The sequence below is a fragment of the Streptomyces griseofuscus genome, assembly GCF_014673495.1.
GTDB lineage: Bacteria > Actinomycetota > Actinomycetes > Streptomycetales > Streptomycetaceae > Streptomyces > Streptomyces murinus.
On sequence record NZ_CP051006.1, the window covers coordinates 7,974,745 to 8,030,959 of the forward strand.

At 72.6% G+C, this 56,215-nt stretch carries 52 protein-coding genes and 3 pseudogenes (2 of these 55 running past the window's edge); 20 read left to right on the forward strand and 35 right to left on the reverse strand.

The annotated features are described in order from the left end of the window. Nucleotides 1–225, forward strand: the 3' portion of a protein-coding gene (locus HEP81_RS36135) for a response regulator (RefSeq protein ID WP_037653918.1). Its footprint begins 408 nt before the window's first position; the window shows 225 of its 633 coding nt (coding positions 409–633); its start codon lies beyond the left edge, outside the window; its stop codon occupies nt 223–225. A gap of 36 nt (nt 226–261) precedes the next feature. Here HEP81_RS36135 and HEP81_RS36140 read toward each other — a convergent pair whose 3' ends face one another. Next, nucleotides 262–1,209: a serine hydrolase gene (locus HEP81_RS36140; RefSeq protein WP_037653919.1), complete on the reverse strand. Its 948-nt coding sequence runs from the start codon at nt 1,207–1,209 to the stop codon at nt 262–264. Continuing rightward, nucleotides 1,206–2,168, reverse strand: a complete 963-nt coding sequence (locus HEP81_RS36145; RefSeq protein WP_037653920.1) for a LysR family transcriptional regulator — start codon at nt 2,166–2,168, stop codon at nt 1,206–1,208. The genes HEP81_RS36140 and HEP81_RS36145 overlap by 4 nt, the downstream gene beginning before the upstream one ends. Nucleotides 2,169–2,295: 127 nt before the next feature. Here HEP81_RS36145 and bla point away from each other — a divergent pair, with 127 nt between their 5' ends. Then, nucleotides 2,296–3,207 carry a class A beta-lactamase gene (bla, locus tag HEP81_RS36150; protein ID WP_037654054.1) on the forward strand — a complete coding sequence of 304 codons (912 nt, stop codon included), beginning with the start codon at nt 2,296–2,298 and terminating at the stop codon, nt 3,205–3,207. Between the two features lie 230 nt (nt 3,208–3,437). Here bla and HEP81_RS36155 read toward each other — a convergent pair. The 3 genes and pseudogenes from HEP81_RS36155 to HEP81_RS36165 all read right to left on the reverse strand — a co-directional run. Further along, a pseudogene (locus tag HEP81_RS36155) lies at nt 3,438–3,746 on the reverse strand (ArsR/SmtB family transcription factor); the annotation flags it as partial. A gap of 29 nt (nt 3,747–3,775) precedes the next feature. Then, nucleotides 3,776–4,168, reverse strand: coding sequence for a VOC family protein (locus tag HEP81_RS36160; RefSeq protein WP_037653921.1), 393 nt, complete (start codon nt 4,166–4,168; stop codon nt 3,776–3,778). 99 nt (nt 4,169–4,267) lie between these two features. Further along, nucleotides 4,268–4,362 (reverse strand): annotated as a pseudogene (locus HEP81_RS36165). Between the two features lie 236 nt (nt 4,363–4,598). Between HEP81_RS36165 and HEP81_RS36170 the strand changes: the two are divergent. Next, nucleotides 4,599–5,291: a helix-turn-helix domain-containing protein gene (locus tag HEP81_RS36170; RefSeq protein ID WP_037653923.1), complete on the forward strand. Its 693-nt coding sequence runs from the start codon at nt 4,599–4,601 to the stop codon at nt 5,289–5,291. A 60-nt stretch (nt 5,292–5,351) separates the two neighbouring features. Here HEP81_RS36170 and HEP81_RS36175 read toward each other — a convergent pair whose 3' ends face one another. Then, nucleotides 5,352–5,987 carry a CBS domain-containing protein gene (locus HEP81_RS36175; protein ID WP_375139813.1) on the reverse strand — a complete coding sequence of 212 codons (636 nt, stop codon included), beginning with the start codon at nt 5,985–5,987 and terminating at the stop codon, nt 5,352–5,354. Between the two features lie 472 nt (nt 5,988–6,459). Between HEP81_RS36175 and HEP81_RS36180 the strand changes: the two genes are divergently transcribed. Then, entirely contained in the window at nt 6,460–7,338 is an 879-nt protein-coding gene (locus HEP81_RS36180) for a universal stress protein (RefSeq protein WP_037653925.1), read from the forward strand. Between the two features lie 66 nt (nt 7,339–7,404). Here the strand turns inward: HEP81_RS36180 and HEP81_RS36185 are convergent, their stop codons facing one another. Beyond that, entirely contained in the window at nt 7,405–8,979 is a 1,575-nt protein-coding gene (locus tag HEP81_RS36185) for an amidohydrolase (RefSeq protein ID WP_037653926.1), read from the reverse strand. Between the two features lie 26 nt (nt 8,980–9,005). After that, entirely contained in the window at nt 9,006–10,496 is a 1,491-nt protein-coding gene (locus tag HEP81_RS36190) for an APC family permease (protein WP_051850058.1), read from the reverse strand. A 224-nt stretch (nt 10,497–10,720) separates the two neighbouring features. Here HEP81_RS36190 and HEP81_RS36195 point away from each other — a divergent pair, with 224 nt between their 5' ends. Continuing rightward, complete coding sequence (locus HEP81_RS36195; RefSeq protein WP_051850059.1) at nt 10,721–11,371, forward strand: TetR/AcrR family transcriptional regulator; 651 nt, start codon at nt 10,721–10,723, stop codon at nt 11,369–11,371. A gap of 75 nt (nt 11,372–11,446) precedes the next feature. After that, on the forward strand, nt 11,447–11,614 hold the full coding sequence (locus tag HEP81_RS36200; RefSeq protein ID WP_167739846.1) for a hypothetical protein: 168 nt from the start codon (nt 11,447–11,449) through the stop codon (nt 11,612–11,614). A gap of 11 nt (nt 11,615–11,625) precedes the next feature. Here HEP81_RS36200 and HEP81_RS36205 read toward each other — a convergent pair whose 3' ends face one another. The 9 genes from HEP81_RS36205 to HEP81_RS36245 all read right to left on the reverse strand — a co-directional run bounded on the left by HEP81_RS36205 (nt 11,626) and on the right by HEP81_RS36245 (nt 22,776). Next, nucleotides 11,626–13,170: a N,N-dimethylformamidase beta subunit family domain-containing protein gene (locus tag HEP81_RS36205; protein ID WP_375139812.1), complete on the reverse strand. Its 1,545-nt coding sequence runs from the start codon at nt 13,168–13,170 to the stop codon at nt 11,626–11,628. A 95-nt stretch (nt 13,171–13,265) separates the two neighbouring features. Then, entirely contained in the window at nt 13,266–14,321 is a 1,056-nt protein-coding gene (locus tag HEP81_RS36210; protein ID WP_243279701.1) for a hypothetical protein, read from the reverse strand. A 61-nt stretch (nt 14,322–14,382) separates the two neighbouring features. Continuing rightward, entirely contained in the window at nt 14,383–15,384 is a 1,002-nt protein-coding gene (locus tag HEP81_RS36215) for an aminoglycoside phosphotransferase family protein (protein WP_037653931.1), read from the reverse strand. 108 nt (nt 15,385–15,492) lie between these two features. Beyond that, nucleotides 15,493–17,313, reverse strand: coding sequence for a phospholipase C (locus HEP81_RS36220; RefSeq protein ID WP_037653933.1), 1,821 nt, complete (start codon nt 17,311–17,313; stop codon nt 15,493–15,495). Nucleotides 17,314–17,553: 240 nt separating this feature from the next. After that, nucleotides 17,554–18,780 carry an iron uptake transporter deferrochelatase/peroxidase subunit gene (gene efeB, locus HEP81_RS36225; protein WP_037653934.1) on the reverse strand — a complete coding sequence of 409 codons (1,227 nt, stop codon included), beginning with the start codon at nt 18,778–18,780 and terminating at the stop codon, nt 17,554–17,556. Next, the gene (locus HEP81_RS36230) at nt 18,777–19,979 is read right to left on the reverse strand and encodes an EfeM/EfeO family lipoprotein (RefSeq protein ID WP_157854394.1); all 1,203 of its coding nucleotides are present in this window, start codon (nt 19,977–19,979) and stop codon (nt 18,777–18,779) included. The genes efeB and HEP81_RS36230 overlap by 4 nt, the downstream gene beginning before the upstream one ends. A 231-nt stretch (nt 19,980–20,210) precedes the next feature. Further along, nucleotides 20,211–20,969 carry a polysaccharide deacetylase family protein gene (locus tag HEP81_RS36235; protein WP_037653936.1) on the reverse strand — a complete coding sequence of 253 codons (759 nt, stop codon included), beginning with the start codon at nt 20,967–20,969 and terminating at the stop codon, nt 20,211–20,213. A 393-nt stretch (nt 20,970–21,362) separates the two neighbouring features. Next, nucleotides 21,363–22,130 carry a GNAT family N-acetyltransferase gene (locus HEP81_RS36240; protein WP_037653937.1) on the reverse strand — a complete coding sequence of 256 codons (768 nt, stop codon included), beginning with the start codon at nt 22,128–22,130 and terminating at the stop codon, nt 21,363–21,365. A 307-nt stretch (nt 22,131–22,437) separates the two neighbouring features. Next, nucleotides 22,438–22,776, reverse strand: a complete 339-nt coding sequence (locus tag HEP81_RS36245) for a GNAT family N-acetyltransferase (protein ID WP_037653938.1) — start codon at nt 22,774–22,776, stop codon at nt 22,438–22,440. Between the two features lie 418 nt (nt 22,777–23,194). Between HEP81_RS36245 and HEP81_RS36250 the strand changes: the two genes are divergently transcribed. After that, entirely contained in the window at nt 23,195–24,067 is an 873-nt protein-coding gene (locus HEP81_RS36250) for an SGNH/GDSL hydrolase family protein (RefSeq protein WP_037653939.1), read from the forward strand. A gap of 12 nt (nt 24,068–24,079) precedes the next feature. Here HEP81_RS36250 and HEP81_RS36255 read toward each other — a convergent pair whose 3' ends face one another. Then, the gene (locus HEP81_RS36255; RefSeq protein WP_037653940.1) at nt 24,080–24,880 is read right to left on the reverse strand and encodes an SDR family NAD(P)-dependent oxidoreductase; all 801 of its coding nucleotides are present in this window, start codon (nt 24,878–24,880) and stop codon (nt 24,080–24,082) included. An 87-nt stretch (nt 24,881–24,967) separates the two neighbouring features. Between HEP81_RS36255 and HEP81_RS36260 the strand changes: the two genes are divergently transcribed. Next, entirely contained in the window at nt 24,968–25,819 is an 852-nt protein-coding gene (locus HEP81_RS36260; RefSeq protein WP_037653941.1) for a helix-turn-helix transcriptional regulator, read from the forward strand. A 56-nt stretch (nt 25,820–25,875) separates the two neighbouring features. Here the strand turns inward: HEP81_RS36260 and HEP81_RS36265 are convergent, their stop codons facing one another. The 8 genes from HEP81_RS36265 to HEP81_RS36300 form a co-directional block, all read right to left on the reverse strand. Beyond that, entirely contained in the window at nt 25,876–27,099 is a 1,224-nt protein-coding gene (locus tag HEP81_RS36265; protein WP_243279705.1) for a polysaccharide deacetylase family protein, read from the reverse strand. Nucleotides 27,100–27,255: 156 nt separating this feature from the next. Continuing rightward, nucleotides 27,256–28,134 carry a DMT family transporter gene (locus HEP81_RS36270; protein WP_037653942.1) on the reverse strand — a complete coding sequence of 293 codons (879 nt, stop codon included), beginning with the start codon at nt 28,132–28,134 and terminating at the stop codon, nt 27,256–27,258. 149 nt (nt 28,135–28,283) lie between these two features. Next, nucleotides 28,284–30,038 carry a carbohydrate binding domain-containing protein gene (locus tag HEP81_RS36275; protein ID WP_051850060.1) on the reverse strand — a complete coding sequence of 585 codons (1,755 nt, stop codon included), beginning with the start codon at nt 30,036–30,038 and terminating at the stop codon, nt 28,284–28,286. A gap of 187 nt (nt 30,039–30,225) precedes the next feature. After that, the gene (locus HEP81_RS36280; protein WP_037653943.1) at nt 30,226–30,507 is read right to left on the reverse strand and encodes a hypothetical protein; all 282 of its coding nucleotides are present in this window, start codon (nt 30,505–30,507) and stop codon (nt 30,226–30,228) included. A gap of 72 nt (nt 30,508–30,579) precedes the next feature. Then, on the reverse strand, nt 30,580–31,395 hold the full coding sequence (locus tag HEP81_RS36285) for an ABC transporter permease (RefSeq protein WP_037654072.1): 816 nt from the start codon (nt 31,393–31,395) through the stop codon (nt 30,580–30,582). A 37-nt stretch (nt 31,396–31,432) separates the two neighbouring features. Next, nucleotides 31,433–32,326, reverse strand: coding sequence for an ABC transporter permease (locus tag HEP81_RS36290; protein ID WP_037653945.1), 894 nt, complete (start codon nt 32,324–32,326; stop codon nt 31,433–31,435). 3 nt (nt 32,327–32,329) lie between these two features. After that, the gene (locus HEP81_RS36295; RefSeq protein ID WP_037653946.1) at nt 32,330–33,523 is read right to left on the reverse strand and encodes an ABC transporter substrate-binding protein; all 1,194 of its coding nucleotides are present in this window, start codon (nt 33,521–33,523) and stop codon (nt 32,330–32,332) included. Nucleotides 33,524–33,546: 23 nt separating this feature from the next. Further along, nucleotides 33,547–34,578: an ABC transporter ATP-binding protein gene (locus HEP81_RS36300; protein ID WP_037653948.1), complete on the reverse strand. Its 1,032-nt coding sequence runs from the start codon at nt 34,576–34,578 to the stop codon at nt 33,547–33,549. A 104-nt stretch (nt 34,579–34,682) separates the two neighbouring features. Between HEP81_RS36300 and HEP81_RS36305 the strand changes: the two genes are divergently transcribed. Both HEP81_RS36305 and HEP81_RS36310 read left to right on the forward strand, forming a co-directional pair. Then, nucleotides 34,683–35,429, forward strand: a complete 747-nt coding sequence (locus tag HEP81_RS36305; protein ID WP_172637044.1) for a FadR/GntR family transcriptional regulator — start codon at nt 34,683–34,685, stop codon at nt 35,427–35,429. A 37-nt stretch (nt 35,430–35,466) separates the two neighbouring features. Next, complete coding sequence (locus tag HEP81_RS36310; protein ID WP_037653949.1) at nt 35,467–36,231, forward strand: cache domain-containing protein; 765 nt, start codon at nt 35,467–35,469, stop codon at nt 36,229–36,231. 28 nt (nt 36,232–36,259) lie between these two features. On the opposite strand, the gene HEP81_RS36315 is transcribed toward HEP81_RS36310, so the two are convergent. Further along, nucleotides 36,260–37,738, reverse strand: a complete 1,479-nt coding sequence (locus tag HEP81_RS36315) for a glutamate-cysteine ligase family protein (protein WP_037653950.1) — start codon at nt 37,736–37,738, stop codon at nt 36,260–36,262. A gap of 654 nt (nt 37,739–38,392) precedes the next feature. Here HEP81_RS36315 and HEP81_RS36320 point away from each other — a divergent pair. The 4 genes from HEP81_RS36320 to HEP81_RS36335 all read left to right on the forward strand — a co-directional run bounded on the left by HEP81_RS36320 (nt 38,393) and on the right by HEP81_RS36335 (nt 43,628). Beyond that, nucleotides 38,393–40,276, forward strand: coding sequence for an ATP-binding cassette domain-containing protein (locus HEP81_RS36320; RefSeq protein WP_037653952.1), 1,884 nt, complete (start codon nt 38,393–38,395; stop codon nt 40,274–40,276). Between the two features lie 116 nt (nt 40,277–40,392). Then, a complete protein-coding gene (locus HEP81_RS36325) occupies nt 40,393–41,040 on the forward strand; it encodes a helix-turn-helix transcriptional regulator (protein WP_037653953.1) in 648 nt (215 codons plus the stop codon). A gap of 53 nt (nt 41,041–41,093) precedes the next feature. Continuing rightward, nucleotides 41,094–42,068: a threo-3-hydroxy-L-aspartate ammonia-lyase gene (locus tag HEP81_RS36330; protein WP_037653954.1), complete on the forward strand. Its 975-nt coding sequence runs from the start codon at nt 41,094–41,096 to the stop codon at nt 42,066–42,068. A 108-nt stretch (nt 42,069–42,176) separates the two neighbouring features. Beyond that, nucleotides 42,177–43,628 (forward strand): WGR domain-containing protein, encoded by a 1,452-nt coding sequence (locus HEP81_RS36335; protein WP_037653955.1) that lies wholly within the window; start codon nt 42,177–42,179, stop codon nt 43,626–43,628. A 198-nt stretch (nt 43,629–43,826) separates the two neighbouring features. Here the strand turns inward: HEP81_RS36335 and HEP81_RS36340 are convergent, their stop codons facing one another. Next, nucleotides 43,827–45,392 (reverse strand): glycerol-3-phosphate dehydrogenase/oxidase, encoded by a 1,566-nt coding sequence (locus HEP81_RS36340; protein WP_037653956.1) that lies wholly within the window; start codon nt 45,390–45,392, stop codon nt 43,827–43,829. Next, complete coding sequence (locus HEP81_RS36345) at nt 45,389–45,997, reverse strand: TetR/AcrR family transcriptional regulator (protein ID WP_037653957.1); 609 nt, start codon at nt 45,995–45,997, stop codon at nt 45,389–45,391. The genes HEP81_RS36340 and HEP81_RS36345 overlap by 4 nt, the downstream gene beginning before the upstream one ends. Before the next feature lie 132 nt (nt 45,998–46,129). Here HEP81_RS36345 and HEP81_RS36350 point away from each other — a divergent pair, with 132 nt between their 5' ends. The 3 genes from HEP81_RS36350 (at nt 46,130) to HEP81_RS36360 (ending at nt 49,068) form a co-directional block, all read left to right on the forward strand. Continuing rightward, on the forward strand, nt 46,130–47,722 hold the full coding sequence (locus tag HEP81_RS36350) for an FAD-binding oxidoreductase (RefSeq protein ID WP_037653959.1): 1,593 nt from the start codon (nt 46,130–46,132) through the stop codon (nt 47,720–47,722). A gap of 34 nt (nt 47,723–47,756) precedes the next feature. Continuing rightward, entirely contained in the window at nt 47,757–48,656 is a 900-nt protein-coding gene (locus tag HEP81_RS36355) for a YegS/Rv2252/BmrU family lipid kinase (RefSeq protein WP_037653960.1), read from the forward strand. A 73-nt stretch (nt 48,657–48,729) separates the two neighbouring features. Further along, nucleotides 48,730–49,068 carry an NUDIX domain-containing protein gene (locus HEP81_RS36360; RefSeq protein ID WP_037653961.1) on the forward strand — a complete coding sequence of 113 codons (339 nt, stop codon included), beginning with the start codon at nt 48,730–48,732 and terminating at the stop codon, nt 49,066–49,068. A gap of 6 nt (nt 49,069–49,074) precedes the next feature. Here the strand turns inward: HEP81_RS36360 and HEP81_RS36365 are convergent, their stop codons facing one another. Beyond that, on the reverse strand, nt 49,075–49,464 hold the full coding sequence (locus HEP81_RS36365; protein ID WP_190276068.1) for a thioesterase family protein: 390 nt from the start codon (nt 49,462–49,464) through the stop codon (nt 49,075–49,077). Between the two features lie 103 nt (nt 49,465–49,567). Here HEP81_RS36365 and HEP81_RS36370 point away from each other — a divergent pair, with 103 nt between their 5' ends. Both HEP81_RS36370 and HEP81_RS36375 read left to right on the forward strand, forming a co-directional pair. Further along, on the forward strand, nt 49,568–50,536 hold the full coding sequence (locus HEP81_RS36370) for a Dyp-type peroxidase (RefSeq protein WP_037654078.1): 969 nt from the start codon (nt 49,568–49,570) through the stop codon (nt 50,534–50,536). Between the two features lie 23 nt (nt 50,537–50,559). After that, complete coding sequence (locus HEP81_RS36375; RefSeq protein WP_037653962.1) at nt 50,560–53,061, forward strand: ATP-dependent Clp protease ATP-binding subunit; 2,502 nt, start codon at nt 50,560–50,562, stop codon at nt 53,059–53,061. 19 nt (nt 53,062–53,080) lie between these two features. Here HEP81_RS36375 and HEP81_RS36380 read toward each other — a convergent pair whose 3' ends face one another. The 4 genes and pseudogenes from HEP81_RS36380 to HEP81_RS36390 all read right to left on the reverse strand — a co-directional run. Next, a complete protein-coding gene (locus HEP81_RS36380; protein ID WP_037653963.1) occupies nt 53,081–53,548 on the reverse strand; it encodes a GreA/GreB family elongation factor in 468 nt (155 codons plus the stop codon). A 124-nt stretch (nt 53,549–53,672) separates the two neighbouring features. Beyond that, the gene (locus HEP81_RS36385) at nt 53,673–54,266 is read right to left on the reverse strand and encodes a YdeI/OmpD-associated family protein (protein WP_037653964.1); all 594 of its coding nucleotides are present in this window, start codon (nt 54,264–54,266) and stop codon (nt 53,673–53,675) included. A gap of 54 nt (nt 54,267–54,320) precedes the next feature. Continuing rightward, nucleotides 54,321–54,452: a hypothetical protein gene (locus tag HEP81_RS42770; protein ID WP_421673962.1), complete on the reverse strand. Its 132-nt coding sequence runs from the start codon at nt 54,450–54,452 to the stop codon at nt 54,321–54,323. Between the two features lie 18 nt (nt 54,453–54,470). Continuing rightward, nucleotides 54,471–55,308: pseudogene (locus tag HEP81_RS36390) on the reverse strand (alpha/beta hydrolase); the annotation flags it as partial. Nucleotides 55,309–55,443: 135 nt separating this feature from the next. Between HEP81_RS36390 and HEP81_RS36395 the strand changes: the two are divergent. Then, on the forward strand, nt 55,444–55,998 hold the full coding sequence (locus HEP81_RS36395; protein ID WP_037653965.1) for a YciI family protein: 555 nt from the start codon (nt 55,444–55,446) through the stop codon (nt 55,996–55,998). Here HEP81_RS36395 and HEP81_RS36400 read toward each other — a convergent pair. Next, nucleotides 55,990–56,215, reverse strand: the 3' portion of a protein-coding gene (locus HEP81_RS36400) for a chloride channel protein (RefSeq protein WP_106979888.1). The gene runs 1,190 nt beyond the window's last position; only the last 226 of its 1,416 coding nucleotides appear in the window; the start codon falls outside the window, past its right edge — the gene reads right to left on this strand; its stop codon occupies nt 55,990–55,992. The genes HEP81_RS36395 and HEP81_RS36400 overlap by 9 nt on opposite strands.

Here is a 56,215-nt window from a genome sequence, read left to right on the forward strand (position 1 = left end):
CACGTCATGTCCCGGCTGCGCGACCCGCGCCCCACCCTCACCCCACGCGAACGCGACATCCTCGCCCAGCTCGCCCACGGGCTGCCCAACCATGCCATCGCCCGAGCCCTGTTCATCAGCGAGGCCACGGTGAAGACACATCTGCGGCGCATCTACGACAAGCTCGGCGTGGACACGCGCGCGGGCGCGGTCGCGGTGGCGAAGGAGCAGCGGCTGCTGTCCTGACCCGGACGTCGGCGGCGCGGACTCGGCCCCGCCCCCTCAGCGGCGCAGTGCCTCGAACGCGTCCCGGGCCGCCGCGCCCATCGCCAGTTCGATGTCCGGGGCGAGACCGGCCCGCCGATCCGCGCGGGTGAGCGCGGCCATGGCCACCCGGTCGCCCGACTCCGCCTCCACCACGCCGATCTCGTGCCGCAGATGCAGGAACGTCCCCGTCTTCCCGCTCCACCGCAGCGAGTCCGCACGCAGCTCGCACGCCAGCCGCTGGGTGAAGACCTGACAGCCCATCAGCCGCCGCAGCTCGGCCGTCGCTGCGGGTACGGCGATCTCGTCGCCCCACACACGTCGCAGCAGGCCGACGAGAGCCGCCGCCGAGCCCGTGCTGGCATGCGCCGGGTCCAGGGTCTCGATGGTGGGAAGGCCCGCCCGTTCGTCCCGTACGGCCAGTTCCAGCGCGAGAGAGAAGTCGTTGCCGGCGGCGCCGACCGCGCACTCGTACATATGGTTCATCCGGTGCCGCATCCGGATGTCTTCGCACCCCCACGCCCGCAGCCGCGTATCCACCTCCGCCACCGGCACCAGGTCGAACAGCGCGTCCGCGGCGGCGTTGTCGCTCACCGACAGCATCAGCAGGAGCAGATCGCCGACGGCCACGGTGGCCGGGTGCCGGAACGCCGAGAGACCGGTGGAGCCGACGCTGCTCCGTGCCGGATCGACGGTCACCGGCCGCGCCGCGTCGAGTTCTCCGGCCGCGATCCGGTCCAGTACGACCAGGGCCAGCGGGACCTTCGCGACGGACGCGAGGGGCACCTGCTCATCGATGTCGAAGCCGAGTCGCTCGCCCGTGTCCAGGTTCAGGGCGAGGAAGGAACCGCGCACCCCGAGCGCCGACCAGTCGGCCGCGACCGTCTCGGCGACATCCAGCAGGGCACCGTCGTCGCCGACGCAGACGGGCCGGTGCCGGTTGCCGCTCGGCTCCACCGCGCTCATCCGCGGGCCGCCAGACGGGCGGGAGCGTCGCCGACGGCCCGCGGGCCACCGGTGTCGCCGTGACCTGCCGCCCCGACTGCCGTGCCCAGCAGCCGGGTCAGCCACTGCGGTACGTCCGGCGTGCCTCGGGGACCGGGTGGTGCGCTCACGTCGTAGCCCCGGTGCAGAGCGGTGTCGCCCAGGGGTGCCCACCGGGCGTCGTACCGGCGTGCGTACGACTCGGTGCACAGCAGCAGGGCGCGCCCGGCGAGGGTCTCGGTGAGCGCGTCGGCCGCCGGTCCCGCCGGTCCGATCCGCCCCTCGGGCAGCCCGGCACGCGCGACGGCGCGGGCGAACCGGTCCTCGAAGCAGGGGACTTGGTCCTCGGCCAGGACGAGGAGCGGCAGCGGGGGCACGGGCGGTTCGCCGGTACGGCGACGACGTGGCCGTAGCTCTTCGAGGTGGAGGGCGCGCGACGCCTCCCGGGTGTCGGCCGGCGCGGAGGCCAGTCCCAACGGCACCCGGAAGGCGGCCCGTTCCGGTGCGACGCGGAGGAGTGCGTAGGCGAGCGAGCCGTCACTCAGCCCCGACTCCCGCTCAGCAGGAGGCAGTTCGCGCATACCGAGGGTGATTCCGCGCTCGGTGCCGGCGTGCAGGGCGCGGGCCAGAGCGGCCGGGGCGCAGTCCGCGGGCACGCCGACGGCACGCACCCGCGCGTGCCGGGCCGAGTGGGCGGCCTGCCGTAGCCGCTGGGCGCGGTCCAGGACGTCGCGGGCGTAGGGGAGGAGCAGTACGCCCAGCTCGGTGGTCGTGACCTGGCGCCGGGAGCGGTCGAACAGCGGACCGCCGAAATGGCCCTCCAGCGTCTTGATCCGTCGGCTGAGCAGCGGCTGGGCGATACCGAGCCGGTCGGCCGCGCGGGAGAAGCTCGCCTCGTCGGCGGTCGCCACGTAGGCCTCCAGATGCGCCAGTAGATCCATCCAGTAGTCATATCAATAATGCATGAGAGGTGCACAGTTCACTCTTGGACATGAGCGTCCTCGTGCTGTTTCGCTGTTCCCCACGGATCACCCCGCCCGACAGGGCATGACCTGGGAGGACTTCACCATGACCGCTTCCGGACCGCTCGCGCGCCGTGGCCTGTTGAAGGCAGGCATCGCGCTCACCTCCGCGGCCGCCGTGGCGTCCACCGGGCGGGCCGCCGCCGCCCCCGCCGCCCCGGCCTCCGGCGCGTTTGCCGACCTGGAGCGGCGCTACGGCGCCCGGCTCGGCGTGTACGCGCGCAATGTGCGCACCGGCCAGGTGCTCGCCCACCGGGCGGGTGAGCGGTTCGCGATGTGCTCGGTGTTCAAGGCGTTCGCGGCGGCCGCCGTGCTGCGCGACGAGGCGCGCTGCGCGCCGATGGAGAAGGTGATCCACTATCCGCCGCACGACCTGCTGCCCAACTCACCCCGCACGGAGGAGAACCAGGCCACCGGCATGGCCATGGCCGAGGTGTGCGCGGCGGCGATCCAGTACAGCGACAACGCGGCCGGCAACCTGCTGCTGCGCCAGCTGGCCGGGCCGGCCGGCCTGACCCGGTTCTTCCGCTCGCTCGGCGACGAGGTGAGCCGGCTCGACCGGTGGGAGCCCGAGCTGAACACGGCGATCCCCGGGGACCCGCGCGACACCACGAGCCCCGAGGCCCTCGCCCGGAGCATCGAGCGGCTGGCCCTCGGCCGGGCTCTTGCCGCCCCCGACCGGGAGCGGTTCGTCACCTGGCTGAAGGGCAACACCACCAGTGGCGCACGGTTCCGCGCCGGGCTGCCCGGGGGCTGGACCATCGCCGACAAGACCGGGACCGGCGACTACGCGAGCGCCAACGACATCGGCGTCGCCTGGACCACCCGGCGGACCCCTGTCGTGCTCGCCGTCCTGTCGACCAAGGAGGGCAAGGACGACAAGGACGCCCCGGTCGACGAGGCGCTCATCGCGGAGGCGGCCCGCATCGCCGCACGGACGGTGGCGCCGGGGGAGTGAGGAGCGCAGGGGCGACGAGACGGCGTCGAGGCCGGGCCCGCTGAGGGCAGGCCCGGCCCCGGGGCCGGCCGAAGGGATTGGGGACGCAGAAGGCCCGCGGAGTCGGGGCGGGGCGAGGTCGGGCCCGCCGAAGGTCCGTACAAGCCTGGGCCGCCAGGACCGGGCTCGCCGAAGCCGGGCTCACCGCGGGGCCCGCCGAAGCCGGGTCCGCCGACAACAGCCCGTCGACATCAGGTCTGCCCCGGCCGTTCCCCCTGTGCCGCCTGGAGGTCGGCGAGCAGCTCCGCCTGTTCCGCGAGGACCCCGGACAGGATCGTCCGCGCCACCCGCAGCACGGCCACATGCGGGCTGGTCAGGGAGTAGTAGACGATCGAGCCTCCCTTGCGGGTCTTGACCAGGTTGGCGCGGCGCAGCACGGCCAGTTGCTGGGAGAGGCGGGCGGGCTCGATACCCACCTCGGGCAGCATCTCGGCGACCGCGTGCTCGCGTTCGCTGAGCAGTTCCAGTACGCGGATACGGGCGGGATGACCGAGCGTCTGTCACCGGCCGGTTCGCGGGGCTCCGGCGCTTATGCGCTCGGCCAGCCGCCGTAGGGAACGGTGAGCAGTTCCATGGCGTGTCCGACCGGATCCATGAAGTACACGCCCTTGCCGCCATCGTTGTGGTTGATGGTGCCGGGGTGCTTCTGGTGCGGGTCGGCGTAGTGCTCTATGCCCCGCTCGGTGATACGGGCGTACGCGGCGTCGAACTCCTGCTCGGAGACCAGGAACGCGTAGTGCTGCGGGGTGATCCTGTCCTCGGGGACGGTGGCGAAGTCCAGCGTGACGCCGTTGTCCAGGGCGACGGCCACGAACGGGCCCCACTCCCCGGTGATGTCCAGGCCCACGATCTCGGTGAAGAAGCGCGCGGACTCCCGGTTGTCCCGGGCGTGCACGATGGTGTGGTTCAGATCGACCGACAAGGAATGCCTCCAGAGGCATCTCCTGGCACCTCCATGCCTCACCCGGACGGTGACCGGCACGCGATGCCGCCGTCCAGTGTAGTCAGCCGTTCGGCGGAGCGGAGAGGGCAGGATTCGAACCTGCGCGGGCCCCGAAGGGCCCGACCGTGAGCTGTGCTCGCTGGTCCCCGATAAACCACTCCGGGCACCTCTCCCTGGGATCTCTGGGGTCCTTGTGATCCCGGCTGTCCCTGTGACCGGTTCCGGTTTCCCGTCCCGCTCACGGGAACAACGGTGCCAGGAGGCGCTGACCGGGCACTGACCTACGGCTGACGCCGGGCGCCCGTCAAAGGTCGACGGTTTCCGGATGCCCCGGCGTACCCAAGTGGTAGGCGGGGAGTCCCGGTGGTAGACGTGGTACGAGCCAGGGTCCGGCGAGGAGTGAGCGAGCATGGCAGAACGCCCCACACCCGGGCACGGCGAACCGCAGCCGGGGGACGGCCGTGCGCGGGGCGACCTCGGACGCCGGCTCCAGCGGCGCCGGACGGAACTCGGGCTGAGCCGGGAAGAAGTGGCCGAGCGCGCCGGCATGGCCGAGGCGTACGTCGCCCATCTGGAGCAGCACAGCACCGCCGCGCCCGACTCCGGCACCCTGCTGCGGCTCGCCGGAGCGCTGCGCACCAGCCCCCAGGAACTCGGCGGCGGATACTCCGGGCTGCCGTCCGGACTGGGGCAGGCCGCCCGCGATCCCCGGATGGGCGAACTCGACGAACGGGAGTGCAGGGAGCTGCTGTCGACGCACGGCGTCGGAAGGTTCGCGCTCAGCACCGAGGGCGCGCCCGTCGTCCTCCCGGTGAACTACACCGTCGTGGACGGCGCGATCGTGTTCCGGACCCGCGAGGGCTCGGTCATCACCCAGGGCCTCGACCGCGAGGTGGCCTTCGAGGTGGACCGGGTGGACGACGCGTTGAGCGAGGGCTGGAGCGTACTGGTGCGGGGGACCGCCCGCGTGGTGAGCGACCCCGGCGAGGCGGAGCGGCTGGCCGAGCGCGCGTACAGCACCCCGTGGGCCGGCGGGGGCCGCGATGTGTGGGTGCGGATCGAGCCCACGGCGTACACGGGCCGTCGTATCGAAGCGGGATGAGAGCGACGGGGGTTCGGCGCGTACGGATCTCGCCGAGCCCCGCGCTCCGCCTCGCGGGTCTCACCCCGGGCGCGCCACCCCTTCGGGAGGCACCGACGGCACCAGATTGACCACTCCGACGACTCCGTCCAGCCGCCAGGCCGCGAATCCGGCGCGGGCGATGGCGCCACGCAGTTCCGCGCCGCCCGCGAGGGTCACGATGCCGTCCCGCACGGACACGGTGATGGCCTCCGGTGGCAGGCCCAGCTCGCCCGACACGATCTCCTCGGACACCTGGCGGCGGATCTCGTCGTCCCCGCGCAGAAAGACCCGGAGCAGGTCGCGGCGGGTGACGATGCCGATCAGCCGGTCCTCCTCGTCCACCACGGGCAGCCGTTCCACGCCACGCCGCTCCATCAGCCGCGCGGCGTCGGAGACCCGCTGCTCGGGGTGGACGGTGACGGCGGGCGTCGACATCAGTTCGCGCGCCGGTGACTCCCATGCCGGCTCGTCGGGGGCCCGCGCCTGCCGGGCGGCCCGTTCGCGCACCAGGTCGGAGGCCGAGACGACGCCGAGCACCTTGTCGTCGTGGTCGATCACCGGCAGCCCGCTGATCCCGTACCGGTCCAGCAGCCGGGTCACGGCCGCGGACGACATCGTCTCCGACGCGGTGACGACATCGCACCTCATCACCTCGCCGATCGTGCTCTGGATCACGGCTCTTCCTCCTTCAGGGTGCGCGGACCCGCTTCGCCGGGTGACGGTCGATGTCCCGCCTTAGTGAGCCCGCTCGACGCCCCGGCCACGCGCGTGCCCGCTGCCCGTTTCGAGCCGGTACCACCAGCGTGCCGCCTCCGTCGCCCGGGGCCGAGGGCCGGGTGCCCCCGTGAAGGGGACCTTTGGTCCTGTACCCGGACCCTTCCGGCTCCGCCGGAGTGGGCGGACCAGCCGCCCCGTCGCGGCGCCCGGACGTACCCGGCTCCGTGGGCGCCGTCCAGGGGACGCGCGCCGTCGCCGGTCGGGGCCCGGTCACGCGCCCGCGTCGACGGGGCCCTTCTCCAGGGGACGCCCGGCCTCCTCCCGACGACCCGCACGGCCCACGGGCGCGAGTCCCCTTCACGAGGCACGCTTGTCGTACGGGAGAGCGCTCGGTGGACGGCGGGAAGCGTCGGATCCGGAGGGACACGTCATGGCTGGTCATATCGCGGTGGGAGTCGACGGGTCCCCGCAGAGTGTCGCCGCCGCTCACTGGGCCGCGCAGGAGGCGGTGCGCCGGGGTGCCGAGCTGGTCGTGGCGCACGCGTGGGTCACCCAGGTGCGGTCGGCGCCGCTGGCGACGCGGGACAGTACGGAACGCGGCTGGGCGCAGCGCGTGCTGCGGGAGGCGGTCGACAGCGTGCGCGCGGCGCATCCGACGCTGGCCGTGACCGGCAGGCTGGTCGCCGAGTCGCCCGTGCCCGCGCTGCTGTCCGTGGCCGCCGAGACGGACACGCTGGTGGTGGGCACCCTCGGGCTCGGCCGGGCCGCCGGGGCCCTCGTCGGCTCGGTCTCGCTGCGGGTCGCTGGCCGCGCCCCCTGCCCGGTGGTGCTGGTACGGGCGGGCCGCAGCGCCGCCGACGAGCATCTGCCGACCGCTCCCGGACTCGCGCCGGACGAGATTCCGAGCATCCCCTACCGTGCCGTCGTGCTCGGCCTGGACGTCGACAGCCCGTGCGACGAGCCGATCGGGTTCGCCTTCGAGGCCGCCCGGCGGCGCCGCACCGAGCTGCGGGTGTGCCATGTCCACGAGCCGGACGGCGGCGCCGGACCCGAGGGGGCGGCCGCCGCCGAGCACGCCGTCATCGCGCTGCTGCGGCCCTGGCACGAGAAGTACCCGGACGTGTCCGTCGCCACGACCGTCACCGAGGGCCGGGCAGGGGACGAACTCGTACGGGCCACCGACGGCGCAGGACTCGTCGTGGTGGGGCGCCGGATCAGCGGCAGCAGGCTCGGCGAACGCCTCGGACAGGTCGCCCACGCGGTCGTCCAGCACGCCGAGTGCCCGGTCGCGGTCGTCCCGCACGACTGAGCACGGCGGAGAGCCGTACGAGGCCGTACGAGGGGGAGCGGGCAGGGTGTGGGGACCGAACGCCCGTCAGCGGGTGCCCCGGTGCACCACCTGGCCGCCCGTCACCGTCAACTCCACCGGCGCGTCGGCGAGTTCGTCGGCAGACGCGAGCACGGGGTCCACGCCGAGCGCGGTCAGGTCGGCGCGGAACCCCGGCGCGATACGACCGGCGGTCCCCGACTCGCCCGCCGCGGCGGCCGCGTGGCCGGTGCAGCCCTCCAGAGCCTGCAACGGGGTCAGGCCCGCGCGATGCGCGGCGGCGCCCTTGGGCCGGCGGGCGGTCGCCAGCACGGCGCGGGCGTCGTAGTGCGCGATGGGCCAGTCCGAGCCGAGCGCGACGATGGCGCCCGCGTCCCGCAGATCCCGCAACCGCCAGGCACGGGCTGCCCGTTCACCGCCCAGGCGACGGGACCACTCGTCGCTGCCGTCGTCCCGGGTGTACCCGGTGTGCGGCGGCTGCATGGAGGCCGCCACACCCAACTCGGCGAAACGGGGCAGGAGTTCGTCCGGTGCCGTCTCGATGTGCTCGATCCGGTGCGCCCCGCGTCCGCTCGGCCCGAGCGAGGCCACGGTGTCCAGTACGTGCCGTACGGCGGCGTCCCCGATGGCATGGGTGGCGGTGCGCACCCCGGCCGAGTGCAGGGTGCGCACGGCCTCGGCGTAGGCCCGCGGGTCCGGCCAGAACGCGGCCGTGCCCCGACCGTGGCAGTCGGGATGCTCCAGCCACGCCGTGCCGCCCTCCACGGTGCCGTCCATGAAGAACTTCACCCCGCCGACCATCCAGTGCCGGCCGCCCCGCCCCTGGAGCGCGATGAGCTCGCGCAGCGCCTCCGTGTCCGCGCCGGGCATGCACCAGGGCGCGAACCGCAGCCGCACCGGCAGTACCGTCTCCCGCGCCACCGCCGCCACCAGCTCCAGGTCCCCGCCGTCCATCACATGGGCGCCGGTGAGCCCGGTGGCGGCCATCGCGGACAGCAACTCCAGGAGCCTCGAACGGCGTTCGGCGTCCGAGGGGCGCGGCGCGACGGCCGTCACCAGGTCCATCGCGGCGTGTTCGACCAGATGCCCGGTGGGCCGGCCCGCGGCGTCGCACACCACCTCCGCGCGCTGGTCGAAGGAGCGCGGCCCGGACACCCCGGCGGCGGCCAGGGCGGCGGCGTTGGCGAGGGCGGAGTGGCCGTCGTACAGGCGCAGCAGGGCGGGGGCGTCGCCGAGGACGTCGGCCACCAGGCCGTGGTGGATCGGGCGGCCCTCGAAGGCGTTGTGGTCCAGGCCGTGCCCGAGCACCCAGCCCCCGATCCGCCCGGCCCCCGCCAACTCGGCGCGAAGACCGGCCAGATCGCGCACCCCCGACAGGTCAACTCCGGTCGCCATCTCCAGGCCCCACACCGGGTGGCTGTGGGCGTCGACCAGGCCGGGCACCAGATGTGCCCCGCCCAGCTCGACCACCTCGGTGCCGGGGCCGCGCCAGTCCGGTACGTCGGCCGCCTCCCCGACCGCGGTGATCACCCCCTCGCGCACGGCGACCGCCGTGGCGGTGGGGCGGTCGGGGTCGAGGGTGCGCACCTGGGCACCGGTGAGGACGAGATCGGCGGCGGGCATGCCATGAACTCCTTTGTGAGCGACGGTCATTCGGCGGACTCGGTCGGCGTCGGCGCCGGTGTCGGCGGCTCCGTGGCGAAGGACCCGTACACCTCCGGTCGGCCGCGCCGCAGCCACCACGCGAAGGGCAGCCCGAGCAGGAAGACGACCGGCGCCGCGAGCACCAGCAGGGTGTTCACGACGGGTGAGGCGCCGGTGAACAGGTCGATGTGCCCCACCACCAGGACGATCGCGGTCGCGAGCAGCACCGTGGCGAGGACCGGCGCCACCACCGTCCGCAGGCTTCCCTCGCTGTGCCGCACCCGCCGGAAGTAGCACGGCACGGCGATCGCGGCGAGCAGCTGGAGCAGCATCAGGCCGATCATCCCCGGGGTGTTCACCCACAGCAGCAACTGCTGGTAGGGGTCGGCGTGCGCGGCCCAGAAGGCGAGGACGACCACCGCGCCGAGCACGGTCTGCGCGATGCCGGCGAGGTACGGGGAGCGGTGGCGCGGGTGGATCCGGCCGAGCCGGCGGGGCAGTACGCCCTCCTCCGCCAGCGCGAGCGCGTAGCGGTTGATGGCGTTGTGGAAGGCGAGGAGGGAGGCGAGGACGCTGGTGACGATGAAGACGTGCATCAGATCCGCGGCCCAGCCGCCCACGTACGTGGTGATCGCGGTGAAGAACATCCCGGCCGGGTCCTTCCCGGCGGCGCGCACCACCTGGTCGTCGCCGAACGCCTGGACGGCGATCCACACCACGAACGCGTAGAACAGGCCGAGGAATCCGACGGCCAGATAGGTGGCGCGGGGCACGGTGCGCTCGGGGTCGCGGGCCTCGCGGCGGTAGATGACGGTCGACTCGAAACCGGTGAACGCGGCGAACGCGAAGGCGAGTACGGCGGCCGTGCCGGGCACGAACACATGTGAGGGCGCGAGGGAGGCCAGGGACAGCCCGTGCGCGCCGCCCTTCAGCAGCACCCCGCCGGCCAGCAGGACGAGTATTCCCGTCTCGGCGATCAGCAGGACGCCGAGCAGCTTGGCCCCGAAGTCGATCGAGCGGAAGCCGCCGTAGCCGATGAGCAGCAGCCCGGCCAGCGAGACGGGCAGCCAGGGCACATCGGCGCCGAACAGGGCGTGCAGGGTGTCGCGGGAGGCGGAGGCGAGCAGACCGTAGACGCCGATCTCCATACCGTTGTAGCCGAGCAGCGCGAGCAGGGCGGCGCCGATGCCGGCCGGGCGGCCCAGACCGCGGGTGATGAAGGCGTAGAAGGCGCCGCCGCCGGTGACATGGCGGCTCATCGTGGTGAAGCCGACGGCGAAGACGGCGAGGGTCAGCCCGGCGAGGAGATAGCCGACCGGGGCGCCTATGCCGCCCAGCAGGATCGCGAGCGGCGCGACCCCGGCCATGACGGTCAGGGGCGCGGCGGCGGAGACGACGAAGAAGGCGATGTCGGCCGTGCCGAGGGAACCGGGGCGGAGGGTGGCCGCGGCGGACGGCGCCTTCTCCTCGGGCAGTTCGGAAGTGGTGACGGACATACGGGGGAGCCCTTCGGGCGGCGGAGGGGAGGGGGTCCCGGAGACGGGCGGGCGCGCCCGCGGCGGATGGGGCGACGGCCCCGCGCGAACACTCCCGGGCGTACGGCGGCCCGGGCGCACGGAAGGGATGGCGGGCGCCCGGAGCCGTAAACCTAAATGCTTTCGGTTTTCGCAATGTAACCTGCGCTTGGGCATCCGGGAAGACCTCAGGGAGAACACCGATCATGGGACGGCCGCGCACCCCGCTCCTCGACCGTGAGCGCATCACCACCACCGCGCTCCAACTCGTCGACGAGAGCGGCGACTTCAGCGTGCCGCAGATAGCCAGGCGGCTCGGCGTGCAGACCGGCTCGGTCTACCACCATGTGGACGGCCGGGACGGCATCGTGGAACTGCTGCGCGAACGGGTCGCCTCCGTGATCGAGACCGCCACCCTCGACCTCGAACCCTGGGACACGGCCGTGGAGGCCTGGGCCCGCTCCTACCGTGCCGCCTTCGCCGCGCACCCCCGCGCCATCCCGCTGCTGATGACCTCGCCGGTGCGCGCACCCCGGGTCCTTGACCAGTACGAGCGGGCGGTCACCCGGCTGCTGGACGCCGGGTTCGAGCCCGCCGGGATCATGGCGCTGATCACCGCGCTGGAGAACCTGGTGCTGGGCTCGGCCCTCGACCTCGCCGCCCCCGAGACGATGTGGGAGCTCCCGGACCGCGCCGCGACGCCCCATCTGGCCGCGGCCCTCGCCGCGGCGGGCGGCCACCGGGCCGACCGCGCCTTCGAGGTCGGTCTGGCCGCCTTGATGAAGCATGCCCGGACCCTGTCCGGGATCCATGGCTCCTTAAGGCCCCCGAATTTCCCAGTACCGCCAGTAACATGATCACCTTTGGGACTGGTTGTATCGGCCGGTCAAGTCGGCGCGCCGTTCGATGTCATGTCTTTCCCGGAGATGTCCATGTCTGCTGTCAGTGACGCATTAGAAGACGCCCGTATCCAGTACGAGCAGCACACCCGCGCCTGCCGCCAGTGCCGCGCCGACTCCGCGCCGTGCGCCGTGGCCAAGCATCTGTGGCGCCTGTTCAACAAGGCCCGCCAGAACCAGTTGCGGTCCAACGAGGCCTGACTGCGGCACGGTCAACCGCCGTACACCGCAGGCACGTTGGCGTCCGGCGGCGGCGCGTGCCGGGCGGCCGGGCCGCGCGCGAACATCCGCAGCACGTTCTCCGTGGTGCGGGTGACGAACGCGCGGGTGCGGGCGTCCATCCCGTGGTCGCGCCCGAGTTCGCCGGTCCCGGCCAGCAGGCCCTCCACCCAGCGCATGGTGCCGGTCGCGAACACCCCCGCTCCGGCGGGGGTGGTGTAGTACGCCGAGTCGCTGTGGCTCGGCCGGCCCGCGCACACCAGCGGGGAATGCGCGGTGATCTCCAGCGGGCCGGGGGTGGGGGCGCCGGGGGTGACCCGGTCGTACTCCACGCCCACCAGATGCGGGAAGCCGTCCCCGGCACGGACACCGGTGCCGTCGTACGCCCAGTGCCCGGGTGCTCGTACGACGTACGGCGCGTCGACGGGGTAGCCCTCGTAGAGCACTCCGGTGAGCGCGGACTCGGGGTCGGCGCCGGGCGGGAGCCGGTAGTCGGTGGTGACCTGCGCCGGGGTGGACGGATAGCACGGGTCGGCGCGGTAGTCGCTCTTGTAGCAGACCACCGTACGATCCATCCCGCCCGCCCCGGGCTCCAGCCGCACCCGGCGGAAGCAGGTGTTCGCGCCCAGGAAGGCGATGTTCACACCGGCGTCCCGGGCGGCGGTGACATGGGCGCGCTGCTCGGGCGTCCAGTACTCGTCGTGCCCCAGGCAGACCACCGCGTGCGCGCCCCGCAGTACCCCGGGGTCCCGGTGGACGTCGGTACCGGTGCTGTACGCGAGGGGGATGCCGAGACGCTCGGCGAGCACCACCAGCGCCCGCTCGTACGTCAGGAACTTCTCCGCGCCGCTCCCGTCGTAGGGCCGGTCGAAGCTGACCGCGAGGGAACGGCCGGCGTACCCGCCGTCCGCTCCGGTGTACAGGCTCGCGCCGCCCCAGCGGTTGTACGCCTGCCAGGTGGCCGGGGCGTGCAGCAGCACCGTACGGCCCGTGCCGTCGGTGGAGCGGACCACGAACGGGATGTACCGCTGATGGCCGGTGTCCGCCTCCAGACGCAGCAGATAGGCGCCCTCCGGCCAGCCGGTGGTGTCCACGGGCAGGGTGACCGGCCAGTCGGCGAACACGGTACGGGTGGCGGCCAGCACCCTGGGGGCGGCCCGCGCCCGGCCGGGTGTCCGGCCCGAGGCCCAGATCCGCCGGGCCCCGGCGCCGCCGTACCAGCCGATCCGGAACGCCGAGACCCGGAACGCCGCCGCCGTGGTCGACACACGCAGGCCGAAGCTCTCGCCCGGGGTCACGCTCACCCGGTCCGGGTAGCCGCTCACCGCGTCCGGTGGGCCGGTCGGGCCGAGCCGCCAGGTGGCGGTGCCGGGCGCGTCCCGCTCCGACTCCGGCCGCAGCCGGCTCCCGGCCCCGGACGGCGCGGCGGTGCACGCGGCGGTCGTGGCGAGCCCCGCGCCCGCGCACAGGGCGAGGAACCGCCGCCGCCCGACCCCGGAGCCGTCCGCCGGGGCCACGCCGAATCCCGGATGCGTCACCGCTCCAGCGTCGGGGCGGGCGGGGTCGCGGTGCAACCCGTCAGCCGGTGGCGCGGTTCTTCGAGGCCACCCGTCGGCCCGGCGCGCGCGGACCGTCACGCGCGGAATCCGATGTGCACATGGTCATGGTGGGTGGCGTCGCTGAAGAACTGGCCGGGGCCGCCGCCCGTCAGCAGCACCGGGCCGCCGACGTTGTACGACCCCGCCGCGGCCGCGTCCCGCATGAACCGCTCGATCAGGGACCGCGAGGTCGACGGGTCCACCACCGCGTGGCCGTCGATCCGCCACACGTCGAAGGCCCGCCCTCGCGGATGGTCGCTCGGCCGGTCCGTGCCGAACACGTCCAGCGGATGCCCGGAGCGTACGACGCTCACCTCGATCCGGTGGCTCCGGGCCAGGGCCCGCATCGCCCGGGTCACGCTGCTGTGCACCCGACCGCCACGCAGGTCGGCGACGGCGGCGGGCGGCAGCGTGATCCGGGCGTCCGACAGGGCCGCGCGGGTGTCGGCGGGCAGGGCGCGGGCGGGCGGCCCGGGGTGCGCCGGACGGAGCGCGTCGACCGTCCAGCCGTGCGCTCCCCGGGAGAGCCGTACGTCCACCGTCGTACCGCCCGAGGCGACCTCCCCGCCGCGCCGGGTCCACTGGCGGCAGACCACCAGCACGCTGGCGGACCGGGACAGGATCCCGCCGTACTGCGCGAAGACCACCTGGAGCGCGGCCTGGTCGGCCGCGGGCGCCAGCGGCCCCGCCTGGCCGACGAGCGCCGTCGGCAGGCCGAGGGCCGCGACCCGGGTGCGGGCGGCGGCCGCCCCGCCGTGCCCTTCCGGCCACGCGCCGATCACCTCCACCACCTGCACGGCGCGCAGCTTCGCCGCCGGTGCCACCTCGCCGGGTCCCGGCCGCCAAGGAGTGGTCCTCGGCAGCGCGGAGGCGGGCGACGGGGTGGCGCGCCCGGCCGGGGCCCGAACGCCGGAACAGCCCGCCGCGCCCGGCGCTACGCCGGCCAGCGCGACACCGGCGAGCGCGCCCAGGACGGCACGGCGGCCGGGCGGGGGAGCGGCGGACTCGCACGGTGCGGCGTGCCGGACCGGCTCCGGAGGCGTGCACGCGAGGGCGGGGCGGCCCGCTGAGGGGGCGCGGGGATGGCTCATACCGTCAGTGTCCGTCGGGCGCGCCGCCCCGGCGACTTCGGACGGCCGGGTGCCAACGCGCCTAGATCGGCGGCTCGTTCAGCAGGTCCAGCAGCCACTCCGCGCTCTGGGTGACGCCGGGCGCGGGGCGTCCCGGGTCGGGGAACATCCGGCTCCAGGAGGTGGCGCGGCCCAGGGAGCTGAGCCGCCAGGCGAGGCTCGCGGCGCGGCGCAGCTCGGCGATCGCGAGCCCGGTACCGGTCCAGGGCTCCAGATAGGCGTCGCGCAGCCGGGGCAGCGCCTGCGCGCCATACCGTTCGCGTACCTGCTCACCGGTGACCCGGAGGCTACAGAACGGGTGGGACACGCCCGCGTCCCCCCAGTCGAAGAACGTGAACCGGCCCGGCGCCGGACGGAACAGCTGCCCGTCGTGCAGATCCGCGTGGTCGAGGGTGTCCTCGATGCCGACGGCGGCGAGTTCGGCGCACCAGTCCACGAGCCGGGGCCGTACGGCCGCCACCCGGGCGCGTGCCCCGGGGTCGAGCGCGGTGTTCGCGGTGAGCAGCCGGTCGAACACCTCGGGCAGATCGACGGTGCGGGCCTTCGGGACCCCCAGCCGCTCCAGTTCCCCCGCGTACGGGATCAGGGCGCGCTGCACGCCCGCGTACTGGCGCAGCAGGTCCTCCCAGACCTCCGGTCCGACCGGCTCCCGCGCCAGGACCTGCCGGAAAAGATCGCCGCCGTCCGGGAGCAGCGACCAGGCGCGGGCCGCGTCCACGGCCAGCGGCTCCAGCACATGTCCGGGTACCCAGCGGGCCAGCGCGGCGGTCAGCGGGCCCTCGAAGGCGGCGGACCGCGGGTTCGCCTTGAACCAGACCGCGTCCCGGCCCGCCACGGGCACCCGTGCCAGCACCGACCACGGCCGCAGCCGCACCCGGAGCTCGCCGTCCCCGCGCAGGCCGCGCTCGGCCAGCCGCTCCCGGACCCAGTCGAGAGCCGCGGCCCGCCAGGACTCCTGCTCCCACGGCGTCACCGCGTCCGGGAAGGCGCCCCGGTCCACCGTCATCGAGATCTCACTGTGCATCACGCCATCCCAGCAGCAGGTGCACGGCCCCGACCACCGGTTTTTCCGGCGCGGACACGGGTGTGCCCCCGGCCGACGGCCGAGGGCACACCCAGGAACCCGCTGTCGTCAGACCTGCTGACGGCGGCGCATCGTGAAGTACGTGCCGGTCAGACCGGCGGCCAGCAGGGCGCCGACGCCGAGGCCGACCGGGAGGGTCGGGAACGCGTCCGAGGTGTCGGCCGCGTTCTGGAAGGCCGGGCCCGGGGTGATGCTGGTGTGCACCGGGGCGACATGCTTGATCGGGCCGACGGACTCCACGGAACCGTCGGTGTTCAGCAGCACCCGCTTGTTGTTCGGGTGCCGGAAGTCGAACATCCCGCCGAGCGAGCCCGCGTTGGCGTCGAAGGAGGCGTCACCGACGCGGCCGGTGTGCCAGTTGTCCTCGATGAAGCGGGTGATGGACGCCTGGTCGGTCAGCGTGTGGTCGACCTTGTTCACCTTGCTGTAGGGCGAGATGACCAGCAGCGGCTGCCGGGTGCCGGGGCCGCAGCGGTCCGCGTAGCCGCCGGCCGCCTTCGGGCCCTTCTGGCAGGCCGGGCTGTCGGTGGCCTTGCCGTTGGAGCCGACCGAGGTGTCGGTCGAGCCGTTGCGCGGGGCGACGAACGCGTGGTCGTACCAGCCGTCGGAGTCGTCGTAGGCGACCACGATCGCGGTGGACTTCCACTGCGGCGAGCTCTGGATCGCGTTGATCTCGTTGACCAGGAAGTGCTGCTCGTCGATCGGGTCCGAGTAGCCGGCGTGGCCGTCCTGGTACTCGCCGGCCTTGAGGAAGCTGACGGACGGGAGGTGACCCGCCTTGAGCGCGGCGGAGAAATCGGTCAGGTCGTAGTTGTGGTTGGCCTGACCGCTGTGGCCGATCTCGGAGACGGACTTCGGCGGCAGGTGGTGCGGATTGGCCGTCGACTTGTAGTACGAGAACGGGTTGTGGTGCGGGCTGTAGTCCACCGCGGCCGTGCCGCCCACGTTGTTGTGCGTGGTGTCGCACTTCGCGTACGAGCCGGACGTGCCGTCCCACCCGGTCGACGGGCGGAAGCCGCCCTGGAACCAACCCCAGGAGACCTTCTTGGCGTTGAGCAGGTCACCCACGTTCTTGCCCTGCATCGACGCCAGCGCGTTCCTGCTGGTGTGGTCCTTGTCGGAGCAGTCGTCCCAGGCCGGGTCGGGGTCGTTGACGACCGTGCCGACACCGTGGGCGTCCGGGGACTGGACCGTGTACGAGTCCGGCTTGTCGGTCTGCTCGCCGGTGGCCGGGTCGATCGAGACCACGCCGTGCGTGTTGCCGGAGGCCAGGTTGAGCGCACCGGGGGTGGACGGCCCGTAGTTGGAGCTGTAGGCGCGGTCGCTCAGCGTGTAGTGCTGGGCATAGTTCCACAGCGCGGTGACGGTGTTGCCGTCGTAGTAGTCCATCGCCAGGCCCGGCTCGCCGAACAGGCCGCCGCTGCACTTGTCGACCTCGGTGTTCTGCACGAACTGGTCGGCCTTGCCGCCGTTGTAGGCGTACTGCTCCGGACCGTAGGAGTGGTTCTGGTCGCAGGTCAGGGCCTGGGACGGCGACAGCCGCTTGGGCGCGTACTGGTTCGGGTTGTGCTCCAGCAGCCCGGCGTTGGCGAGGGTGTCGATGTCCTTCGGGGTGCTCTTCGACGCCGTGAACTTCGTGCCGTCCGTGTTGGCGGCCTTCGGGTACGTGGCGAAGTAGTGGTCGAAGGAGATGTTCTCGTCGAAGAGCACGACGACATGCTTGATCGGCGTCGCGGTCGACGAGGCCCCGTGACCGTGGGCGGACGTCGCCGCCCACCCGGGCGCGTTGCTGCCGAGCGCGGTGAGCGCCGCGACTCCCACGAGCGCGCCCAGGCTGCGCATCGCGGCTCGTCTTCCTCTGCTGGCCATGGTGGTCTACCCCTTTGGACAGAACGTCTGTGCGGTGTACGAGCAGGCATGCTGCGCTCCTTGCGGGGCGCGATGGCGGAGCCATGATGTCGCGTGGATGAACACCGAGTCAGGGAACCTGGGGGAAAACTTGACGGTGTGTTGACCAAGCGAGTCACCGGGTTGTCCGGACAGGTTCGGGTGAACTGCCCGGTCAGACAGGGGAAAAGGGCCGGACCGGTCCACTGGGGACCGGACACGTCAGGCGAACAGGGCGCGTCCGTACCAGTCCTGGACATCGCGCACCCCGGGCAGCGCGAAGAAGTAGCCGCCGCCGAACGGGCTGATGTAGTCGGTGAGCGGCTCGCCCGCCAGCCGGTGCTGGACGGTCTCGAACTGCCGTACAAGGTCCTGCTGGTAGCAGGAGAACAGCAGACCCATGTCCAGATTGCCGTTGGTGTCCATGCCCAGGTCGTAGTTGTAGGCGCGGCGCAGCAGGCGCTGGCGTGCGGTGTCCGGGGTGCGCGGGTTGGCCAGCCGGATGTGCGCGTCCAGCGGGATGACATCGCCCTTGGGGTCGTCGGCGTACTTCGGAACGTCGTGCTCGCGGTCGCCGTCCAGCGGCGCGCCGGAGGAACGGGACCGCCCGATCATCCGCTCCTGCTCGCTGAGCGAGACCCGGTCCCAGAACTCCACGAGCATCCGGATCAGCCGTACGACCTGATAGCTGCCGCCGACGGCCCAGTCCGGCTCGCCCGAGTCCCGGTCCACCCAGATCAGTTGGTCCATCTCGCGGGCGCTCGCGGTGTCCGGGTTGGCGATGCCGTCGCGGAACCCCAGCAGATTGCGCGGGGTGCCGGAGGGCCGGGGCGGGCTGGCGAAGCCGTCCATCCGCCAGCGGACCTGGATGCCGCCCCGGGTGTGCCGGGCGATGTCGCGCAGCGCGTGCAGGGTGGTGTCCGGGTCGTCGGCGTGCAGCTGGAGGCTGAGGTCGCCGTGGCACCACTCGGGCTTGAGATCGTCGTCGGGGAAGGCGGGCATGGCCTTGAGCCGCTTGGGCCTGCGCGCGGTCAGCCCGAACCGGTCGTCGAACAGCGAGGCGCCGACGCCCACGGTGACGGCCAACTGCCCGCCGGGCAGCTTGTCGCCGAGGATGCCCGAGTCGGCGGGCGGCCCGGTGACACCCACCGGGTCAGGGGTGCCGCCGGAGGTGAGCAGCCGGGCCCGCTCGGTCAAGGTGCGCAGCAGATCGGTGAGTTCGGCGCGGCTCTCGGCGGTCACGTCCAGGGCGGCGAACACACAGGTACGGCGGGGAGCCGCGATCGCGGAGGCCTGGTGGACGCCGTGGAACGGCGCGAGGGCGGACGGCGCCTGGGTCGGGCCCGGGTCCGGGGCGGCGGCGCTGGTGGCGAGTCCCGCGCCGGCGAGGGCGGCGCCGCGCAGAAAGCCGCGCCGGGCCAGTCCGTGGTGTCGTTCGGCGGTGCTCACACGGTCCTCCGGGGGTCGCACAGGGTCGCCACCGACGCCAGCCGCTCCACGAGGTCGTCGAGCTGGGAGTCGATGCGCTCCCGCTGGTTGCGGGTCAGTCGGTCGAGCGCGGTCCAGCGCCCGTCGTGCCGGGACCCGTCGAGGGTCTCCCCGGCCCGCGTCAACTCCCGGTCCAGGCCCGGCAGATCGGCGTACCGGGTGGTGAGCAGCGGACGCAGCCGGGACAGCACCTCGCGGGTGCCGTCGAGGTTGGCGCGGGCGGTGGCGAGGTTGCTGCCGCTGCCGTAGTCGGTGCGGCCGGTCAGTTCGAACTGGACGGTGTTCTCCAGGATCTCGTGCGCGCGCAGCCCGAGTTGGGCGGGGTCCATGCGGCTCTGCGCCCAGCTGTCGCGCAGCCCGGTGAGCGCCTTGACCAGGGCGGCCGCCGGAGCGCGCAGCCCGCTCGCCGACTCACCGTGCCACAGGCCGTACTCGATGCGGTGGAAACCGGTGAAGTCCTTGTCGTGCACCCCGTCGGCCAGTCCGGCGTCGGTGCCGTTGATCTCGCCGTCCGCGTCCCCGAAGGCGTCGTACGCCGCCCCGAGCCGCTCGTACTGGAGGTGCGCCGGCAGCCAGGCGGACCGGGCGGCGGCGAGGTCACCGCGGTCGATCGCGTTCTTGAGATCGGCCGAAAGCCGTACGGCCGTGGAGAGTCCGCCGCCCACCCACTTCTGGTAGGCGAGCGCGGGCGGGATCAGATCGTGCTCGGTGACCGGGGCGGCACCGGGGCCGCGCTGCCCGCCGGTGACCCGGACGGTGGGGCCGGTGACGGCGTCGGCGTCGTCGGGCACGCACATGAATGCGTACGCGCCCTTGCCCACCCGGACTGTCAACTGCCGTGTGGTGCCGGGGCCGATGCCCTCCACCTCGCCGTACACCGCGTGGGTGCTGGGGTCTTCGAGGTAGACCTCGGCGGCGCCGTCGGAGGTGTTGTGCAGGTCGAAGGTCTGCGTCCCGGGCTCGGGCCGGGTCCAGCCCCGGCCGCAGTGGCTCTCGGAGACCTCGACGACCAGGCCCCGGGCGGCGGTCTTCTTCTGCCCGGAGCCGCCGGACCCGCCGGAGCACAGGGCCACCAGGGCGAGCGCCACGGCCAGTACGAGGAACACGGTCGGCGCCGTCCGGAGACGATGCGACCGCGTGCCGAGGCGGGGCAACGGCATGCTGAGCCTTTCCGGACGACGTACGCAGCTGTCCGCGGGGCGGGTTGATCGCCGGCGGGACGGCCTCATCGTAGACACCCGGAGGGAACCGAACACCCGTCCGGGGTGGTCGGTGGCCAAGAATTTCCCGGGGGTTCACCGGCCGGAGGCTCGACCGAGGGTCCGGCCGGTGAGCGGATCGGGAGGACGGCCGGGGGCGGCCGGGGACGGGTGAAGGGGGCGGCGGCTCGTTCAGCGCACGGGGAAGCCGAAGCCGTAGCCCTGCTGCTTCAGCCACGGCAGCAGGGTGCGCAGCGCGGCCACGGTCTGCGAGCGGTCGCCGCCCGCGTCGTGGAAGAGCAGGGTGGGCCCGTTGGCCAGCTCGCTCCTGACGGTGGCGACGATGGCGTCCGTGCCCGGCCGCTCGAAGTCCTTGGAGTCCACGTTCCAGCCCAGCGGCCGCATCCCGTGCGACGCGGCGAGCTTCCGGCTGTACGGCGTGAACGCGCCGCCCGGCGCCCGGTAGTACATCGGGCGGACGCCCCCGGACGCCTCGGTTATCTGCCGCTCGGCGTCCAGGATCTGCTGCGACTGGTAGGACTCGGACTTGTGGTCCATGGCGGTGTCGTGCGACACCGTGTGGTCGCACAGCCGGTGCCCGGCCGCGACCACCTGCTTGACGACGTCCGGGTGCGCCTGCGCCTCGGGGCCGATCATGCAGAACGTCGCCTTGACGCCGTTCTCCCGCAGCACCTGGAGCACCTGCGGGGTCCAGGTCGGGTCGGGGCCGTCGTCGATGGTGATGTTGACGGCGTGCGCGCCGCCGTCGGAGGAGTGGGCGATGACGGGGGACACGGCCACCGTCTTCGGCGCGGTGTGGTGAGCCGGCGCGGCCGGGGTGTTCTGCCCCGCCTGCGCGGTCCACACCGAGGCGCCGGCCGCCACCGCCGTGACCCCTATCGCCGCCCCGATCACCCGTCCGTACCAGCCCCGCCCAGCGTGCCGCGCCATGTCCCGCCCCCTGCTCCCCGCCGTGTCCCCGGCTCTTGTGTCGTGCACTGCATCTGCCAGGACGGCGGGGAGGGCGCCCGCGCTCCCGCTGTTACCGATCAAGGACAATTCCGCGACAACGTCTGGACCTGCCCTCGGACACCAGGGGCGCACGCGGCGGTCGCCGGGGGCGCGGAGCACCGGATGATGCCACCGGCCCACCGGCCCACCGGCCCACCGGCCCACCGGCCCACCGGCCCACCGGCGTCGGCCGGCCCGGATTCTCCCGCGATCCCGCCCCGTGGAGATCCCCGACGCCCGCACCCTCGTCCAACTGGACAACCCCTTGCCGGGGAGGGCGGGAGGTAAGGGTGAGCCGCCCCCGCGACCCCCGCCCTTACGGCCCTCCCCGCGTCAGCCCTCGTGCCTCAGATACACCCGTGTGCCGCCGGGTCGGAAGCCCACGCGTTCGTATACGCGGCGGGAGCCGGCGCCGGAGTACTCCAGCCATACGGTCCGGGCGCCCCGGGCGAACAGGGTCTCGGCCAGGGCCGCGGTGACCGCCGCGGCGATGCCCCGGCCACGGTGACCCGGCAGGGTGCCGACGCCCGCCAGTTCCGCCGTGCCCTCGGCCGGGGCGGAGCACAGGGCGCCGCCCGCGCAGCTCCCGTCCTCGGCCCGGACGAAGCGGACCGCCCCGCCGCCCTCCTCGGTGCGCCGCAACCGGGCCGCGCCCTGCGGGGACGGGGCCCACTCGCCGCCGAACGCCTCGGAGAGCGCCGTGTCGATGGCGAGGTAGTCCTCGTCGGTGACCGGCGCCTCCACCCGCACCCGGGCCTCGGGTTCCGGCGCGGCTCCCGGGACGGTGAGTGTGGCCGGGGTGCAGACCAGGTATTCGTGCACCGCCTCCGTGGTGAACCCCGCGCGCCGGAGGGCCGGTTCGACCGCGGGGGCGGCGTCCGGGGCGAACTCCAGCCGGGGCAGGAGTCCCCGGGTGCGGAAGGCGGTGATCAGGTCCGCCACGTCCGCGTCGGTGGGTGCGGCGCCCGGGACGGGGGTGGCGTAGTTGACGTACGGGCTCGTCGTGGCCGGGTCGAACCCCACGACGAAGCCGCCCACTCGACAGGCCGCGGGGCGGCGCAGGAGATGGGCGACGGCAAAGCTCTGGACATCGGTGTGCACGCTGGGAATTCCTCACGGTGAAAGCGGTCGTGCGTACGAGGGATCGCCTCGGTGAGCGAGGCGGCGGTGTGCTGGACACCGCGTCGTCGGACCGCCGTGAGAAGAGCGTGGGAACGAGTGAGCGCGCTGCCGTGAGGCAGGGGGCTCAGTTCCGACGGCGGCCGCTGTGGGACGCCGAAACCATGGACTTCAGTCCTTCGTGAAGAAGTACGGGCTGGGAAGCTGCTGTTCGAGCTGGACGGATCTTGCCATCGCCGGAACGGGGATGGCAAGCCCTTTGCGCCGGGGCCGAGCCCGGTCCAGCGGGTCAGCCGTGCTGGTCGTCGAGCCAGCTGAGGATCTCGGGGGTCACCTCGTCCGTGATGTCCGCGAACTCCTCGTGCTTCTTCAGGAACTTGGCGACGTACGGGCACACCGGCACGATCCGCTTGCCGAGCGCGCGCACATCCGTGAGGGCGTACTCGACCAGTTGCCCGGCCAGACCCTGCCCGGCGTGGGCTTCGTCGATCTCGGTGTGGAAGAAGACCCGCTGCTCGCCCCGGTCACGGTAGGCGGTGAGGCCGGCGCGTTCGCCGCCGACCAGGATCTCGTAACGGTGCCGTGCGTCCACGCGCTCCACGGTCGGCGCGGCGGAGGACTGGTCCATGGTCGTCCTTTCGGCGGAGGGGCCCATGTCCCGCACTCTATCCCCGTTCCCGCAGGTCAGCGCCAGGAGTCCGGTTAGCGGGTGAATGCGCCGACGGACTCGGTGGCACGGCGGCGCCGACACGACCGGGTTCACGGCCGGCGGTCCACCGTTCCCGGGTTCAACCGTGCTCGAATGATCCGTCATGCACCCGCTGTTACGGCATGTCGACACTCATATTTCATGAGCATTTCAAGAACTTCGGTCCGCAATGTTGACTCGGCGATCAGTCGCCCGCACATTACCTAGCGGTAGAACTCGCTGGTAGTACCCGCAACTCCCCGCTCCACGGCCGTCGTTGTGCGCACCCCACGCAGCGTCCCCGGCGGCCGGCGATACCCCCTGCCCCGCACCAGTCGCGTAAGAGGGAGCACTCCTCATGCCCACCCCTGCCCTGCGCCGTGCCGCCGCCGCGGCATCCGCACTCGCCGGCACGCTGGCCCTCGGCCTCACCGCCGCCCCCGCCCATGCCGCGACGCCCCTCAACTACGTCGCTCTCGGCGACAGTTACAGCGCGGGCTCGGGTGTCACGCCCGTCGACACCAGCAATCTGCTCTGTCTGCGCTCCACCGTGAACTACCCGCATGTCCTCGCGAAGGCGACCGGCGCCTCGCTGACGGACGTCACCTGCGGCGGCGCCGAGACCAAGGACTTCACCCAGTCCCAGTACTCGGGCGTGGCACCGCAGTTGGACGCGGTGAACGCGAACACCGACCTGGTGACGCTGACCATCGGCGGCAATGACAACAGCACCTTCCTGAGCGCCATCGTGGACTGCGGCAGCGCCGGAGTCCTCAGCGCCGGCTTCGGCCACCCCTGCAAGGACAAGTACGGCACGTCCTTCGACGACGCGATCGACGCGAACACCTACCCCGCGCTGAAGAGCGCCCTGACCGCGCTGCGGGCCAAGGCGCCCAACGCCCGGGTGGCGGTGCTGGGTTACCCGTGGATCGTGCCCTCCGCCTTCGACGCCTCCTGCTTCCTGAAGCTGCCGATCGCCTCCGGCGACATCCCGTATCTGCGGGCGCTCCAGGCCCATCTCAACTCCGTGGTGCAGCGCGCCGCCCAGGAGACCGGGGCCACCTATGTGGACTTCTCCCAGGCGTCCAACGGGCATGACGCCTGTCAGCCCTCGGGCACCCGGTGGATCGAGCCGCTGCTGTTCGGCTCGAACATCGTGCCGGTCCACCCCAACGCGCTCGGCGAGCAGCAGATGGCCGAGCGCACGATGAGCGTCATGGGCCTCGGCTGACGAAGACCCGGATCAGGCGCGGGCGCCCCCGTCGACCCGCAGCACCGTGCCGGTCACGAAGGAGGACCGATCGCTGAGGAGCCACGCGGCGGCCTCGGCGATCTCCTCCGGGGCGGCCGCCCGGCCCAGCGGGGTCCCCGCCGTGATCCGCTCCCGGATCCCGGGTGACTCCGACTCCCAGGTCCGGGTCATCTCCGTCAGTGTGAAGCCGGGCGCGATCGCGTTGACGCGGATGCCCTCCGGGCCGTAGGTCACGGCGGCCGACGCGGTCAGGCTGTTCACCGCCCGCTTGGTGGCCGCGTAGGCGGGCAGCTCGGGGTTCCCGCGCAGGCTGCCCACGGACGAGTTGTTGACGATGGCACCGCGGCCGGCGCTCGCCCGGATGGCCGCGACCTCGGCGGCCATGGCCAGCCAGACGCCCTTCATGTTGACCGTGTAGATCTGGTCGAGATCGGCTTCCGGCAGCTCGTCCATGGGGCCGGGCCGCTGGATCGTCGCGCCGTTGTTGAACGCGACGTCGAGCCGGCCGAACCGCTCCACGGCACGGTCCACCGCGGCCCGCACGCTCGCCCCGTCGGCCAGATCGCACACCACGTACTCCGCGGTGCCGCCTGCCGCCCGGATCTCCTCGGTCACCGCCTTCAGCTGGTCCTCCGTACGGGCCGCGAGCAGCACCCGCGCGCCCTCCCGGGCGAACAGCCGTGCCGCCGCCGCGCCGATGCCGCGCCCGGCACCGGTGATGAAGGCGACCTTGCCGGCCAGCAGCCCGGCGGGCGCAGGGCGAGGGGTCTCGGTGTTCTGTGTGGTGTTCATACCTACGAGCCTGCGCCCCGCGCCGGCCCGTATCCAGGCACCAGCTGTACCTGGCTCGGCCGTCCGGTGGGCGCGCACACTGGAGGGGTGGACAGAGCGGAACTGGGTGCCTTCCTGCGCAGCAGGCGCGAGCGGATCGGACCGGCCGACGTCGGACTGCCCCTCGGGCCGCGCCGCCGTACGCCGGGGCTGCGGCGCGAGGAGGTGGCGGCGCTGGCGTTCATCTCCCCCGAGTACTACGCCCGGCTCGAACAGGCCCGCGCCCCGCGCCCCTCGCGCGAGGTGCTGGCCGGGCTGACCCGGGCCCTGCGGCTGACGGACGCCGAACGCGATCACCTCCACCAGCTGGCCGGCGCCCCGCCGAGCCCCGCCCCCGGACCCCCGCGCGAGGTGCGGCAGAGCATCCTCGACCTGGTGCACCGGTTGCCGGGCGCCGCCGCCTTCGTCACCTCGGCCACCCTGGAGGTGCTCGCCTGGAACGAGCTGGCGGCCGCTCTCATGGAGGACTTCTCGGCTCTGCCGCGCCGCGACCGCAACCTCGCCCGCCGGGCCTTCCTCGGGCCGCGCGCCGAGGGCCGGCGCCTGTACGGGGTGTCCGACGCCGCCGCGTTCGAACGACACGCGGCACGTCGCCTGCGCACCGCGGCCGTCCGTTATCCCGACGACCCCGAGGTGTCCGCGCTGGTCCGTGAACTCCTGGACGGCAGCGAGGAGTTCGCCCGGCTGTGGGACGCCCGTGAGGTGGACGGCGAGCCGACGGTGCGCAAGACCTTCCGGCACCCGCTGGTGGGGCCGGTCGCCGTCAACTGCGACGCCCTCGAACTGACCGACCGCGACCAGCAGGTCGTCATCTACACCGCCGTTCCCGGCTCGTCCGCCGAGGAGGCCCTGCGGCTGCTGTCGGTGATCGGCACCCAGCGCATGACGACCCCCGGCTGACCACGCGTCGGCCGCGTGAACCCGCCCTGTCCAAGACCCGCTTGGCCGGGCTGCGGCTACGCGGCCGTGCGCAGGAACGAACTCCAGCCGCCCGCCGGCTTCTCGCCGACCTCCAGGGTGCGCAGGCGGGTGAGGACCGCCGGGTCCTGGGCGTCGAGCCAGTCGACGAACTGCCGGAAGGAGACCAGCCGCACCTCCGGCCGCCCGGCGATCTGCCGGAGCACCTCCTCGACCGCGTCCATGTAGATGCCGCCGTTCCACTGCTCGAAGTGGTTGCCGATGAACAGCGGCGCGCGGTTCGTCTCATAGGCCCGGTCGAAGCCCGCCAGGTACGCCTGCGAGGTCTGGGCGCGCCAGTAGGGGTAGTTGTACGACGGCGCGCGCGTCGAGTTCCGGGACTGGTTGGCCAGCATGTTCCAGTCCATGGACAGCACTTCGAAGCTGCGCCCGGGGAACGGGATGCCCTGCAACGGCAGATCCCACACGCCGTCCCGCTTGCGGGGCCAGCGCTGCACCCCGCCCGGTGACGAGGCGTCGTACCGCCAGCCCAGTTCGCGCGCGGTCGGCAGCAGGTTCTCCTGGCCGAGCAGACAAGGGGTGCGGCCGCCCACGAGTTCCTTGTCGTAGTCGAAGGGCAGCGGCGGCTCGTCGTGCCAACCGGTGTTGGTCCGCCAAGACTTGACGAAGGTCCGGGCCTGCTCGATCTCCGAGCGCCACTGCGCGGGGGTCCAGTCGGCCACCGATCCGGAGCCCTCGCAGAAGTGCCCGTTGAAGTGCGTGCCGATCTCGTGCCCGTCGAGCCAGGCCTGACGCACGTACTTCAGGGTCTCCTTGATGTGTTCGTTGGTGAGATAGCCGATGTCCGAGGCGCCGACCGGGTTGTTGGGCGGCCGGTACAGCCGCTTCTTGTCCTCCGGCAGCAGATAGAGGCCGGACAGGAAGAAGGTCATCCGGGCGTCGTGCTCGCGGGCGAGTTCCAAAAAGCGCGGGAAGAGCCCGGTGCCGAGTTCGCCCGCGCCGTCCCAGGAGAACACCACGAACTGCGGCGGGGTCCGGCCCGGTTCCAGCCGGGTGGGTGCGTCCGGCTGGTTCGGCTGGCGCCCGGTGTACGCGGTGGAGCCGTCGCCGATCAGCCGGGGCGGCTGCCGCTGTCCGCCGGGTCCCGACGCGCCGAGGCCCAGCCCGCCGTCGCATCCGGTCAGCGCGGCGGCCGCCACGCCGAGACCGGCGCCGAGACCCAGACGCGCCGCACTCCGACGGCTGATTCCACTCGACGGCACGCCATCGCCTCCTCGACCGGGGCATTCGGATCGTCTGACGCGTCGCATAATATGGACAATAAGAATACGAAAAGTGTCATTTGGTGCGGCGTGGTGCATAAAGGGACGGTCACGGGACCCGGCCCGGGGAAGTTCAGGCTTGACGCCGGGGGCCGCTCAGGTCGCGATCTCCTCTTCGGCCGCCGCCGGCACCACCGCGATCCGCTGCACGGCCCGGCTCAGCACCAGCACGCCCGCGACGATCATCAGCGCCCCGCACGCCTCCGGCACCAGCCACCAGCCGGTGCGGATCCGCTCATGGAACAGGGCGATGCCGAGGGCCAGGCTCACCACCGCGTCGCCGATGGTCAGCGCGGGCTGGGCCGCGGCCAGTGGGCCCGCCTGGAGCGCGTTCTCCAGGAGCAGCACGGCCGCCACCCCGGCGAGCGCGAAGCCGTACGTCTGCCAGGACCGCAGGAACGCCAGGAACCCCTCGTCCGCGAAGGTGCCCGAGGCCGACTTCAGCAGCGCCGCGGTCAGCGCGTTGCCCGTGGCGGAGGCGGCCGCCAGCAGCGCGGCGCGCCGGGCCGCCGGGCGACCGGGGGAGGCGAGGAGCACGGCGCCGGCCATGGCGCCCACGCACAGGCACAGCGCCGGGATCCACCGGGTGAGCGGGGCCTGGTCGAGCGCGGCGCCCGGCGCGGCCGCGATCAGCAGCACGGCGAGCCCCGCCACACAGCCCGCGACGCCCCACCAGCCCGAGGGCGGCAGCCGCCGGTGCATCAGCGGGGCGGCGACCAGCAGCGCGAAGGGCAGTTCCAGGATGAACAGCGGCTGGACCAGCGCCAGCGGACCGTTGACCAGGGCCAGGCTCTGGAAGAGGGCCGCGCAGATCACCCCGGCCATGCCGATCATCCAGAACGGCCGGCGCACCAGCTCGGCGAGCAGCCGGAGCCCGCCGCGGCTGCTCGCGGAGGCGGCCTTGCGCTGGAACGCGGTGCCGACGGCGTTGCTCGCCGCGCCCGCGACGGCGAACGCCGCGGCCAGTTCGATCACGGCCGTCCCTCCTGCCTGCGGTCGTCTCTTCCCGGGGAGTCTCACCCACAGCCTCCCTCGGGTCGCGGAAGATCACCGCGTGACGGGGCGGGAACGACGGTCGGGCCCACCCGGTGCGCTCACCGGATGGGCCCAGCCGTGGGGACGGATCAGGAGACGGCGAGGTCGTCCGCGTAGACCGTGCCCTGGCCGTACCAGCCGTGTACGTACACGGTGACGGTGCCGGAGGAGCCGGTGGTGAAGGGCACCGTCAGCTTCTGCCAGGCGGAAGCCGAGGTCCAGGTGCTGGCCGTCGCGCCACCGCTGACCCCGAGGTAGGCGTACGACCCCTGCACCCAGCCGCTGAGCGAGTACGACGTGTTCGGCTTGAGGGTGAGGGTCTGGGCGCACTGGCCGGTCGCCGAGGAGGTCGGCGCGGTCCGTAGGGCGTGGGTGCCGCCGTGCGCCGGGGAGGAGACCACGGAGGCCCCGCTGTCGCAGGTCCAGGGCGACAGCGAACCGCTCTCGAAGTCACCGTTGGTCAGCGTCGTCGGGGTGCCGCCGCCGGACCCGTTCACGGTGAGGTCGAAGGTGGAGCTGTGCGTGGCCGAACCCGCCGTGCCGGTGACGGTCAGCGGGTAGGTGCCCGGCGCCGTGGAGGCGGCCGTCTTCACGGTGAGGGTGGAGCTGCCGCCCGCGGTCACCGAGGTGGGGCTCAGCGTCGCGGTCACCCCGCTCGGCGCGCCGCTGACCGCGAGGTTGACGGACTGGGCGCTGCCCGAGGTCACCGACGTCTTCACGGTCGCCGTGGTGGAGGCGCCCGGGTCGAGGGCGGCGGTGGCGGGGGAGAGGGAGACCGAGAAGTCGTTGGCCGGCGGGGTGGTCGTACCGCCCGAGAACGGCGCGAAGGTGTGCGTGAAGTACCAGGTGTCCTGGCTGATGCCCGAGCAGCTGTCGGAGCCGCCGGTGCCGGGGCAGCCGCCGTTGTCGCGCTGGAGCGCCCAGAAGGAGAGGGTGTTCAGGCCCTTGGAGACCGCCCAGTTGTACACCGATGTGGCGTCGGCGGTGGTGAAGGTCTCGGCCGCGCCGTAGTCGTCGATGCCGGGCATCTCGGTGACGCCGATCATGTTCCACAGCTGGCTGTCCGACAGGTTCGGGTACAGCGAGGCGAGCTGGTCGTGCAGCCCGGTCGCGGCCGTCTGGGTGTCGGTGGCCATGTGGTGGGTGGCGCCGTCGTAGTAGTCGAACGTCATGAGGTTGACGACGTCCACCTTGGCGCCCGCGCTCTTGGCGCTGCGCAGCACCGCGAGCCCGCTGTCGGCGAGCCCGCTCGTGGTGGTGGGCAGGGTGTACGAGAACTGCACCGAGCGCCCGTTGGCGGCGGCCCAGTCCTGGACCTTCTTGATCGCCTGGTTGCGGCGGTCGATGCCGGCCTGGTTGGTCAGCGAGTTGTCCTCGACGTCCATGTCGAGCCGGGAGACGTCGTACGTGGTGATGATCTTCTCGTACGCGGCGGCGATGGAGTCGACATTGGTGCAGCTGTCGGCGATCTCGGTGCCGCCGTTGTCGGCGGCGTACCCGCCGAGCGAGGGGATGACGTCGCCGCCGCGCGAGCGGATGGTGCCGAAATCGGAGCCGTAGACCGAGGAGGTGATGGGGGTGCTGGTGTCACCGTCCCAGTAGGGCGTGCAAGAGCCCTTCTTCTCGGTCTGGATGAAGGCCATGGTGAGGTACTTGGCGCCGGAGGACTGGGCGAGCGCCGCGGGGCTGTCGCCGTTGTAGGCCTCGAAATAGGGGGCGAAGACATGCGCGGGCAGCGGGGTCGCCGCGTGCGCGGTGCCCCCGATCCCCAGGGCCAGCCCCGCGGACGCGGCCAGGGTGGCCACGCCGGTGAGCAGGGCGCGTACGGATCTCGGACGTGTCATCGGGTACTCCCGGTTGGCGAACGACAGTCGATCGAGCGGGGGTGGCGCACACGGTAGGGCCCGGCCGGGGCTACTGGTCTAGGCCATAATTGGTCTGGACCAAACCCCGGTCAAGGTGCGGGAGCCGCCTTTTTGCGTGTTCATGAAAGAATCAACTGTTCGTTCGCACACCAGAACTGACTGTCCGTCAGGTAGCGCGGGTGCCCCCACCTCGGCGGATACGGCCCAGCAGATCCCGGTGATAGGCGGCGAGCCGCCCCTCGGGGACGGGCGCCGGGCTGCCGGTGAGGGTGTACCAGGTGTCACCGCCGAAGTGCTGGACGGCGACCCGCGCACTGCGGCCGTCCGACCGCAGGATCGTGGCCACGGTGAGATCGCCGGTGATGACGCCCGCCTCGTCCGTCATCGCCCCGCCGGGTCCCGCGGTGACCCGGTCGACATAGCTGTTCACGCTCGGAGGGTTGCTCATGGGCCGCAGGGTTCCATCACGGCGGGCGCCACACCCGGAACGGCCCGTCCCCGCGCGTGTCCGGCCGCCCGCTCACACCCGGCTGGAGGTCGCGGTGTCCGCCGACAGCCGCTGCGCGAGATAGATCGGCACCACCGACAGCAGCACCAGGACGGCGGCCACCACATTGACCACAGGCGCCTGCTGAGGCCGTGTCATATTGCCGAAGATCCAGATCGGCAGGGTCTCGATGCCGGGCCCCGCGGTGAACGTGGTGACCACGATCTCGTCGAAGGACAGCGCGAACGACAGCAGCGCACCGGCCAGCAGCGCCGAGCGCACCAGCGGGAAGGTGACGTCCAGGAAGGCGCGGAAGGTGGTCGCGCCGAGGTCCATGGCCGCCTCCTCGTACGACCCCGTCGTCCGCCGCAGCCGCGCCACCACGTTGTTGAACACCACGACGACGCAGAACGTGGCATGCCCGACGATCACCGTGAACAGCCCGAGCCCCACGCCGAGCGGCTGAAGCACCGTGCCGAACGCCGAGTTGAGGGCGATGCCCGTGACGATGCCGGGCAGCGCGATCGGCAATACCACCACGAACGACACCGTGCCCCGGCCGAAGAAGCGGTGCCGGGCCACGGCGAACGCGATCAGCGTCCCGAGGACCAGCGCGATCGCGGTCGCCCCGAGCCCCGCCTTCACCGACACCCACAGCGCGTGCCGGGCACCCGAGTTGTGCAGGGCCGCCGACCACCAGCGCCCGGTCAGCCCCGGCGGCGGCCAGCTCGCGCTGCGGTCCGGGTTCAGGGAGTTGACGAGGACCAGCAGCAGCGGCACGTAGATCACCGCGAATCCGAGCCCCGCGCCGATGCGCAGGGCGATGCGCGCACTGCGGGTGAGATGCACGTCGCTCATCCTCTCCGGGGCCCGGTGCGGGGGCCGGTCACAGGCTGCTCAGGGCGCCGGTGCGGCGGATCGCCAGCAGGTACAGGACGATCACGAGCACGGGGACGGTGCCGAGGGCGGCGGCCATGGGCAGGTTCAACTCGATGTTGGAGTACACGAGATTGCCGATCAGCTGCGTCTTGCCGCCGACGATCTGCACCGTGATGTAGTCGCCGAGGCTCAGCGAGAAGGTGAACACCGAGCCCGCCGCCACCGACGGCAGCACCATCGGCAGCACCACCGAACGGAAGGTGCGCCCCGCGCGGGCCCCGAGGTCCGCCGACGCGTCGAGCAGCTGCGCCGGGAGCTGTTCGAGCGCGGTATGGATCGGCAGGATCATGTACGGCAGCCACAGATATGTCAGCGTGAGCACCGTGGCCGGCAGCCCGAACCCGGGCCCGCCGAGCCCCAGCGGCGCGAGCAGCCAGTCGGCGAGCCCGCCCCGGGACAGGATGAGCCGCCAGGCGTACACCTTGACCAGGTAACTCGCCCACAGCGGGGTGAGGATGGCCACCACCAGCAGCGGACGCCGGCGCGGCGGCGCCACCCGGGCGGTGTAGAAGGCGACCGGGAAGGCGATCAGCGCGCACAGCACGGTCACCGCGAGCGCGACGCCCACGCTGCGCACGATCACCTCGCGGAACACCGGTGTCGTCACCAGCTGGTGGAAGTTGTCCGTCGACCAGACCTTCACCACCTGGGAGGTGAAGGAGTCGGTGGTCCAGAACGCGGACGCGAACAGCACCGCCAGCGAGCCGAGATACAGGACGATCAGCCACAGGAGCGGCGCGGTGAGCAGCAGGGCGAGGCGCAGCCGGGGCCGGCGGTGCAGGGCCCCGGCGAGCCGCCGCACCCCCGAGGTCCTTGCCGCGGTGGTCGCTTGGCTCGCCATGGTTCAGCCCTTGATCTCGGTCCAGGCCTGCACCCACTTGGCGTACGGGACACAACGGACGTCCGTGCGGCCGTCCAGGCACTGCTCGATGGGGGTGTTCCAGAAGGCGATCCGCTTCCAGTAGTTCTCGTCGGCCGCGTGGTAGACCGCGCAGAAGTTCTTGTCCGACGTCTCGGCGCACGCCTTGGAGTTGGCGGGGGCCTCGCCGAAGTACTCGGCGACCTCGGCGTTGACCTTGGGGGAGACGATCCAGTTCAGCCATTTGTAGGCGCAGTTGAGATGCTTGGCCTTGCTGGAGACCATCCAGGTGTCCGACCAGCCGGTGGAACCCTCCTTCGGCACCAGCGCCTTGACCTCCGCGCCCTCGGAGGCCGCGAGATTGGCGATCACCTGCCAGGTGGTCCCGACGACCGAGTCACCGCTCTTGAAGGCGGAGACCTCCTTGAGGTAGTCGCCCCAGTACTCGCCGACATCCGCGTTCTGCTTCTTCAGCAGGGCCACGGCCGCGTCGAACTGCTTCTGGTCCAGCGCGTACGGGTCCTTGATCCTCAACTCCGGCCTGGTGGATTTGAGATAGAGCGCCGCGTCGGCGATGTAGATCGGCGAGTCGTACGCGGTGACATGGCCCTTGTACTTCGAGGCACCCTCGAAGACCGCGGACCAGGAGGTGGGCGCGGGCCGTACCTTCCGGGTGTTGTACATCAGCAGATTGGCGCCCCGGCCGTGCGGGATGCCGTACATCCTGCCGTTCACCGAGTTCCAGGCGCCGTTCTTCAACCCGCTGAAGACGTCCTTGTAGTTGGGCACCAGGGCGGTGTTGACGGGGGCCGCGTCACCGGAGGCGATCAGCCGCAGGGAGGCGTCGCCGGAGGCGGAGACGGCGTCGTACTCGCCGGTCTTCATCAGCTTGACCATCTCGTCCGAGCTGGCCGCGACCCTGGAGTGGACCTGGCAGCCCGTCTGCTTCTCGAAGTGACCGACCCAGTTGACCCGGGGATCGTCGGAGCCGTCCTCGACGTACCCGGCCCAGGCGATCAGATCGACCTGCCCCTCGGTCCTGCCGAGTTTCGTCGGGGCCTTCAGATCGGGCGGGTTGAGGCCGGTGGCGGACGTGGAGTGGGAGGAGTCGCAGGCGGCGGCGAGCAGCAGCACGGCGCCCGCGCAGGCGGCGGTACGCAAAGTTCGGGTGAGACGCACGGCGTTTCTCCAAGAGGTGGGGGTCAGGAGGGCAGACGGACGGCGTGCCGGCGGTGCCATCGGAGGCGCACGCGGGCGCCGCGGTAGGCGGCGACATCCTCGGCGGAGGTCTCCAGGTTCTGCTGCACCGCGGTGAGCCGGCCGCCGCCGTCGAGGTCGACGAGCAGGCGGGTGGTGTCGCCGAGGTAGACGACATCGGCGACCAAGCCCGTGGCGGTGGTGTGGTCGGGCTCGTCCGCCTCCGCGGACTCCTTCAGGACGCGGATCTTCTCCGGACGGATGTTGTAGGTGCCCGGGGCGCCGACGAGTCGCCGGGCCACCTCTGCGTCGAGCAGGTTGGAGGTGCCGACGAAGGAGGCGACGAAGGGCGTCGCCGGGCGTTCGTAGATCTCCGCGGGGGTGCCGACCTGGGCGATGCGGCCCCGGTCGAAGACGGCGATCCGGTCGCTCATCGTCAGGGCCTCCTCCTGGTCATGGGTGACGAACACGAAGGTGATCCCCACCTCCCGCTGGAGCGCCTTGAGTTCGCCCTGCATCTGCTCGCGCAGCTTCAGATCGAGGGCGCCGAGCGGCTCGTCCAGGAGCAGCACACGGGGGCGGCCGACCAGGGCGCGGGCGAGCGCGACGCGCTGCCGCTGGCCGCCGGACAACTGGGCGGGCCGCCGGGCGCCGTAGCCCTCAAGGCGCACCTCCGCGAGCGCCTCGCGGGCCCGGGCGAGGCGCTCGGCCTTGGGCACCTTGCGGATCTTCAGCGCGTACGCCACGTTCTGCTCGACCGTCATGTGCGGGAAGAGCGCGTAGTCCTGGAAGACGGTGTGCACATCCCGCTCGAACGGGGCGAGCCCGGTGACCTCCTGCCCGGCCAGCTCGATCCGGCCCGCGTCGGGCGTCTCGAACCCGGCGACGAGCCGCAGCACCGTGGTCTTCCCGGAGCCGGACGGGCCGAGCATCGAGAAGAACTCGCCGTCCCGTATCTCCAGATCGACCCCTGCCACGGCGGCCGTCTCTCCGAACGACTTGCGCAGGTCGTGCAGCCGGATCGCAATTCCCTGCATGGGGGAACCTTTCTGGCGCGCGGTACGTTGACCGCAAACATATGAAGTCATAGTTCTCAACTCAAGAGCCCGTTGGGGTAAAGCTTGAGTCAACACACGAGGTGATGCCCGTGAGGCAGGATCAGATCGACGGCGGCGCCCGCAGGGCCGTGTTCAGCCCGGTGGACAACCGCGCCCGGGTGGACACCGTCGTCCGCCGCCTCGGCGACGCCATAGAGCTGGGTCTTCTCGCCGACGGTGAGCAGTTGCCGGGCGAGAGCGAACTCGCCGGGCAACTCGGCGTCTCCACCGTCACTTTGCGGGAGGCCCTCATGGCCCTGCGGCAGCGGGGCCTGCTGATCACCCGCCGGGGGCGCGGCGGTGGCAGCTTCGTCTCCCTGCCCGAACTCCCCGCCGAGGAACGGCTCAGAACCCGGCTGCGCGGCTGGAGCACCGAGGAACTGCGCGACCTCGGCGACCACTGGGCCGCCCTGTCCGGCGCCGCCGCCCGGCTCGCCGTCCAGCGCACCGAACCCGAGGACTTGAGCCAACTGCGCCGCACCGCCGATGAGTTGATACGAGCCGAGGGAGCTGCGGCGTGCTGCCGTCTGTACGGCCGCTTCCATGTCGAACTCGCGGCCGCCGCCCAGTCCGCCCGGCTCACCCGGGAACAGCTCGCGCTCCAGGGCGAGGTGGGCGCGCTGCTGTGCCTTGTGCTCGCCGACGACTCCTGTCGTGAAGAAGTTGCGGACCGGCAGCGCGGGTTGATCTCCGCCGTGCAGGATGGGGACCACGCAACGGCCGGCACGCTGGCCGAGCGGTGCGTCAGGGAACCGGTGGCCCGGCTCGTCGCCGTACGCCTCGCCCTTTGACCGCGCCGCGTCCGGATCCCGTCCGCTGGAGGACACGATGGGCGTCAGCCCGGGTCTCACCGCCCCCGGCACGGAGACGGAACGGTGGGTGGCCGCACAGGTGGGCGGCGCCCTGGAGGCCGTCTTCGCCGAGGTCGCCGCGACCCGCGCCGATACGACGGCGCTGCTCGCCCGGGTGAGTGCGCAGGGGCGCCCGGCCGTCAGCGCCGACCTCGCCGCCCTGCGCCCCGCACTCCATCAGCGCCTGTCCGAAGAGGAGTTGGTCTCCGGCGCCGGTTTCGTCGCCGCCCCGGGGCTGCTCGCCGATGTGCCCGCCTGGCTGGAGTGGTGGCAGTGCGGCACCGAGGGCGTCGTACGGCCGCTGCTGCTCGACCTCGACCCCGGCCGGTCGGCGTACTCCGACTACACCCACTGGGACTGGTTCGCACTGCCCCGCCGTACCGGGCGCCGGGCGGTGGCCGGACCGTACGTCGACTACCTCTGCTCCGACGAGTACAGCCTCACCCTCTCCGAACCGGTGTATGTCCGGGGCGAGTTCGCCGGGGTGGCCGCCGCCGATGTGTATCTGCGCCACTTCGAGGCCGCCGTCCTCCCGCTGCTACGGCGCCTCGCGCGCCCCGCCCACCTGGTGAACGCCCGCGGCCGTGTCGCCGCCTCCGCCGACCCCGCGCATCTGGCCGGATCCCTTACCAGGGGACCGGACTTCGGCGGGCTGCTGCTCGGGCAGGACCGGATCGGCGCCCACGGGAGCTTGCGGCTGGTGCCGTGCCGGGGGGTCCCGCTGGTCCTCGTACTGGCCTGATCCACACGAGAGTTGGGATCGACCTGCCTCAGTCGACCGGCCAGGTGTGCACCGGGGCGTTGAGATGCATGTAGTCGATGTACAGCTCGGTCATGCGCCGCAGCGCCTCGTGCCGGGAGCAGTGGGTGGTGTCGATGAGGTGGTGGAACATCTCCTTCTGCCACACGGCGCCGTTGCGGGCCGCCACACAGCGCTGCTCGATGATGCCGAGCAGCGGCTCCCGCCAGGCCGCGTCCATCCCGGAGCGCTCCAGGCCGCGATGGGCGAGCGGCAGCAGCCTGCGCAGTACCAGTTCGGGCGCGGTCACCTCACCGGCGCCCGGCCAGTACAGCAGGGCCTCCATGCCGTACCGGGCCGCGCTGTGCAGGTTCTCCTCGGCGGCCTTGAAGGACATCCGCGACCACACCGGCCGGTCCTCCTCGACCAGCGCGCGGGTCAGCCCGTAGTAGAAGGCACCGTTGGCGAGGGTGTCGGCGACGGTCGGACCGGCGGGCAGCACCCGGTTCTCCACGCGGATGTGCGGCCGGTCCCGGGAGACGGCGTAGACGGGGCGGTTCCAGCGGTAGATCGTGCCGTTGTGCAGGGTGAGTTCACCGAGTTCGGGCACGTCACCGCGGTCCAGGGTCTCCGCCGGGTCCTGGTCGTCGCACAGCGGGAGCAGGGCGGGGAAGTAGCGCACGTTCTCCTCGAACAGATCGAAGACGCTGGTGATCCAGCGCTCCCCGAACCACACCCGGGGCCGTACGCCCTGCACCTTGATCTCCTGCGGGCGGGTGTCCGTGGCCTGTTCGAACAGCGGGATCCGGGTCTCGTGCCACAGCTCCTTGCCGAACAGGAAGGGCGCGTTCGCCGCGAGCGCCACCTGGACGCCGGCGATGGCCTGCGCGGCGTTCCAGTAGTCGGCGAACTCCTCGGGGGAGACCTGGAGATGGAACTGGGTGCTGGTGCAGGCGGCCTCCGGGGTGATGCTGTCCGCGTAGGTGCGCAGCCGGTCCACACCGTCCACCTCGATCCGCAGATCCTCGCCCCGGGCCGCGAAGACCTGGTCGTTGAGCAGCCGGTAGCGTGGGTTCTCGGAGAGCGTCTCCTCGCCGATGTCCTCCTGCCGCAGCGTGGGCAGGATCCCGACGGTGATCAGCCGGGCGCCGACCGTGCGGGCCCGCCCGTCGGCGTGGTCGAGCGCGGCCCGGATCTCCGACTCCCAGGCGTCCGGACCGCCCGCCGTCAGTTGCCTCGGCGGCACATTGATCTCCAGGTTGAACCGGCCCAGCTCCGTGGACCACGCCGGGTCGGAGATCGCGTCCAGCACCGCGCTGTTGCGCATGGCGGGCTCGGCGGCGTCGTCCACCAGATTCAGCTCTATCTCCAGGCCGACCTGCGGCCGCTCGGAGTCGAACCGCGCCTCCCGGAGCATCTTCGCGAACGCGTCCAGGCACTCCTGCATCTTGACCCGGTACCGGCGGCGGTCCTCGCGGGTGAACACGAGCGCCGGGACGTCACGCCCCATCGCGCCTCCAGGATTACCCCTCGTCGGACAGTCTCATCCCAATGTCGCACCATCGGTGGGGGGCCACCATGCGGCCGTGCGGGAGCTGGGCCCGGCCGAGGCCGATACCCCGCGTCACCCCGGCGCCGAGGCCGCCGCGCACCGCTCGACGGCCGGACCGGGGACCGCCGAGGGCGACGAACGGCGGGGGCCGGGACGGGGGCGTCACCCGGTCGGTCAGTCTCCGTTGGACTTCGGGCGGGCGGCGACGCAAGGTCTGAACGAGATCTTCGATCGCCGCGGTCCGCCTCCGTGCGGCGCGGTACGCCTCAGCACGCCCGCGGCACGTCCCCTGTGTGCCGCAGCGCCCCAGACCGGCCCTCGCCCTATCGCCGAGATATCGGCGATGTATCGGCGGCGGGTCGACCCGGGGCGGGGAACATTTAATCCAATGCGCTCGGGTAGTTCCCCGCCCCGTCCTGCCTCTCCGTCGCGGCGTTTCGGCCACGCCTGTCGGCGCGAGGGCCCTTGTGCGACTGCGGTCGTGCGTTCGAGACCCCCGGATCACGGGCCGCGTCTTCGTCCGGAATCGAGCGCGTTCGAATCGACCTCCTCTCGTTGAGCCTGGCACCACCGGACCACCCGGGTACGGTGCCGAACCGAGGAGGGACGCAGGTGACCGACGCCTCGACCGAAAGCCCCCCGCCCCCACCACCGCCACCACCGGCCACGATCGGCTACGAGGGGGAGTCGGGCAAGAACCCGCTGGAAGAGGCCAGTTTCCGCGCCATGTGCGGCCGGCTGCCCTCGGTGCTCGGCCGGACCGCGCGCATGGCCTGGGCGGTGGACCGCACCGGTGTCGTCCTGCTGCTCGGGTGCCAGCTCGTCACCGGCGTCGCCGCCGCCCTCGTCCTGACCGCCACCTCGCGGGCCATGACCCACATCCTCGGCCTGGGTCCGGTGTCCGAACGCCTGCACGGAGCGCTGCCCGCCCTCGCCGTCGTCACCGCGGCCGCCGCCACCGGCCGGATCAGCTCGGCCCTCGCCTCCTACGCCGACGGCCGGATCACCCCGCGCCTGGTCACCGAGGCCGATGTGGCGCTGGTCTCCGCCGTCTGCCGGGTGGAGGCGGCGGCCTACGGCGAGGACGGCTTCGCCGACCGGCAGGAGGCCGCGGAGGTCGGCGTCACCCGCACCACCACCATGGTCAAGGACGCCCAGCGGTTCATGGCCGCCCTGGTCCGCATGATCGCCGCCGGCGGGGTGATCACCGCACTGCACTGGCTGATGCTGCCGCTCCTGCTGCTGGCGGTGCTGCCCGCCGGCCTCGGGGCGGTGCTCTCGGCCCGCGTCGACTACGAGACCCACTACCTCAACCTCGCCGACCGCAACGTACGCGGCATGATGCGCTGGTGGGCCGCGTACTCCCGGCACGGCGACGAGGTCCGCGCGAACGGGATGACCGGCTACCTCGTCTACTGGTACCGCGCGCTGTCCGAGCGGATCGACCGGCGCATCCTCGACGCCGCGCCCCGCATGCTCCGCATCGTCCTCGCGACCTCCGCGCTCGGCGGTCTGTTCCTGCTCGGCACCTGGGCCGCGCTCGCCTGGCTCGCGATGACCGGGCGGGTGGCGCTGCCGGTCGCCGCCACCGCGGTCGTCGCCGTGCAGACCACGCTCGGCGCGCTGACCCAGTTCGTGCAGAACGGCGCCGCGATGTTCCACACCTCCCTCTACCTCGCCGACATGCGCGCCTTCCTCGACCTGGCCGCCGAACGCGCCCCGCGGCGCGGGGAGTCGACCATCGCGGAGGAGGTCGAGGAGATCCGCCTGGAGGAGGTGACCCACCGCTACCACGGCAAGGAGGAGCCCGCCGTGGACGGCGTCTCCCTCACCCTGCGCCGTGGCGAGATCCTCGCGATCGTCGGCGAGAACGGCTCCGGCAAGTCCACGCTGACCAGGCTGATCACCGGCATCCTCCTGCCGGACAAGGGCCGCGTCCGGTGGGACGGCATCGATCTGGCGGGCGCCCGGCCCGAGTCCGTCTGGTCGCGCACCGCGCTCGTGCCGCAGAACTTCGCCTGCTGGCCGCTGCGCACCCGGGAGAACATCACCCTCGGCCAGCCGCGCAGCCACGACGACGAGCCGGTGTGGGAGGCGGTGGCGGCCGTCGGCATGCGCGAGGCGATCGAGGGTCTGCCGCACGGGCTCGACACGCTGCTCGCGCGGGAGATCTACGGCGGCGTCGAGCTGTCCGGCGGCCAGTGGCAGCGACTGGCCTGCGCCCGCGCGCTGTACCGCCGTACGCCCCTGCTCATCCTGGACGAACCCACCTCGCAGATGGACCCGCGCGGTGAGCACCGCATCTTCCTGGAGATCAAGCGGATCGCCGCCCGGCGGATGACCATCGTGGTCACCCACCAGCTGGAGAACACCCGCTTCGCCGACCGGATCATCGTGATGCGCCAGGGCCGCATCGTGGAGCAGGGACGCTACGACGAACTCGTGGCCGGTGGGGGGCTGTTCGCGGAACTCGTCGCCCTGGCCAAGGACCGCTGACGTGCCGCCCGGCCGGTCCCGCCGGTACTCCCTGGACAGCGGCCGACCGATCGCTTAGCCTCATTGTCCAGAAATAGATTTTAAGGCCAAAAGAGCCTCGGGGGAGGGGTCGGCGGATGGACAGCGGGGCGGCGGACGAGCATCTCGTCCAGGAGGCCGAGAAGATCGCCGTCGCCCTGGGGCGGATGTTCCCGGGCCTGTGCGAGGTGGTCCTGCACGACCTGCGGGACCCGGACCGCTCGATCCGGGCCATCGAGAACAACCTGTCGGGCCGTCAGGTGGGCGACTCCGCGACCGAGTTGGGGCTGAGCCGCATCGCCGACCCCGCCTTCCCCGATGTCGTCCAGAACTACCCCAACCGCTTCCCCGACGGCCGGCCGGCCAAGAGCTCCTCCATCGGCATCAAGAACGCCGAGGGGCGGTACATCGCCGCGCTCTGCCTCAACCTCGATGTCTCGGTGCTGTCGCCCGTGGCGCTCACCCTGGCGAATCTCGTGGCCACCGACCGCGGACACGGCGACACGCCCCTGGAGACACTGCGCGACCGCCACGCACGCGAACTGCGCCGGGCGGTGGAGGAGTTCTCCGCCGAGCGCGGTGCCCCGCCCCGGTCGCTGAGCCGCACGGACAAGAAGGCGCTCGTGCAACAGCTCAACCGGGACGGCTACTTCGAGCCCCGCGACGCCGCGCGGACCATCGCCGACCTCCTCGGGGTGTCCCGGGCGACCGTCTACAACTACGCGAAACCGCCGTCGGATCCGTGAGGAGCCCGGCCGCGGCAGCATACGAACACCCGGTACAGAAAGAGGACTTCGCCATGTCCGGCGCCGCCGACCTGCCCGTGACCCTCGACGACATCCGCGCGGCCGCCGCGCGCATCGAGGGCTTCACCCACCGCACCCCGGTCCTCACCTCGCGCACCCTCGACGAACGGGTCGGCGCGCGGGTGTTCATCAAGTGCGAGAACCTCCAGCGGATGGGCGCCTTCAAGATCCGCGGCGCCTACAACGCCATCGCCGGACTGCCGCCCGAGGAACGCGCCAAGGGCGTCGCCGCGTTCTCCTCCGGCAACCACGCCCAGGCCACCGCCCTCGCCGCCCGCGAACTGGGCACCAGCGCCGTCATCCTGATGCCCGAGGACGCCCCGCGCTCCAAGATGGAGGCCACCGCCGGGTACGGCGCCGAGATCGTCACCTACGACCGCTACACCGAGGACCGCGTCGCGCTCGGCACGGCCCTCGCGAAGGAACGGGGCCTGACCCTGATCCCGCCGTACGACCACCCGGACGTCATCGCGGGCCAGGGCACAGCCGCCCTCGAACTCCTCGAAGAAGTGGGCCCGTTGGACGCGCTGCTGGTGCCGATCGGCGGCGGCGGACTGATCGCGGGCAGCGCCGTCGCGGCCAAGGGACTGCACCGGGACATCCGGGTCATCGGGGTGGAGCCGGAGGGCAGCGACGACACCAAGCGGTCCCTGGAGAGCGGTACCCGGGTGGCCGTCCCCGTGCCCCGCACCATCGCCGACGGCCAGGCGGTCGCGGTCCCGGGCGAGTTGACCTTCGCCGTCAACCGGCATCTGGTCGACTCCGTCGCGCTGGTCGGCGACACGGAGATCCTCGACGCCATGCGCTTCGCCTTCGACCGGCTGAAGGCCGTCTTCGAACCCAGCGGCGCCACCGGCCTGGCCGCCCTCCTCGCCCGGCGCGTCGAAGACCTCCCGCTCCGGGTCGGCGTCATCGCCTCGGGCGGCAACATCGACACCCGCCGGTTCGCGGAACTGCTCGGCGGCTGACCGGTACGGGCCCCTCGCCGCCCGGTCGATTGTCAGTGCCCCCTCCTACGGTGTGATCAGTGAGGACCTGCGGGACGGCCGGAGGTCCGCTGTGGGGAGGGGTGTGCCATGTCTGCGGTGTCCGGTGCGGAGACGACGTATCTGGAGCTGTCGCAGGAGGGCGGGGGCGCGCACAAGTTCTACGAGGTGAGCGTCGACGGACCGGTGGTGACGGTGCGGTACGGCCGGATCGGCGCCGGTGGCCAGACCCAGACCAGCACGTTCCCGACCGTGGAGAAGGCGCGGGCCGCGGCGGCGAAGAAGGTGGGCGAGAAGGTCCGCAAGGGGTACGCCCCGGCGGTGCAGGGCGGCCGCGCCCCGCGGCCGGTGACCCGGCGCCAGGTCAGCTCGGCCCCCTCCACCGCCCGCGCCGTGGCACCGGTGCTGTGGCGGTTCCGTACCGGCTCGGCGGCGTTCGGCATCCATGTGGACGACGACCACTGCTGGGTCGGCAACCAGGCGGGCGATGTCTACACCCTGGACCACGAGGGCGCCGTACTGGCCCGCTTCGGGCTGCCGGACGGCGTGAAGTGCCTGGTCGCCGACGACTTCTGGATCTACGCGGGCTGCGACGACGGCAAGGTGTACGACCTGTCCTCCAAACTGCCCTTCGCCGCGTACGACATCAACGCCGATGTCGACATCTTCTGGCTGGACATCCACGAGGGCGTGCTCAACGTCTCCGACCGCGCGGGCGGGCTCACCGTCATCGACCACGAGGACGAGCACCAGTGGGCCCGCCGCAGCCAGGGCGAGCACGCCTGGATGGTGCGTGCCGACGACCGCGCCGTCTACCACGGCCACCACCAGGGCGTCACCGCCTACCGTCCCGACGGCGGCGGCGAGTTGTGGCACACCCGTACCCGGGGCGGGGTGCTGTTCGGCTGGCAGGAGGACGACGCGGTGTACGCGGGCACCGGACACCGGGTGGTGCAGCGGCTGTCGAAGGCGACCGGCGCGATCGAGGCGACGTACGCCTGCGACAGCGCGGTGTACTCCTGCGCCACCTCGCCGGGCGGCCGGTTCGTGTTCGCCGGGGACGCGGCCTCGTCCGTCTACTGCTTCGACCGCGACGGCACCCGGCTGTGGAAGCTCGGCACGGGCGGCGGCTCGGCGCTGTCGATGCAGTACCGCGACGAGCGGCTGTACCTGGTGACCACGGACGGCTCCCTGGTGTGCGTGGACGCGAGCGAGGCCGCCATCGGCGCGGCCCAGCAGGGCTCGGTACCGGTCGTCCGCGACGTCAAACTCGCCGCCGCGCTCCCGGCGTACGCCCCGGCCACCGCCGTCGAGGCCGTCGCCACCGTGGCCCAGGCCCCGACCGGCTCGGTCGTCGTCGAGTGCGTCCAGGAATCCGGCCGCCTCCGGGTGCACGTCATCTCCGGCGGCTACGACACCTCCTGGAACGTCCAGTTCCCCCGCGCGATACGCGTCCCGGGCGCCCGCTACGTCGTGGACGCCCTGCACCCGGCGGCGGGAGGTTTCTACCGGGTGCGGGGGGACATCCGGCGGCTGGTGTGAGGCCCCGCGCGGGGGCTCGGCCCTACTTCGACGCTCAGGAGCGTGACCCGACCGCGCCCGCGGAGCGCCGCGGCCGGCAGCCCTTCGCCGCGGCCGGGATCACCGGCCACCTCCGGAGCCCTCTCGGCGGCGCGCCCTCGGAAAGGTGCGCGCCCCGGCCCGGCCGCCAGTCGGCAACGCCCCCACGGACGTCCCGCCTCAGCCCAGCACCCCCTCCGTCACCACCTCCCGCGCCACCGCCAGCGCCGCCTCCCGGTCCTCGGGGACGAGGCCGATGCGGGTGCGGCGGTCCAGCAGGTCGGACTCGTCCAGGGCGCCCTCGTGCCGGGCCGCCCAGACGAGTTCGGCGCGGGTGACCGGATGGCCGGGCAGCACGGGCGCGGCGAGGGCGGGGTCCTCGGTGGCGAGGGCGTGGACCGCGAGGGCCTCCGTGCCGTAGCGACGGACCAGACGGCCGGGCACCGGCAGGGCCCGCAGCCGCTCCGGTGCGGCGGCGCCGACCAGCGGCAGGTCCGCCGTGGGGGAGGGGGGCACGGCGAGCCCCTTGGCCGCCACGGCCGCGTCCACGGCGTCCTGGGCCATCCGGCGATACGTCGTGAGCTTGCCGCCGACCACCGTGGTCACCCCGTCCGCCGAGGTCAGCACCGCGTGCCGGCGCGAGATGTCGGAGGTGCGGGCCCCCGCGTCGCCCCCCGGCATGTCCAGCAGGGGCCGCAGCCCCGCGAACGCGCCGACGACCTCGTCCCGGGCGACCGGCACGTCCAGCGCCGAGCCGAGCACGTCCAGCAGGAACCCGATGTCTGTCTCGGGCACCTCGGGCACATCGGGGATGCCCCCCTCGACCGGCTCGTCGGTGAGGCCGACGTACACCCGGCCGTCCCCCTGGGGCAGCACCAGCACAAAGCGGTTGGTCTCGCCCGGGATCGGGATGTGCAGACCGGCCGGCAGCTCCCCGAGCCGCTCCGAGCGCAGCACCAGATGGGTGCCGCGCGAGGGCCGGATCCGGATCCCGTCGACCAGGCCGCCCGCCCACACCCCGGCGGCGTTGATCACCACACGGGCCCTGATCTCGCCCTCCTCACCGGTGAGTTCGTCACGGACCCGGGCGCCGCCACCGGTCAGCTCCAGCACCCGGACCCGGGTCAGCACCCGTGCTCCGCGCGCCGCCGCCGTCCGGGCCAGCGCGGTCACCAGCCGGGCGTCGTCCGTGACCCGCCCGTCCCAGGACAGCAGCCCACCGCGCAGCCCGGCCCCGCGCACCGCGGGCGCGAGGTGTCGTGCCTCGGTCGCCGACAGCCGGCGCGGCGCGGGCAGCACCTGGCGGGGAGTGCGCGCGGCCAGCCGCAGCATGTCACCGGCCCGCAACCCGGCCCAGGCGATGGACGCCTGAGCCGTCGACACCATCGGCGTCAGCGGCAGCACGAACGGCTGCGCGCAGACCAGATGCGGGGCGGTACGGGTCATCAGCACCCCCCGCTCCACCGCGCTCTCGTGCGCCACCTCGAACTGCGCGGACGCCAGATAGCGCAGCCCGCCATGGATCAGCTTGGAGCTCCAGCGCGAGGTGCCGAAGGCCAGGTCCTGGGCGTCCACCGCGACGACGTCCAGACCGCGGGCCGCCGCGTCCAGGGCGACCCCGGCCCCGGTGGCGCCGAGCCCGACGACCAGCACATCGGCCACCCGCCCCTCCGTCGCCTCGGTCAGTTCCCGGGTACGCCGGGCCGCGCTGAGGGACGAGCCGGGTATCGCCTCGGTGTGACTCATGGCCTGAGGATCCTCTCCAGGAGGGTGCGCAGCTCGCCGAGGAAGGCGGCGGAGTCCAGCTCCGGGTCGTCCTCGTCGGTCATCGTGCGCAGGGACAGGGTGAAGGACTGCACCGTCAACAGCAGGGCACGCGCCTGCCGTTCGGTGTGTGCGCGGCGCACGGAGCCGTCCTCGTGGCCCTCGCGCAGGCTCTCGGTCAGCAGTGCGAGCAGCGCCAGCTGGCTCGCCCCGCGCCGGTCGAGCACATAGGGGAGCAGCAGCTCCGGATCGACGTCGACGATCTTGTGGAACAGCGGGTGCGCCCGGAACGCCTCGACGCCCGCCACCAGCCCCTCCACCATCCTGGTGCGCGTGTCGAGGCCGGGCGCGGGCTCGGGGATCGCCCGGGTGGCCACGTCGATCCACTCACGGGTCATCAGATCGCCCACCAGCGTCCGCAGATCCGGCCAGCGCCGGTACAGGGTCATCCGGGAGACACCGGCGCGGCGGGCCACGTCGGCCAGGGTCGTGCGGCGGACCCCGACGGCGAGCACGCAGTCGCGCACCGCGTCGAGGATCGGATCGCTCTCCGTGTCTTCCGTACCGTTGTGACGAATAGGCGTCATGTGTAACAGTGTAACGCCCCGGGCCGGACGGAAACCAGCGGACCGTCGCCGTGCGGCGAGCCCGTGCGACCCGTCGTACGGCCGACCGACACCGCCCGGACCGAGCCACCGACCTGTGAGGACGACCGTTCAATGGACATGCTGTGGAACGGCTGGGGCGACCCGGCCAAGGCGGCACCGCTGCCCGACTCGGTGACCGGGCTGCTGCGCGACCTGCTCGGCGTCAAGCCGCGCAGCACCCCCGCGCTCGCCCTGGACGACCTCGACCTGCCCGCCCCCACGGCCGGCCTCGCCGCCCTCGCGGCGCTCGCCGAGGCCGTCGGCGGCGCCGGGCATGTACGCACCGACGCCGAGAGCCGCATCCGGCACACCCGCGGCAAGTCCACCCCCGACCTGCTGCGCATCCGCACCGGCGATGTCAGCGACGTCCCGCAGGCCGTGGTTCTGCCCGCCACCCACGACGAGGTCCTGGCCGTACTGCGCGTCTGCGCGGATCACGCCCTGGCCGCCGTCCCGTTCGGCGGGGGAACCTCCGTCGTCGGCGGACTCGCCCCCGAGCGTGGCGCGTTCGTCGCCCTCGATCTGCGCCGCATGGACGCGCTGCTCGACCTCGACCCCGTCTCGCGCACCGCCGTCCTCCAGCCCGGCCTGCGCGCCCCCGCGGCCGAGGCGCTCCTCGCCGAACAGGGCTTCACCCTCGGCCACTTCCCGCAGTCCTTCGAGTGGGCCAGCATCGGCGGCTTCGCCGCGGCCCGCTCCAGCGGCCAGGCATCCGCCGGCTACGGCCGCTTCGACGAGATGGTCCTCGGCCTCACCCTCGCCACCCCCGAGGGCACCGTCGAGACCGGCCGCGCCCCCCGCTCCGCCGCGGGCCCCGACCTGCGCCAGCTGATCCTCGGCTCCGAGGGCGCCTTCGGCGTCATCACCTCCGTCACCGTACGGGTGCGCCCGCTGCCCGAGGCGAAGGTCTACGAGGGCTGGCGGTTCGCCTCCTTCGAGGAGGGTGCCGCCGCGCTGCGCAGGCTCGCCCAGGACGGACCGCGCCCGACCGTGCTGCGCCTGTCCGACGAGACCGAGACCCTCATCGGCCTCGCCTCGCCCGACAAGATCGGCGCCGGGCTCGGCCAGAGCGACGCCGGCTGCCTGGCCATCACCGGCTACGAGGGCACGCCCGAGGAGACCGCGTACCGGCGCGAGCGGGCCGCCGCCGTCCTCACCGGCTGCGGCGGCACCCCGCTCGGCACCGAGTCCGGCGAGCGCTGGGCGCACGGCCGCTTCTCCGCGCCGTATCTGCGCGATGCCCTCCTCGATGTCGGAGCCTTCGCCGAGACCCTGGAGACCGCCGCCTTCTGGTCCCGCGTCCCCGAGCTGTACGCGGCCGTGCGCACCGCGCTCACCGACACCCTCACCGAGGCGGGCACTCCGCCCCTGGTGATGTGCCACATCTCCCATGTGTACGAGAACGGCGCCTCGCTGTACTTCACCGTCGTCAGCGCCCAGGGCGAGGACCCGGTGGCCCACTGGACGCCCGCCAAGCACGCGGCCAACGAGGCGATCGGTGCCGCCGGCGGCACCATCTCCCACCACCACGGGGTGGGCACCGACCACCGCGACTGGTATGTCAGGGAGACCGGAGAGCTGGCCGTCGAGGCACTGCGCGCCGTCAAGCGCCGCCTGGACCCCCACGGGCTGCTCAACCCCGGCGTCCTGCTGCCCACCGACTGACCCCACCCCACCGCCTGCCCCGGAGGCACTCCCGATGCGCCAGTTCACCGCCGTCGTCAACCCGACCGCGGGCGGCTCCACCGCGGCGGCCACGCTGCTCCAGGTGGCCCGCCTGCTCAGGGAGGCCGGGGCCGGTCTGGAGACCGAGTACAGCCACAGCCTGGCCCATGCCCAGGACATCGCCCGAAAGGCCGGCGAGCAGGGCCGGATCGTGCTCGCCGTCGGCGGCGACGGCATCACCGGTGGCATCGGGGGCGCCCTGAGCGGCACCGGAACCGTGTTCGGCATCGTCCCGGCCGGACGCGGCAACGACTTCGCCCGCGCCCTCGAACTGCCGGCCGACCCGGCCGCCCTCGCGGACATCCTGCTGCACGCCGAGCCCCGGCCCGTGGACACCATCGAGGTGGAGTCCGCCGTGCACCGGCGCACCGTGGTCCTCGGCAGTGTGTACGCCGGGGTCGACGCGCTGGCCAACCGGTACGCCAACCAGACCCGGCTGCTGCGCGGCGCGGCCGCCTACTACGCGGGCGGCCTGCGCGCGGTGACCACCTGGCGGCCCGCCGACTACCGCGTCACGGTCGACGGCGAGGAGCACACCCACCGCGGCTACACGGTCGTCGCCGCCAACTCCCCCTATTACGGCTCCGGCCGGCAGATCGCCCCCGGCGCCCGGGTCGACGACGGCCTGCTGCACATCGTGATGATCAAGGAGGCGCCCCGCCGGCTGTTCTTCACCCTGATGAACGAACTGAAGACCGGAACCCACATACGCCGCCCCGAAGTACGCGTCCTGCGCGCCAAGGAGTTGCGCATCGAGTCCACCGGCCCCGTCCCCTACGGCGCCGACGGCGAGGTGGAGGCCACCTTGCCGGTGACCGTCCGGGTACGGCCCGGGGATCTGCCGGTGCTGTACCGGCCCGCGGACACCGCCTGACCCGTGTGCGGGGCGGCCCGTCTGGGTAGGCGAGCAGCGACCGGGGGAGCGGCGGACAAGGGGGAGGAAGCGCATGGAGAGCGCCGTACAGGCCGTCGTCGTGTACGACGGCCGGCTGCTGCTGGTGCGGGAGGCGGACGGCTGGGGGCTGCCGTCGGGCACCGGGCAGCCGGCCGAGACGGCGGAGGCCACCGCCGCACGTGTGGTCTATGAACTCACCGGCTATCTGGCCGACGGTTCCGCGGCGCTGGACGGCGGCCCGGCCGTGCTGTGCCAACTCCTCAGCGAGGACCCCTCGGACGGCGCCCGGCTCGCCCCCGAGGACATCCGCTGGACGCCGAACGGCGAGACCGCGGGCCTCGCACTGCCCGAGGCCGTGCGCGACTACCTGGAGGGGCACACCCCCGTGTGACCCGCCTCAGGGTTCCCCTTCGAGGAACCGCCGCCGGTCCACGACCGCCCGGTCGATCTCGCCCTCCGCGACCGGCAGGCCCGCCGCGTCGACGGCCCGCACCGCGAAGGTCAGCCGGCGCGCGCCCGTCCGGGCCGGCGCCCGGGCCGTCACCTCGACCCGGCCGCCGACGTGCGTCGCGCGCAGATGCCGCACCCGTACGGCGGTCCCCACGGTGGTCTCGCCCGGACCGGTGAACGGCGCCGCGGCGCGCACGGTCGCCGCCTCCAGCCAGGCGATCAGCCGGGGCGTGCCGAGCACGGGCACCTCACCGCTGCCCAGCGCCCGCGCGGTGTCGGCATCGGTGACCCGGTGCACATCGGACACCTGGGGGGCGTCGCTCACCTCGTCGCGCATCTCCCCACGTTAAGGCGCCGAGCGGCGCTCCGACCTGCCGAGCCCGCGGGGCCGGGCCATGCTGGAACGGTCCGGCTCCGCCCCGTACGAGGAGGCAGGTCCCGTGCCCGAGTCGCAGCCCGTCGTCGTCCCGCCCGCCAGGGCCGCCGTGTTCCTCGTCGTCACCATCGACCAGGGCGGCGAGGACACCGTCCGGGACCTGTTGCAGGATGTGTCGGCCCTGCGCCGTTCGGTCGCCTTCCGCGCCCCGCCCGAGGAGCTGAGCTGCGTCGTCGGCATCGGCTCAGCCGCCTGGAGCCGGCTGTTCAGCGGGCCGCGCCCGCGCGATCTGCATCCGTTCAAGGAGCTGGACGGCCCGCGCCACCAGGCCCCGGGCACCCCGGGCGACATCCTCTTCCATGTCCGCTGCCGCCGCATGGACCTCTGCTTCGAACTGGCCCGGCTGTTCGCCGAGCGGCTGGAGGGCGCCGCCACCGTGGTGGACGAGGTGCATGGCTTCAAGTTCTTCGACGAACGCGATCTGCTCGGCTTCGTGGACGGCAGCGAGAACCCCGAGGGCGAGATCGCGGACGACGCGGTGTTCATCGGCGACGAGGACCCTGACTTCCGCGGTGGCAGCTATGTGATCGTGCAGAAGTACCTGCACAACATGAAGGGCTGGAACGCCCTGTCCGTCGAGGAGCAGGAGAGGACCATCGGGCGCACCAGGCTCGCCAACATCGAACTCCCCGACGACGTGAAGCCCGCCGATTCCCACGTGGCCCTCAACACCGTCACCGACGAGCACGGGAACGAACGCAAGATCGTGCGCGAGAACATGCCCTTCGGGAACATCGCGCAGGGCGAGTTCGGCACCTACTTCATCGGCTACGCACGCACACCCGAGGTCACGGAGTCCATGCTGCGCAATATGTTCCTCGGCCGGGACCCCGCGTCGCACGACCGGATCCTCGACTTCTCCGTGCCGGTCACGGGCTGTCTCTTCCATGTGCCGACCATCGCCTTCCTCGACGATCTCCCCGCCCGGCCTCCGCTTGCGGGCCACTCGGCGCCGGGGTTCAGTGAGAACTGACCCCTTGCGCACCAGGAGTTCTCATGTCGATGTCGTTCGGCGCCCCCTTCGGTTCTCAGGACCCGTTCAGTGAACTGCTGAATCGTTTCTTCGGAATGTCGCCGGCGTCCTCGCCGCCCGCCGTGCAGCGGGTGCCGATCGGGCGACTGCTGACGGAGTCGTCGCAGCAACTCCTCAATCTGGCCGCGCAGCGGGCCGTCGAGGACGGCACCTCCGACCTGGACACCGAGCATCTGCTGTGGGCCGCCACCAAGGTCGAGCCCTCGCGCAGGCTGCTGCTCCAGGTGGACGTGGACCCCGACACCCTCGCGAACGAGATCGCCAAGGTCCTGCCGCACGAGTCCGGCCAGCCCTCCGCGCAACCCGGGCTCACCCCCGCCGCCAAGCGCACCCTCGGCGCCGCCTACGCGCAGTCCCAGGCGGCCGGGGTCTCGTACATCGGCCCCGAGCACATCCTCGCCGCGCTGCTCGGCGACAGCGACACCGGTGCCGCCCGGCTGCTGCGGGCCGAGGGCATGGACACCCAGAAGCTCTCGGGCCTCGCCGAACAGGCCGCCCGCACCGAGAACGCGCCGGCCGAGCGCAAGCAGCCGGCCACCACCCTGGACGAGTACGGCCGCGATCTGACCGACGAGGCCAAGGCCGGCAAGCTGGACCCGGTGGTGGGACGCGCCGAGGAGATCGAGCAGACCGTGGAGATCCTGTCCCGGCGCTCGAAGAACAACCCGGTGCTTATCGGCGAACCCGGCGTCGGCAAGACCGCCATCGTGGAGGGCCTCGCCCAGCGGATCGTGGCCGGCGAGGTTCCCGACACTCTGAAGGACAAGCGGGTCGTCGCGCTCGACCTGTCGGGCATGGTGGCGGGCGCCCAGTACCGGGGCCAGTTCGAGGAGCGGCTGAAGAAGGTCATCGAGGACGTCCAGGCCGCGAGCGGCAGCATCATCCTCTTCATCGACGAGCTGCACACGGTCGTCGGCGCCGGCGCCACCGGCGAGGGCTCCATGGACGCGGGCAACATGCTCAAACCCGCCCTCGCGCGCGGAGAGTTGCACGTGGTCGGCGCCACCACCATCGACGAGTACCGCAAGTACGTCGAGAAGGACGCCGCCCTGGAGCGCCGGTTCCAGCCGGTGATGGTCCCCGAGCCGACCGTCGAGGAGACGGTGCAGATTCTCGAAGGACTGCGGGACGCCTACGAGGCGCACCACCAGGTCCGCTTCGACGACGGCGCGTTGGTGGCGGCCGCGGAGATGTCCGACCGGTACATCACCGACCGCTTCCTGCCCGACAAGGCCATCGACATCATGGACCAGGCGGGCGCCCGGGTACGGCTGCGCAGCGCCAGCCGCTCCACCGAGGTCGTCAGCCGCGAGGACCGGATCGCCAAGCTGCGCCGCGAGCTGGAGGAGGCCGTGTCCGCCGAGGACTTCGAGCGGGCCTCCGAACTGAAGCGGCAGCTCGCCGAGCTGGAGGCCGAACTCGCCGGCATCGAGGAGCGGCGCGAGGGCGTCGTGTCCGTCACCGCCTCCGACATCGCCGACATCGTCTCCCGGCGCACCGGCATCCCCGTCTCCCAGCTCACCGCCAGCGAGAAGGAGAAACTCCTCAAGCTGGAGGAGGAGATGCACGCCCGGATCGTCGGTCAGGACGAGGCCGTCACCGCGGTCTCCCAGGCCGTACGACGCAACCGCGCCGGCATGGGCGACCCCAACCGGCCCGTCGGCTCCTTCCTTTTCCTCGGTCCGACCGGTGTCGGCAAGACCGAACTGGCCAAGACGCTCGCCGAGTTGCTGTTCGGCGAGGAGGACCGGATGGTCCGCTTCGACATGAGCGAGTTCCAGGAGAAGCACACCGTCGCCCGGCTCGTCGGCGCCCCGCCCGGATACGTCGGCTACGAGGAGGCGGGCCAGCTCACCGAGAAGGTGCGCAGGCAGCCGTACAGCGTCGTGCTGTTCGACGAGGTGGAGAAGGCGCACCCCGACGTCTTCAACACCCTGCTCCAGATCCTGGACGACGGCCGGCTGACCGACTCCCAGGGCCGTACCGTCGACTTCCGGCACTGCGTCATCATCATGACGTCCAACATCGGCGCACATCGCATCCTCGACCACAAGGGCGATGTGTCCGATCTGAAGGACGAGTTGATGGACGACCTGCGGGGCCGCTTCCTGCCGGAGTTCCTCAACCGCATCGACGACATCATCATCTTCCACGGGCTCACCGAGGACGATCTGTCGCAGATCGTGGACCATCTGCTGGACCAGAGCAAGCGCCGGGTGCACGCCCAGGGCATGACGCTGGAGGTCACGGAGGCCGCGAAGAAGCTGCTCATCGCCCATGGCCACCAGCCGGAGTTCGGCGCCCGCCCGCTGCGCCGCACCATCCAGGCGGAGCTGGACAACCGCATCGCCACACTGCTGCTCAGCGGCGAGGCCGAGCCCGGGGACACGATCGTCGCCGACGTGGTGAACGACGCACTGCACTGCTCGGTCCGCAAGCCCGAGGCCGGCGAGCCCGAGGGCTGACGCGCCCTCCGGGTGTCTTCTACGACGCTCCGCCGATCGACTCCACCACCGCGCTCGCGGGCCCGTCCGGGGTGTCGTACCGCACGCTGTCCCCGGCCCGGCACCCGAGCAGCGCCCGGCCGAGCGGGCTGTCCTCGGTGACCAGGTTCTGGTCCAGGGCCTCGGCGCCCTCGCCGATGGACAGCGTCTCCACCGAGCCGTCAGCGAACCGCACGGTGACCGTGCTGCCCACTCCGACCACATCGGTGCGCGCGGGCCCGGCCCGGTCCGCCTCGTGCAGCCGCTCGGTGATGTCCGCGATCCGCCGCTCCAGCCGGTCGAGCTGGTCCACCCGCTGCAACTCGTCCGCCTGATCGGCCTGGTCGCCCACGTCGGGATTGCCCTTCAGCGTCCCGGCGACCATCTGCCGTTCCTCCCGCAGATCCGCCAGCTCCTGCTCCAGCGCACTGCGCGCTTCGGCGCTGATCGGTTCGGGGCCATCGGTCATCGCTGCTCCAGTCGACGGGGATCGGGACGGATCCAGGCGGATCGAAGGGAAACGAAACGGGACAAAAGGGGGTTCGCTTCCGCATCGTATGCGCTGGACCGGCGGGGGAGCGCGACCCGGCTCGCTAGGGATGGAGCTTTTTCCCCTCGGCGAGCATGGCGACGAACTTCGCGATGCGGGCCGCCCTGGTCCCGGGCTTCTTGGCCTCCTCGATCCGGTGCAGGACCGAGTAGCGGTTGCGGCTGTCCAGGGTGGTGAAGAACGCGGCGGCCGCCGGCTCGGCGTCCAGGGCCGCCCGGAGGTCGTCGGGCACGGTGGCCGCGCGCGGACCGGCGTACGCCGCAGCCCAGCGGCCGTCCGCGCGGGCCCGCTCCACCTCGCGCAGCCCGGCGGGCCGCATCCGGCCCTCCTCGATGAGCCGGGTGGCCTTCTCCCGGTTGACCTGGGACCACCGGCTGGCGGACCGCCGCGGGGTGAAGCGCTGGAGCCAGTGCTGTTCGTCCAGCTTCCGCTTCTGGCCGTCGATCCAGCCGAAGCAGAGCGCCGCCTCCAGCGCGCCCCGGTAGTCGACGCCGTCGGGCCCCGCGACGCTCTTGCGGGCGAGTTTCAGCCAGACCCCCGTGGCGTCCGCGTGGTGGTCCTCCAGCCACTTCTCCCACTCCTCGGGGGTGGCGAAGAAGAGCACCGGATCGGTCGCGTGGGATGAGCCGTCAGACATGGTCCTCATGAAATCCCGTCGGCCCGGGGCCGGTCAATCGGGAGGTGACCGGCGTCAGTTCGGGTGCAGCGCCCGGTGCAGTGTGCGGGTCGCCAGCTCGATGGCCGTACGGGCCGCGTGGGTGTCGCGCAGGGCGTTGAGCATGACGAAGTCATGGATGATGCCCTGGAACCGTACGGCGGTCACCGGGACGCCGGCCGCGCGCAGCTTGGCCGCGTACGCCTCGCCCTCGTCGCGCAGCACATCCGCCTCGCCGGTGATGAGCAGCGCGGGCGGCGGGCCGCTGAGCTGCTCGGTGGTGGCGCGCAGCGGCGAGGCGGTGATCTGGGCGGTCGGTCGCGTCGGTCGTGTACTGGTCCCAGAACCACTGCATGCCGTCGCGGCGCAGGAAGTAGCCGGTGGCGAACTGGTGGTACGACGGTGTGTCGAAGTTCGCGTCGGTGACCGGGTAGAACAGCACCTGCTGGACCAGCGCGGGACCGCCGCGCTCCTTGGCCGTCAGAGTGCGGGCGGCGCTCATGTTGCCGCCGACCGAGTCCCCGGCCACCGCCGTCCGGGAGCCGTCCAGGTCCTTGGTCGCGCCCTGCTCCGCCACCCACCGGGCGACCGTGTAGTTCTGCTCGATGGCGACGGGACAGCGGGCCTCGGGGGAGAGGTCGTACTCGGGGAAGACCACCGCGGCCCGCGCCCCGACGGCGAGTTCGCGCACCAGGCGGTCATGGGTGTGGGCATTGCCGGACACCCAGCCGGCGCCGTGCAGATAGAGGATGACCGGGAGGCTGCCCGAGGCTCCCGCGGGCCGCACGATCCGCGCCCGGACGCTGCCCGTGGGGCCGCCCGAGACGGTGATCCACTCCTCGTCGACCGCCGGTTTCCCGATGTCCCCGGACCGCACCTCGTCGACCGCCTTACGGCCCTCCGCGGGCGGCAGGTCGAACAGGAACGGCGGCTTCGCGGTCGCCGCCGCGAACTCGGCCGCCGCGGGCTCCAGTACCGGCTGCGGGGGCGCTACGGCATCGGACATCGGATCTCCTCGAAACATCTCCCGCCCCCTGCACGGTTTCTCCGGGTGTCGCACGCGGAGTGCCCGGGGTGCGTCCCGCCCCGCCCCGGGACCGGGGACACCGGCGCCGGGAAAAGGGGATGATCAAGTGGCGGGTCACGAGAGAGTGTGCGCATGGAGTTCCTCTGCCACCACCGCGACCGTTCCGACTCCCTGGCCCTGCGCATGGAGTTGCTGGAGGAGCACTGGTCGTACATGGACCGGTTCGCCCAGGAGATGATCGCCCGCGGTCCGACGCTCGCGGGGGACGGTGAGACGCCCACCGGCAGCGTGCACATCCTGGACCTGCCGGACGCCGCGAGGGCCCGCGCGTTCGCCTTCGACGAGCCCGGCTACCAGGCGGGCGTCTACCGGGACGTGCTGCTGCGACGCTGGCGCAACCTGCTCGGGCGGACCATGTGGGACTTCCCCGGCGGCCCCACCGACGGCGACCGCTTCCTGGTGCTCGGCCTCGGCGCGGGCGAGCCCGCCGACCTCACGGTCCCGGCCGGGCGCGGCGACGATCTGATCGCCTACGGCCCCCTGCTCTCCGACGACGCCACCGCCTGGCTCGGCACCGCGGCCCTGCTCAGGGCTCCCGGTCCGGCCGCCGCCCGCGCCCTGCTGACCGAGGACCGGTACGCCGACATCGAGGTCCACCCCTGGCGGTTCGGCGGCCGCTCACAGTGATGTGTCCTGGACGTCGGCCGGGGCGGGCCGCGGCCGACGGCTCGCCCGCAGCCGGCTGACCAGGAGGGCGGTCACCGCGGCGAGGACGAGCAGCGGCATCTGGTTGTACGCGTCGCGGCCGAGCAGCAGGACGGCCAGGACGCAGCTGGTGAGCGGCAGCCCGGTGACGACGGTCGCCGCAGCCGAGATGCCGAGCGCGAACGCGGGGGCGGTCCCG

Bases quoted from the DNA above. Each gene is read 5' to 3' on its own strand.
- HEP81_RS36300 (WP_037653948.1), bottom strand. From the start codon at position 34,578: ATGCAGGGAATTGCGATCCGGCTGCACGACCTGCGCAAGTCGTTCGGA.
- HEP81_RS36215 (WP_037653931.1), bottom strand. From the start codon at position 15,384: ATGCACAGTGAGATCTCGATGACGGTGGACCGGGGCGCCTTCCCGGAC.
- HEP81_RS36360 (WP_037653961.1), top strand. From the start codon at position 48,730: ATGGAGAGCGCCGTACAGGCCGTCGTCGTGTACGACGGCCGGCTGCTG.
- HEP81_RS36180 (WP_037653925.1), top strand. From the start codon at position 6,460: ATGGCTGGTCATATCGCGGTGGGAGTCGACGGGTCCCCGCAGAGTGTC.
- HEP81_RS36170 (WP_037653923.1), top strand. From the start codon at position 4,599: ATGGCAGAACGCCCCACACCCGGGCACGGCGAACCGCAGCCGGGGGAC.
- HEP81_RS36255 (WP_037653940.1), bottom strand. From the start codon at position 24,880: ATGAACACCACACAGAACACCGAGACCCCTCGCCCTGCGCCCGCCGGG.
- HEP81_RS36350 (WP_037653959.1), top strand. From the start codon at position 46,130: ATGGACATGCTGTGGAACGGCTGGGGCGACCCGGCCAAGGCGGCACCG.
- HEP81_RS36340 (WP_037653956.1), bottom strand. From the start codon at position 45,392: ATGAGTCACACCGAGGCGATACCCGGCTCGTCCCTCAGCGCGGCCCGG.
- HEP81_RS36365 (WP_190276068.1), bottom strand. From the start codon at position 49,464: ATGCGCGACGAGGTGAGCGACGCCCCCCAGGTGTCCGATGTGCACCGG.
- bla (WP_037654054.1), top strand. From the start codon at position 2,296: ATGACCGCTTCCGGACCGCTCGCGCGCCGTGGCCTGTTGAAGGCAGGC.
- HEP81_RS36140 (WP_037653919.1), bottom strand. From the start codon at position 1,209: ATGAGCGCGGTGGAGCCGAGCGGCAACCGGCACCGGCCCGTCTGCGTC.
- HEP81_RS36230 (WP_157854394.1), bottom strand. From the start codon at position 19,979: ATGCCGTTGCCCCGCCTCGGCACGCGGTCGCATCGTCTCCGGACGGCG.
- HEP81_RS36310 (WP_037653949.1), top strand. From the start codon at position 35,467: ATGGGCGTCAGCCCGGGTCTCACCGCCCCCGGCACGGAGACGGAACGG.
- HEP81_RS36220 (WP_037653933.1), bottom strand. From the start codon at position 17,313: ATGGCCAGCAGAGGAAGACGAGCCGCGATGCGCAGCCTGGGCGCGCTC.
- HEP81_RS36380 (WP_037653963.1), bottom strand. From the start codon at position 53,548: ATGACCGATGGCCCCGAACCGATCAGCGCCGAAGCGCGCAGTGCGCTG.
- HEP81_RS36210 (WP_243279701.1), bottom strand. From the start codon at position 14,321: ATGAGCCATCCCCGCGCCCCCTCAGCGGGCCGCCCCGCCCTCGCGTGC.
- HEP81_RS36330 (WP_037653954.1), top strand. From the start codon at position 41,094: ATGTCCGGCGCCGCCGACCTGCCCGTGACCCTCGACGACATCCGCGCG.
- HEP81_RS36275 (WP_051850060.1), bottom strand. From the start codon at position 30,038: ATGACACGTCCGAGATCCGTACGCGCCCTGCTCACCGGCGTGGCCACC.
- HEP81_RS36385 (WP_037653964.1), bottom strand. From the start codon at position 54,266: ATGTCTGACGGCTCATCCCACGCGACCGATCCGGTGCTCTTCTTCGCC.
- HEP81_RS36235 (WP_037653936.1), bottom strand. From the start codon at position 20,969: ATGGCGCGGCACGCTGGGCGGGGCTGGTACGGACGGGTGATCGGGGCG.
- HEP81_RS36185 (WP_037653926.1), bottom strand. From the start codon at position 8,979: ATGCCCGCCGCCGATCTCGTCCTCACCGGTGCCCAGGTGCGCACCCTC.
- HEP81_RS36355 (WP_037653960.1), top strand. From the start codon at position 47,757: ATGCGCCAGTTCACCGCCGTCGTCAACCCGACCGCGGGCGGCTCCACC.
- HEP81_RS36325 (WP_037653953.1), top strand. From the start codon at position 40,393: ATGGACAGCGGGGCGGCGGACGAGCATCTCGTCCAGGAGGCCGAGAAG.
- HEP81_RS36305 (WP_172637044.1), top strand. From the start codon at position 34,683: ATGCCCGTGAGGCAGGATCAGATCGACGGCGGCGCCCGCAGGGCCGTG.
- HEP81_RS36145 (WP_037653920.1), bottom strand. From the start codon at position 2,168: ATGGATCTACTGGCGCATCTGGAGGCCTACGTGGCGACCGCCGACGAG.
- HEP81_RS36245 (WP_037653938.1), bottom strand. From the start codon at position 22,776: ATGGACCAGTCCTCCGCCGCGCCGACCGTGGAGCGCGTGGACGCACGG.
- HEP81_RS36375 (WP_037653962.1), top strand. From the start codon at position 50,560: ATGTCGATGTCGTTCGGCGCCCCCTTCGGTTCTCAGGACCCGTTCAGT.
- HEP81_RS36280 (WP_037653943.1), bottom strand. From the start codon at position 30,507: ATGAGCAACCCTCCGAGCGTGAACAGCTATGTCGACCGGGTCACCGCG.
- HEP81_RS36190 (WP_051850058.1), bottom strand. From the start codon at position 10,496: ATGTCCGTCACCACTTCCGAACTGCCCGAGGAGAAGGCGCCGTCCGCC.
- HEP81_RS36345 (WP_037653957.1), bottom strand. From the start codon at position 45,997: ATGACGCCTATTCGTCACAACGGTACGGAAGACACGGAGAGCGATCCG.
- HEP81_RS36395 (WP_037653965.1), top strand. From the start codon at position 55,444: ATGGAGTTCCTCTGCCACCACCGCGACCGTTCCGACTCCCTGGCCCTG.
- HEP81_RS36315 (WP_037653950.1), bottom strand. From the start codon at position 37,738: ATGGGGCGTGACGTCCCGGCGCTCGTGTTCACCCGCGAGGACCGCCGC.
- HEP81_RS36200 (WP_167739846.1), top strand. From the start codon at position 11,447: ATGTCTGCTGTCAGTGACGCATTAGAAGACGCCCGTATCCAGTACGAG.
- HEP81_RS36335 (WP_037653955.1), top strand. From the start codon at position 42,177: ATGTCTGCGGTGTCCGGTGCGGAGACGACGTATCTGGAGCTGTCGCAG.
- HEP81_RS36195 (WP_051850059.1), top strand. From the start codon at position 10,721: ATGGGACGGCCGCGCACCCCGCTCCTCGACCGTGAGCGCATCACCACC.
- HEP81_RS36250 (WP_037653939.1), top strand. From the start codon at position 23,195: ATGCCCACCCCTGCCCTGCGCCGTGCCGCCGCCGCGGCATCCGCACTC.
- HEP81_RS36290 (WP_037653945.1), bottom strand. From the start codon at position 32,326: ATGGCGAGCCAAGCGACCACCGCGGCAAGGACCTCGGGGGTGCGGCGG.